General features: G+C 49.3%; 53 protein-coding genes and 1 other RNA gene (1 of these 54 only partly in view). 25 read left to right on the forward strand and 29 right to left on the reverse strand.

All coding sequences use genetic code 11. The annotated features are described in order from the left end of the window. The 6 genes from G367_RS22965 to G367_RS0103150 all read right to left on the reverse strand — a co-directional run. A partial coding sequence (locus G367_RS22965) for a hypothetical protein (RefSeq protein ID WP_245556648.1) occupies positions 1-890 on the reverse strand: 890 nt, incomplete at its 3' end. Between the two features lie 241 nt (positions 891-1,131). Continuing rightward, on the reverse strand, positions 1,132-1,533 hold the full coding sequence (locus tag G367_RS0103125) for a hypothetical protein (protein WP_020411639.1): 402 nt from the start codon (positions 1,531-1,533) through the stop codon (positions 1,132-1,134). A gap of 60 nt (positions 1,534-1,593) precedes the next feature. Beyond that, positions 1,594-2,031 carry a hypothetical protein gene (locus G367_RS0103130; protein ID WP_020411640.1) on the reverse strand — a complete coding sequence of 146 codons (438 nt, stop codon included), beginning with the start codon at positions 2,029-2,031 and terminating at the stop codon, positions 1,594-1,596. 80 nt (positions 2,032-2,111) lie between these two features. Then, positions 2,112-2,387 carry a hypothetical protein gene (locus tag G367_RS0103135; RefSeq protein ID WP_020411641.1) on the reverse strand — a complete coding sequence of 92 codons (276 nt, stop codon included), beginning with the start codon at positions 2,385-2,387 and terminating at the stop codon, positions 2,112-2,114. Positions 2,388-2,480: 93 nt separating this feature from the next. Further along, the gene (locus G367_RS0103140; protein ID WP_020411642.1) at positions 2,481-2,987 is read right to left on the reverse strand and encodes a DUF2199 domain-containing protein; all 507 of its coding nucleotides are present in this window, start codon (positions 2,985-2,987) and stop codon (positions 2,481-2,483) included. 361 nt (positions 2,988-3,348) lie between these two features. Continuing rightward, positions 3,349-3,639, reverse strand: a complete 291-nt coding sequence (locus tag G367_RS0103150) for a hypothetical protein (RefSeq protein WP_020411644.1) — start codon at positions 3,637-3,639, stop codon at positions 3,349-3,351. Positions 3,640-4,882: 1,243 nt separating this feature from the next. Here G367_RS0103150 and csrA point away from each other — a divergent pair. Next, positions 4,883-5,071: a carbon storage regulator CsrA gene (gene csrA, locus G367_RS0103160; protein ID WP_020411646.1), complete on the forward strand. Its 189-nt coding sequence runs from the start codon at positions 4,883-4,885 to the stop codon at positions 5,069-5,071. Between the two features lie 137 nt (positions 5,072-5,208). Here csrA and G367_RS0103165 read toward each other — a convergent pair whose 3' ends face one another. From G367_RS0103165 to G367_RS0103180, 4 genes are all read right to left on the reverse strand, one after another. After that, complete coding sequence (locus G367_RS0103165) at positions 5,209-5,625, reverse strand: DUF6746 family protein (protein WP_020411647.1); 417 nt, start codon at positions 5,623-5,625, stop codon at positions 5,209-5,211. Between the two features lie 403 nt (positions 5,626-6,028). After that, positions 6,029-7,333 carry an adenosylmethionine--8-amino-7-oxononanoate transaminase gene (gene bioA, locus G367_RS0103170; protein WP_020411648.1) on the reverse strand — a complete coding sequence of 435 codons (1,305 nt, stop codon included), beginning with the start codon at positions 7,331-7,333 and terminating at the stop codon, positions 6,029-6,031. A gap of 7 nt (positions 7,334-7,340) precedes the next feature. Further along, positions 7,341-9,791: an ABC transporter permease gene (locus G367_RS0103175; RefSeq protein ID WP_020411649.1), complete on the reverse strand. Its 2,451-nt coding sequence runs from the start codon at positions 9,789-9,791 to the stop codon at positions 7,341-7,343. After that, positions 9,791-10,513: an ABC transporter ATP-binding protein gene (locus G367_RS0103180; protein WP_020411650.1), complete on the reverse strand. Its 723-nt coding sequence runs from the start codon at positions 10,511-10,513 to the stop codon at positions 9,791-9,793. Before G367_RS0103180 ends, G367_RS0103175 begins: the two co-directional genes overlap by 1 nt. Positions 10,514-10,558: 45 nt before the next feature. Here G367_RS0103180 and G367_RS0103185 point away from each other — a divergent pair, with 45 nt between their 5' ends. Further along, entirely contained in the window at positions 10,559-11,227 is a 669-nt protein-coding gene (locus G367_RS0103185) for an arylesterase (protein WP_020411651.1), read from the forward strand. A gap of 132 nt (positions 11,228-11,359) precedes the next feature. Further along, complete coding sequence (ttcA, locus tag G367_RS0103190; RefSeq protein WP_020411652.1) at positions 11,360-12,277, forward strand: tRNA 2-thiocytidine(32) synthetase TtcA; 918 nt, start codon at positions 11,360-11,362, stop codon at positions 12,275-12,277. On the opposite strand, the gene G367_RS25545 is transcribed toward ttcA, so the two are convergent. Continuing rightward, on the reverse strand, positions 12,162-12,767 hold the full coding sequence (locus G367_RS25545; RefSeq protein ID WP_211214878.1) for a hypothetical protein: 606 nt from the start codon (positions 12,765-12,767) through the stop codon (positions 12,162-12,164). The genes ttcA and G367_RS25545 overlap by 116 nt on opposite strands. A gap of 206 nt (positions 12,768-12,973) precedes the next feature. Between G367_RS25545 and putP the strand changes: the two genes are divergently transcribed. The 3 genes from putP to G367_RS0103215 all read left to right on the forward strand — a co-directional run bounded on the left by putP (position 12,974) and on the right by G367_RS0103215 (position 15,670). Further along, a complete protein-coding gene (gene putP / locus G367_RS0103205) occupies positions 12,974-14,440 on the forward strand; it encodes a sodium/proline symporter PutP (protein ID WP_020411653.1) in 1,467 nt (488 codons plus the stop codon). Positions 14,441-14,594: 154 nt separating this feature from the next. Continuing rightward, the gene (locus G367_RS0103210; protein WP_020411654.1) at positions 14,595-15,107 is read left to right on the forward strand and encodes an O-acetyl-ADP-ribose deacetylase; all 513 of its coding nucleotides are present in this window, start codon (positions 14,595-14,597) and stop codon (positions 15,105-15,107) included. Between the two features lie 98 nt (positions 15,108-15,205). Then, positions 15,206-15,670 (forward strand): Mpo1 family 2-hydroxy fatty acid dioxygenase, encoded by a 465-nt coding sequence (locus G367_RS0103215; RefSeq protein ID WP_020411655.1) that lies wholly within the window; start codon positions 15,206-15,208, stop codon positions 15,668-15,670. 54 nt (positions 15,671-15,724) lie between these two features. Here G367_RS0103215 and G367_RS0103220 read toward each other — a convergent pair whose 3' ends face one another. Next, complete coding sequence (locus G367_RS0103220; RefSeq protein ID WP_020411656.1) at positions 15,725-16,210, reverse strand: Lrp/AsnC ligand binding domain-containing protein; 486 nt, start codon at positions 16,208-16,210, stop codon at positions 15,725-15,727. 198 nt (positions 16,211-16,408) lie between these two features. Here G367_RS0103220 and ald point away from each other — a divergent pair, with 198 nt between their 5' ends. Continuing rightward, complete coding sequence (ald, locus tag G367_RS0103225; RefSeq protein WP_020411657.1) at positions 16,409-17,554, forward strand: alanine dehydrogenase; 1,146 nt, start codon at positions 16,409-16,411, stop codon at positions 17,552-17,554. 323 nt (positions 17,555-17,877) lie between these two features. Here ald and G367_RS0103230 read toward each other — a convergent pair whose 3' ends face one another. From G367_RS0103230 to G367_RS0103240, 3 genes are all read right to left on the reverse strand, one after another. Then, positions 17,878-19,230, reverse strand: a complete 1,353-nt coding sequence (locus G367_RS0103230) for a substrate-binding domain-containing protein (RefSeq protein ID WP_020411658.1) — start codon at positions 19,228-19,230, stop codon at positions 17,878-17,880. Between the two features lie 250 nt (positions 19,231-19,480). Further along, positions 19,481-20,197, reverse strand: a complete 717-nt coding sequence (locus tag G367_RS0103235; RefSeq protein WP_020411659.1) for a 16S rRNA (uracil(1498)-N(3))-methyltransferase — start codon at positions 20,195-20,197, stop codon at positions 19,481-19,483. 48 nt (positions 20,198-20,245) lie between these two features. After that, positions 20,246-21,088: a 6-carboxytetrahydropterin synthase gene (locus tag G367_RS0103240; RefSeq protein WP_020411660.1), complete on the reverse strand. Its 843-nt coding sequence runs from the start codon at positions 21,086-21,088 to the stop codon at positions 20,246-20,248. Between the two features lie 128 nt (positions 21,089-21,216). Here G367_RS0103240 and ffs point away from each other — a divergent pair. Both ffs and G367_RS0103245 read left to right on the forward strand, forming a co-directional pair. Next, positions 21,217-21,314: signal recognition particle sRNA small type (gene ffs, locus G367_RS25550), an RNA gene on the forward strand. 251 nt (positions 21,315-21,565) lie between these two features. After that, positions 21,566-23,428: a M2 family metallopeptidase gene (locus G367_RS0103245; protein ID WP_020411661.1), complete on the forward strand. Its 1,863-nt coding sequence runs from the start codon at positions 21,566-21,568 to the stop codon at positions 23,426-23,428. A gap of 124 nt (positions 23,429-23,552) precedes the next feature. On the opposite strand, the gene G367_RS0103250 is transcribed toward G367_RS0103245, so the two are convergent. The 5 genes from G367_RS0103250 to purM all read right to left on the reverse strand — a co-directional run bounded on the left by G367_RS0103250 (position 23,553) and on the right by purM (position 28,999). Next, positions 23,553-24,332, reverse strand: a complete 780-nt coding sequence (locus G367_RS0103250) for a type IV pili methyl-accepting chemotaxis transducer N-terminal domain-containing protein (RefSeq protein WP_020411662.1) — start codon at positions 24,330-24,332, stop codon at positions 23,553-23,555. Positions 24,333-24,837: 505 nt separating this feature from the next. Continuing rightward, positions 24,838-26,235, reverse strand: coding sequence for an outer membrane protein transport protein (locus G367_RS0103255; protein WP_020411663.1), 1,398 nt, complete (start codon positions 26,233-26,235; stop codon positions 24,838-24,840). 247 nt (positions 26,236-26,482) lie between these two features. Further along, positions 26,483-27,187, reverse strand: coding sequence for a DUF3108 domain-containing protein (locus G367_RS0103260; RefSeq protein WP_020411664.1), 705 nt, complete (start codon positions 27,185-27,187; stop codon positions 26,483-26,485). Positions 27,188-27,284: 97 nt separating this feature from the next. Beyond that, positions 27,285-27,938, reverse strand: a complete 654-nt coding sequence (gene purN, locus G367_RS0103265) for a phosphoribosylglycinamide formyltransferase (protein WP_020411665.1) — start codon at positions 27,936-27,938, stop codon at positions 27,285-27,287. After that, positions 27,938-28,999, reverse strand: a complete 1,062-nt coding sequence (gene purM / locus G367_RS0103270) for a phosphoribosylformylglycinamidine cyclo-ligase (protein WP_020411666.1) — start codon at positions 28,997-28,999, stop codon at positions 27,938-27,940. The genes purN and purM overlap by 1 nt, the downstream gene beginning before the upstream one ends. Before the next feature lie 276 nt (positions 29,000-29,275). Here purM and G367_RS0103275 point away from each other — a divergent pair, with 276 nt between their 5' ends. The 4 genes from G367_RS0103275 to G367_RS0103290 all read left to right on the forward strand — a co-directional run bounded on the left by G367_RS0103275 (position 29,276) and on the right by G367_RS0103290 (position 34,509). Beyond that, positions 29,276-30,373: a DUF2066 domain-containing protein gene (locus G367_RS0103275; RefSeq protein WP_020411667.1), complete on the forward strand. Its 1,098-nt coding sequence runs from the start codon at positions 29,276-29,278 to the stop codon at positions 30,371-30,373. A 1-nt stretch (position 30,374) separates the two neighbouring features. Continuing rightward, complete coding sequence (gene hda, locus G367_RS0103280) at positions 30,375-31,088, forward strand: DnaA regulatory inactivator Hda (RefSeq protein ID WP_020411668.1); 714 nt, start codon at positions 30,375-30,377, stop codon at positions 31,086-31,088. Between the two features lie 216 nt (positions 31,089-31,304). Next, on the forward strand, positions 31,305-32,240 hold the full coding sequence (locus tag G367_RS0103285; RefSeq protein WP_020411669.1) for a universal stress protein: 936 nt from the start codon (positions 31,305-31,307) through the stop codon (positions 32,238-32,240). A gap of 451 nt (positions 32,241-32,691) precedes the next feature. Further along, a complete protein-coding gene (locus G367_RS0103290; RefSeq protein ID WP_020411670.1) occupies positions 32,692-34,509 on the forward strand; it encodes a DUF885 domain-containing protein in 1,818 nt (605 codons plus the stop codon). 77 nt (positions 34,510-34,586) lie between these two features. Here the strand turns inward: G367_RS0103290 and G367_RS0103295 are convergent, their stop codons facing one another. Both G367_RS0103295 and G367_RS0103305 read right to left on the reverse strand, forming a co-directional pair. Next, positions 34,587-36,464 (reverse strand): DUF885 domain-containing protein, encoded by a 1,878-nt coding sequence (locus tag G367_RS0103295; RefSeq protein WP_020411671.1) that lies wholly within the window; start codon positions 36,462-36,464, stop codon positions 34,587-34,589. 232 nt (positions 36,465-36,696) lie between these two features. After that, complete coding sequence (locus tag G367_RS0103305; RefSeq protein WP_020411673.1) at positions 36,697-37,278, reverse strand: superoxide dismutase; 582 nt, start codon at positions 37,276-37,278, stop codon at positions 36,697-36,699. A gap of 333 nt (positions 37,279-37,611) precedes the next feature. Here G367_RS0103305 and G367_RS0103310 point away from each other — a divergent pair, with 333 nt between their 5' ends. Together G367_RS0103310 and G367_RS0103315 are read left to right on the forward strand one after the other, a co-directional pair. Further along, entirely contained in the window at positions 37,612-38,367 is a 756-nt protein-coding gene (locus tag G367_RS0103310) for a hypothetical protein (RefSeq protein WP_020411674.1), read from the forward strand. 151 nt (positions 38,368-38,518) lie between these two features. Further along, a complete protein-coding gene (locus tag G367_RS0103315) occupies positions 38,519-40,027 on the forward strand; it encodes a fumarate hydratase (protein ID WP_020411675.1) in 1,509 nt (502 codons plus the stop codon). 185 nt (positions 40,028-40,212) lie between these two features. On the opposite strand, the gene G367_RS0103320 is transcribed toward G367_RS0103315, so the two are convergent. After that, positions 40,213-41,130, reverse strand: coding sequence for a LysR substrate-binding domain-containing protein (locus G367_RS0103320; protein WP_026304906.1), 918 nt, complete (start codon positions 41,128-41,130; stop codon positions 40,213-40,215). A gap of 212 nt (positions 41,131-41,342) precedes the next feature. Between G367_RS0103320 and G367_RS22970 the strand changes: the two genes are divergently transcribed. Beyond that, the gene (locus G367_RS22970) at positions 41,343-42,029 is read left to right on the forward strand and encodes a sterol desaturase family protein (protein WP_020411677.1); all 687 of its coding nucleotides are present in this window, start codon (positions 41,343-41,345) and stop codon (positions 42,027-42,029) included. A 20-nt stretch (positions 42,030-42,049) separates the two neighbouring features. On the opposite strand, the gene G367_RS0103330 is transcribed toward G367_RS22970, so the two are convergent. Next, the gene (locus G367_RS0103330; RefSeq protein ID WP_020411678.1) at positions 42,050-43,873 is read right to left on the reverse strand and encodes a DUF885 domain-containing protein; all 1,824 of its coding nucleotides are present in this window, start codon (positions 43,871-43,873) and stop codon (positions 42,050-42,052) included. A 262-nt stretch (positions 43,874-44,135) separates the two neighbouring features. Between G367_RS0103330 and G367_RS0103335 the strand changes: the two genes are divergently transcribed. From G367_RS0103335 to G367_RS0103345, 3 genes are all read left to right on the forward strand, one after another. Beyond that, complete coding sequence (locus G367_RS0103335) at positions 44,136-44,480, forward strand: 4a-hydroxytetrahydrobiopterin dehydratase (protein WP_020411679.1); 345 nt, start codon at positions 44,136-44,138, stop codon at positions 44,478-44,480. A gap of 213 nt (positions 44,481-44,693) precedes the next feature. Beyond that, positions 44,694-45,161 carry an OsmC family protein gene (locus G367_RS0103340; RefSeq protein ID WP_020411680.1) on the forward strand — a complete coding sequence of 156 codons (468 nt, stop codon included), beginning with the start codon at positions 44,694-44,696 and terminating at the stop codon, positions 45,159-45,161. Positions 45,162-45,207: 46 nt separating this feature from the next. Next, the gene (locus G367_RS0103345) at positions 45,208-45,603 is read left to right on the forward strand and encodes a GNAT family N-acetyltransferase (RefSeq protein ID WP_020411681.1); all 396 of its coding nucleotides are present in this window, start codon (positions 45,208-45,210) and stop codon (positions 45,601-45,603) included. A 119-nt stretch (positions 45,604-45,722) separates the two neighbouring features. Here G367_RS0103345 and G367_RS22975 read toward each other — a convergent pair whose 3' ends face one another. The 3 genes from G367_RS22975 to G367_RS0103365 form a co-directional block, all read right to left on the reverse strand. After that, positions 45,723-46,787, reverse strand: a complete 1,065-nt coding sequence (locus G367_RS22975) for a bile salt hydrolase (protein ID WP_020411682.1) — start codon at positions 46,785-46,787, stop codon at positions 45,723-45,725. A gap of 1,975 nt (positions 46,788-48,762) precedes the next feature. After that, entirely contained in the window at positions 48,763-49,266 is a 504-nt protein-coding gene (locus tag G367_RS22985; RefSeq protein WP_020411684.1) for a thermonuclease family protein, read from the reverse strand. A gap of 261 nt (positions 49,267-49,527) precedes the next feature. Next, positions 49,528-50,289: a TlyA family RNA methyltransferase gene (locus G367_RS0103365; protein WP_020411685.1), complete on the reverse strand. Its 762-nt coding sequence runs from the start codon at positions 50,287-50,289 to the stop codon at positions 49,528-49,530. A gap of 126 nt (positions 50,290-50,415) precedes the next feature. Between G367_RS0103365 and nhaA the strand changes: the two genes are divergently transcribed. The 5 genes from nhaA to G367_RS0103390 all read left to right on the forward strand — a co-directional run bounded on the left by nhaA (position 50,416) and on the right by G367_RS0103390 (position 55,097). Beyond that, positions 50,416-51,876, forward strand: a complete 1,461-nt coding sequence (gene nhaA / locus G367_RS0103370) for a Na+/H+ antiporter NhaA (RefSeq protein WP_020411686.1) — start codon at positions 50,416-50,418, stop codon at positions 51,874-51,876. A gap of 114 nt (positions 51,877-51,990) precedes the next feature. After that, positions 51,991-53,364, forward strand: coding sequence for a hypothetical protein (locus G367_RS0103375; RefSeq protein WP_020411687.1), 1,374 nt, complete (start codon positions 51,991-51,993; stop codon positions 53,362-53,364). Positions 53,365-53,388: 24 nt separating this feature from the next. After that, the gene (locus tag G367_RS0103380; protein ID WP_020411688.1) at positions 53,389-53,754 is read left to right on the forward strand and encodes an MmcQ/YjbR family DNA-binding protein; all 366 of its coding nucleotides are present in this window, start codon (positions 53,389-53,391) and stop codon (positions 53,752-53,754) included. A 42-nt stretch (positions 53,755-53,796) separates the two neighbouring features. Further along, positions 53,797-54,651 (forward strand): thioredoxin, encoded by an 855-nt coding sequence (gene trxA / locus G367_RS0103385; RefSeq protein WP_020411689.1) that lies wholly within the window; start codon positions 53,797-53,799, stop codon positions 54,649-54,651. Between the two features lie 83 nt (positions 54,652-54,734). Next, positions 54,735-55,097, forward strand: coding sequence for a YqfO family protein (locus G367_RS0103390; protein WP_020411690.1), 363 nt, complete (start codon positions 54,735-54,737; stop codon positions 55,095-55,097). A 3-nt stretch (positions 55,098-55,100) separates the two neighbouring features. On the opposite strand, the gene G367_RS0103395 is transcribed toward G367_RS0103390, so the two are convergent. Continuing rightward, positions 55,101-55,634, reverse strand: coding sequence for a DUF4124 domain-containing protein (locus tag G367_RS0103395; RefSeq protein ID WP_020411691.1), 534 nt, complete (start codon positions 55,632-55,634; stop codon positions 55,101-55,103). 100 nt (positions 55,635-55,734) lie between these two features. Continuing rightward, positions 55,735-56,280, reverse strand: coding sequence for an NUDIX hydrolase (locus tag G367_RS0103400; RefSeq protein ID WP_020411692.1), 546 nt, complete (start codon positions 56,278-56,280; stop codon positions 55,735-55,737). A gap of 103 nt (positions 56,281-56,383) precedes the next feature. Here G367_RS0103400 and G367_RS0103405 point away from each other — a divergent pair, with 103 nt between their 5' ends. Beyond that, positions 56,384-57,528: the 5' portion of an efflux RND transporter periplasmic adaptor subunit gene (locus tag G367_RS0103405; protein ID WP_020411693.1), read on the forward strand. 133 nt of this gene lie beyond the right edge of the window; the window shows 1,145 of its 1,278 coding nt (coding positions 1-1,145); it begins with the start codon at positions 56,384-56,386; its stop codon lies off the right edge, out of view.

Raw genomic sequence — 57,528 nt, forward strand, 5'->3', positions numbered from 1 at the left:
GATTCATTTGGACTAATTTCTGCTTTAAACTGCCGAAACATTTCTTCCGGTGTTTTTCCATACACAGACAAGAATGCATTACCAAATTTCTCTCCATTTTCTATAGCCCGAAGTAACTTTATACCCCCTCGTGGGTGAATAAACTCATAGAATAGCGATGCTTGGCGATAGTCCATATGCTGCTGCGTCCAAGCATCTTCGGAGGGCGGATAATTCAGTGGCCAGCGTGTGCTAAAAAGTGCCCCTTTGTCTGCCGCAACGATATGGTTCCCTGAACGAATAGAAGTTAGGGCCTGCTCTTTACTGACACGAGTAGCACCGCCACCTTTAGACGCAAAGGTTGCTAAACCGTCGTGATACCACTGAGGTATAAATGTGGCTTTGAATATTGAGACCTGCTGGAATAAGTGTAGGTGCGACAACTCATGCGCCAGCCAAATGGGATAGTCCTCGTTTGAAATCACATAGGATGAGAGGAATAGGCCGTTTGAAGTTACAGCAGCAAGAATACTCCCTTTTAAACCAGTGTATGAGTTAAAGCATTCTCGCGTATCGCAAATATGGACGATTACCTTTTTCGAGAAAGGCTTGTCATGCACACGCTCAATTAGTTTTATTTGATCATCTAGGATTTTTTGAACGAGTAGGGCATTTTCCTCCATGCCTGGCTTGAACAAAATGCGCTCATCAGCAGCTAACTTGCTAAATTCATCCTCTACGGGTGAATGACCCTCTAGCGGAGAAAAATTATCGCAACCCGTAGATAGGACAAGAACTAGCATGGCGAAACATGTATAACAGCATTTCCTCCATAAACTTTGTAAAAGAGGCATTTTCTCAATCCTGTTTGCTTGGCAGAAAAAGAGCGAACGGTATTGCAGTTGGGCCAAAAAGCCCTCCCAAGATAACCCATAAAACTCGATTTAGATTCCTTTTCCGTGCGATTGCTAGGCAAACGACCATGCACACAAGGCTCAATACAAATAGGATGCTAACCATTTCATAATCTCTACGTGGTTGGTTCAGACATTTAACGCCTAGCCGCACGGGCCGGAGGTGCGAAGCACCGGAGGTCCAAAAAATACGCAGCATTTTTGATCGTGCCGGCTCTTGTTACAACTTTATCTGCTCTTAGTTTGTGTACCAAGATCTTTCTTCGACCGTAATATCCAATATTTCCCAGCTCAACTGCTCAGATACTACTAATACCTTCGCATCGCCTTCCGAAACATCAACATGCCACAGCTCATCAACCTCTATATTCTGTAGAACATCTGAATGTATAAGTCCCTCGAATGAATTCTTCTTTTTCAGGCTTATACTTGTCTCGAAAACAACATACATGGGCAAATCATCAGGATCTTGTTCGACAGAGAATTTTATGGGGCGTTTACACGTTACTAGTACTTTCTTTCCAACACCTACAACATAGAAGACTAAAAGTATTGTACTGCCATCATTACCGAACTCTACCTTGATATCTAGATCAGCATTATCTAACCACTTCCTACAAATTTCGTTCAGGTCTTTCATAATTTCTAGTTGTAACGCCCGCAACAGCCGTGAGCGTAGCGAGTCGGCTGCTTGCGTTTGTTAGCGCAACCGATCTAGCTCATTCTTTATTTGATTAATTTGTTTTGCAGAGAACACAGACTGACTAAATTCTATGCTGCTTTCACTGCCTATTATGCAAATAGTCATTGGCCACCACCCCTTAACTACATAATCCTTATACTCAGAGATAGGCATGTAGTCAGACCCTAACAAGCTACGAAAAACTATTGCATCTTCAGTAACTAAAAATGAGTACTCCTCGACCTTAGACTTACCACTATTAAATACTGCGAGCCAAACTGTTACCCCAATTGGAATGATGAAAAGCCCTGTCACGTAGAATTTTATATAATTTTGAGGAATGTCCTTTCCAAAAAATACCATTGCAATCGATACCAAGCAAATACCAATTAGAGAGAGGACTAAGTTATCTAATCTATAGATAAGCCCTTGGACACGAGTTTGTACAACTTTCATACTCATCGCTCTTATGACGCTAACGCCCGCGTCAACTGCCGGAGGTTAGATTGCACTCGCTTGTTGTGTGCGTACCTGAACTAATCTTCAAGCTTACCAAAAGTCCACTCAGCATTTATGCTTTTTCTTTCAGCATAAGTACCTGGTTCCAAAACTGTAAGGTCATTTATGCTTTCATCTCTCTTTATTAGATGGCCTACACCTATGAATCTTGGCTCACTGTTTTCCATACATTCCTGAACGCCACATAAAAACTGCCAACTACCATCCGTATCTCTACAAGAATCTAAAACAGGTCTAGAGCCATCAAATACATGTGGGCAAACATACACCCCGTAGTCATCTCTAAATTTCACACGATCTCCTTGAGCACATAACGCCTTGCCCACAGGCAGCTGAAACGCAGTGTAGGCTGTCCAGCCCCAAAGGGGCGATTGTGCGGCAACTTGTTAGCCATGCATGCAAATTTCTGCAATATTCTGCGCCTTTTCTATGCTGATACCATTAATAAAGTCATTATAAAACTCATGCTCAGCTTTATGTAAACACAGTGTTGGTCTTGAACCTTCGCTTTGTGGGTTTACATCTGTTGCTAAAGAATGAGTGCTTTCATAATAAGGAAGTTCACTGCAGAACCAACCAAAGTAACCTTTACCAGTATCTGGTTCGTCCCAAGTCTCAATATAATGATTGAAGCTTTGTTCACTTAAAGATACCCATACACCCCACATGAATGGGTCTGCTACACCGTGAATAGGTATTTCTATTATTACTCTTGCAAAATAATGTGTGCCATCTTCATCTGTGTAATAGCAAAGGTCATCGCTGATCTTTCCTTTCTCTTTTATTTCATCTGGTTGTGACAGCCACGGATCAGGAGCTTTGAAACCAAAGCTTGGAGAGCCTTCGTGGACTTCACCGCAGCATGAACATGTAAAGCTAAATATTCCTGACATATCTCTAATTCTTTATTCGGCTAACGCCTAAATCAGGTGCGCCGTAGGCGTCACCTGGATTTACTTGTTATGTGCCTGATGCTCATTGCGTACTTGAATCTCGTTTAGACACCCTTCACAGATCGCCATGATTTGTGCGTAACCTTCAGATATATCATTCCATTCACCCTCAGCCATTAACACAGTGTCGCACTCATGGCACCAAGCTTCACGAAACGGAAATTCAGGATCGGGATTATCGTTTGCTTCTATAAACCCTAAGTTCACCCCATGCTGGAGATGAGAGCATATGAAAGCAGGTTTCTGAAGCCCATGTTTAGTGCACTCCATCCTACTGTTTTTGTTTAAAGGTTCACCCATTTTATGCCTTATTGGGGCTAGTTATTTTAAATTCAGCTGATTCTGAAAATGGAGTTTGAACAAGGATAGAAAATTTATAGCTCTCATTGTTGTGGTAAAAATCGATCTCCATCTCTTGCGTTGCTCTCCATGAGCCTTTATCTCTAGCATCTTTTTCAATTTGATCAGTCAGGTCACTATCACAACGAAACTCACCAGAAATTGCGTTCCCATTTGAATCAAAGTATATGGTTTTCAATTGCACTTGGTAAATATAACCAGAGTCAAGGCTGATATTTGCAGATGATCTCATTATTTAATTTTTCTCCATTCAAACTCTCAGCTTCAACGATTGCTGGAGATTTGGTAGCACATAACAGTGTATTCAAAAGCAGCTGCATTATATCACCAGCCGATATATCCCAAGAGGAGAAAACTCCTCTAGCCAGAAAAAAATCAAATAAATCAGTATGTTAGCCAACATTGGTGGAAAATTACTCTAGTGGATATAGTGCGATTGCATTATATCCTGATATTTTGCTGCTTTTGATTACAGGCGTAAATCATTCAAAATCAATGAGTTAGCGCTTTTTCTACTGTGGATATGTGCGGTTGCTCTTGATCTTTGATGTTGGCAGTACGGAAAAGCAACAAAATGTATGCAAAATCAGCATGTTCAAGCAGTTAAGGATGATATTTCCCCAAAACCATCTGTCAAACTAGAGCGTTTGGTGGATGTTCTGGTGCGGCCTTTTTAAATAGGGGTTACCGTACCAGAAGGCTTCGATCCTAAATGATGAGTGAAAATAGCACTATCACTACGAATAGAGTGCCGACCTAAATACCACAGCAATATATTAAAAGTCTGTAAGATATTTTGGCTCTCGAGAGATCTTTTCTATTGATGCGTGGAAGGTATTTCAAGTAGCAGTATTACCAATGTTTTTTGCATTCTAACGCGAGAAACGGTGAGGAGTATTAATTTAAATGGCCATTTTTAAGTGTGACTAAAATCTTTCAAAGCGTGAATAAATAAAAATATAGGCACAAAAATAATCTTATTAGATTTTATTAGGATTGTTTTAGTGTCAAAGCCACGTAAAATCGATAGATATTTATTGATATTTTGGCGGCGATTAAGAAGCCATCTAAAGGCAATAATCAAAGCAGCTCGGTTCAAGAGTATCGAGAGAATCAAGAACCCAAGAATTTTCTAAAGACCACCCCTTAAAGGAGAACGGTAGCGTGAAGTAAGAATAAGTAAAAGGCGCTGACCCAAGGTGCTGGAACACCTGGGGCCAGCTAACCAAGTTGATAATCACAGTATCAAAGTGGCTATATGCATAGTACGCTAGAAACCCGCTCGTCTTCAATAAAGTGGAGCACAATCAGCGGCTTGGAGAGATTCTCCAAGCCCTGGGAGCGTTGCGTCTGCCTTTTTTTATTCTATGCCTACCGTTCTCGCGCACCTCCTCGCAGTTACTCAAAACATTTCTATTCAAGCTTTCCCATTGTGGAAGGCCTATCCATGGTTTGAGTATCAGTAGGAAACAAATATGTTGATCTTAAAGCGCCGCACAGGCGAAAACTTACGGATTGGAGTGAATGTCTCAATCACCGTATTAGAAGTTAAGGGCAATCAGGTAAAGGTAGGAATACTTGCCCCCAAATCCCTGCCCGTACACCGCGAGGAGATTTATAGGCGGATCAAAAGGGAAGGAAATATAGGCAGTGGAAATCGTTGAGAATCTGATCGGGATTGTGGCGTGTAGCCATAAGCGGGTGGTGTTGCTATGAAAGCGCTAACTGCTGATAGTTAGCGCTTTCAGTCGAGCCTTTCGCTGCGGATAGAGCCACAGGTTAAGCTCGGAAGTGATCTGTATTAGTGATGTTTATGCTTAAATCCAGCAGCAAATTTGTCTGCTAATTTAAAGTAGTGATTCAGATCCTTGCGGGTTTTTTCTGGGCGGTTGTTTTCGGAGTTAATGTGGATATTTTCCACAACAACGGCGATGTCTTTTGCCAGCTTCTGTCTTTCGCCTTTCAGGTTCTCAGCGAAATACTCAACACTTTTTTCGAGTCTGTAGGTGATGACATGAATCTCGTGAAGTTCAGCAGGGTTAAGCTTTTTCTTGCCCTTAATTTCTTCTGTTGTTTCAACAAAAATCTTTCTCGCATCCTTCAAAGAAGTAACTTTCGCTACTTTAAAGTGCTGGATGGGCTTTTCGCCTGATGCAGGGCTAGCGTGAGCAGTGGTAGCAAAAGTAACAGCAAAAAGTAATGCAATTAAAGTTCTCATCTTTTCTCTCTAACGCCCAAACTTTAAGGGTTGATAAGGCATTGATCGGGCGAGGTGAATGCCTAACATTTATCAGTGATCATTTTGACCACTTTGATCGCTATCGTAAATGAGGATAACTATCATTAACATTCATGATACAGGAATTTTTAGGTGCTCAAAACATTTGTCGTAAAAATTGCGATCAAGCTGATCGAAATTTGTAAGGAATAAGAAAATTGAATCTGGAAAGGATGCGCAGGGGAGGGGGCTACGGAGGTTTTTGCCAGGAAGAGGCGCCCCGTGTTATGGAATTTGATCTATTAACCCTCTCTTCGCGGTAACAAAGAGAGGGTTATTTTCAGGAGGAGCCGGTTAACCCGGTATTATTGAGACTGGCTTCACAAATTACCTGGTACGGAAGCTAGGAAATCTCTCCCAGTACATTAACCATCGCCGAGGTTAATTGGCTGAGGTCTTCTTTCGAAATCACATAGGGCGGCATGGCATAGACCAGCTTGCCGAAGGGGCGCAGCCAAACTCCGCGTTCGATTAAAGCTTCCTGCACTTTGGCTGTATTTACCGGCTCGCGCATTTCCACCACGCCAATCGCTCCAAGGGCTCGAACATCGGCGACACCCGGTGCGGATTTTAATGGGGCTAGCTGTTCGGTCAGCTGCTGTTCGATTGCGGTTACTCGCTCCTGCCAGGGTCCGCTGAGTAGCAGTTGAATACTGGCATCGGCGACGGCACAAGCCAGGGGGTTACCCATAAAAGTGGGGCCGTGCATAAATACACCGGCTTCGCCTCGGCAAATACCTTCGGCCACTTTATCGGTACAAAGGGTGGCGGCGAGGGTCATGGTGCCGCCGGTGAGGGCTTTGCCCAGTGTGAGGATATCCGGGGTGATGTCGGCGTGTTCACAGGCAAATAACTTGCCGCTGCGGCCAAAGCCGGTGGCGATTTCATCGGCGATTAATAGCAGATCGTGCTCGTCACAGAGCTCGCGTACACGGCGCAAATAGTCGGCAGAATAAAAACGCATGCCGCCAGCGCCCTGGACGATCGGCTCTAAAATAATCGCGGCGAGTTGATCGCGGTTTGCTTCCACTTGCTGGCGCAGTTCGGCGATATCACTGTCACTACAGGTGTTACCGAAGGGGACCTGCGGAGCGGGGGCGAACAGATGCTGGCTCAGCTGCCCGGCAAACAGGTGATGCATTCCGGTGACCGGGTCACAGGTGGCCATGGCTCCGAATGTATCGCCGTGGTAACCGTTGCGCAGGGCGAGTAGTTTGCTCTTTTGTGGTTTTCCCTGGGAGTGCCAGTATTGAATGGCCATCTTGATGGCCACTTCCACAGACACTGAGCCGGAATCGGTGAGAAATACCCGGTTGAGGCCGGGTGGAGTGATTTCCACTAATTTCTTGCACAGCTCGATTGCGGGCTCATGAGTTAAACCTCCGAACATCACATGGGACATTTTGTCCATCTGCTCGCGCATGGCCTGGTTTAGCTCGGGCACATTGTATCCGTGCAGGGCACTCCACCAGGAGGACATACCGTCGATCAGGCCGCGCCCGTCTTCCAGGTAAAGTCTTACCCCCTCGGCCCGCGCTACCGGGTACACCGGGGGCGGGTTGATCAGCGAGGAGTAGGGATGCCAAATATGTTTGCGATCGAAATCCAGGTCCATAAAAACTACATCTTTATTCTCAAGAGCCGACATTCATCAGTTAGGCCAGTTCGCGCAGTACTCTGAGCGGGGGCTGGCTGATCGAGCTGTAACAGGCCAGGGTACCGGCGGTGCCAACCAGTACTGCACCGGTGAGTGGCCCGGTTAGCCAAAGGACTGGGTGCAATATCACCGGCAGTTCAAAGACCCAATAAGACAGCACCGCCAAGGTGGCTTCAGCACCGATAGCCGCGAGCAAACCGGCGGCAAAACCCAGTAGGCCAAATTCCAGTATCAGGCTTCTCAGCAACAAGCGCCTGCGGCCCCCCAGTGTGCGGATAATTGCCGCTTCCTGCAATCGCTCGGCGATACTGGCGCGCACCCCGGCAATTAATACCAGGACCCCGGCAACCAGCATCAGGGCCATGACTGATTCGATAGCAAAGGACACCTGGTTAATGGTGTCGCGGATACGTTGGATGATCTTATCCAGCTCTATCACGCTGACACTGGGGAAGGCGCGAACCAGGTCGTTAACCAGCAACTTGTCCTCCGGTGGGAGGTAAAAACTGGTGATATAGGTAGCCGGGAAATCATCGATAGTGCCCGGTGCAAATATCATATAGAAGTTGGGCCGCATGCTGTTCCAGTCCAGCGAGCGGAAGCTGGCTACCGGGGCTTCTACTTCCAGTCCGCCAATAGAGAAACGCAATTGATCTCCCAGTGACAGTTCCAGCTGGGCTGCCAGCTCCACTTCTACGGAAACACCTTCGCTGGCCTTGTCCCACCACTCGCCTTCCAAAATACGGTTATCCGGCGCCAGGGTATCGGTGTAGCTCAGGTTCAACTCCCGGCGAACGCCACCGGGACGATCTTTTTTCTCTTTAATCGAGACGCCGTTAATCGCTACCAAGCGGCCGCGCACCATGGGGTAAAACTCGGTGCTGCTTACCTCGCCCTCTGCCAGCATATTTTCCATGGTTGGAACGTCGTGGGGGGCGATATTCAGAAGGAAGTGGTTGGGGGCTTTTTCTGGTAATTGCATCCGCCATTCATCCACCAGGGCTGTGCGGGCAAAGACCATGGCCAGCATGGCCAATAATCCGGTGCCAAAAGCGGCAATAAGGAGGGTGTTGAACGCGGCGCGGCGTTGCAAGCTGCCCAGGGCAATACGCCATGCGCCGCCGAGGGAAGCTAATTTGCCGCGCACCAGGAGTCGGTTAACCAGGGCGCTGCCCGCTACCAACAGGAGCATGCCGACAAACAAGGCGAGCGTCATGAGCAGACTGCCGGACAGCCACCAGATTAGGAGCAGCATGGCGCTGGGGCCGAGAATCAACCCGAGCCATTCGCGTCTGTCCGGATTGCTCCAGTCGTGTCGCAAGGTTTGCATCGGGTCTGTGCGAGCCAAACGGAAAAGCGGCGGCAGGGCAAAGCCCAGGGCGCAGGCGAGGCCGGTGGCGAGTCCAATTAGCAGAGGGCTCCAGCTGGTGGCCGGGGGTTGAACCGGGAAGAACCCTTCCATCAGGTTGACCGCCTGGCTCTGGATAAAGGTGCCCAGTGCCAGCCCGATAGCAGTGGCAATCAGGGTGAGGGCGGCCAGCTGTCCCAGGTAGATGCCGAGGATTTTGTTGCGCCCGGCGCCGAGGCTTTTCATTACGGCTACGTAGGCGCCGTGGCGCAGTCCGTAGCGTCTGGCTGCCAGGCCAACGGCGACGCTGGCGAGAAGTACAGCCAGGCTGGCGGCGAGAAACAGGAATGACTCGGCTCTATCCAGGGCTGAGGCAACGCGGGGCTGGCCTTCGCGCAGGTCCAAGATTCGCTGGTGCTCAGTCAATTGAGGTTTGAGCCAGTCAAAGTAATCCTTCAGGACTTGGTCATCACCGGCAAATAGGTAGCGGTAGCGCACTCGGCTGCCGGGCTGGATCACACCTGCGGCGGGCAGGTCGGCGGTATTGGCTAGCAGTCGCGCGCCCATATCAAACAGGCTGGTGCCCCGGTCGGGTTCCCGCTCCAGTATGGCTGTCACTTTCAGTTGGGTGTCGCCGAGGGCGATAGGATCGCCGAGCTGGATTCCCATCAATGGTAGAAGGCGGGACTCCACCCAGGCTTCTCCCGGGGGAGGTCCTTGCGGTGCCACTTCCCCTGGGCCTTTCGGGGACTTGCTGATTTCCAGTTGTCCCACCAATGGATAGCCTTTGTCGACAGCTTTGACTGAGACAAACTGGAACTCGTCGTTGGCGGAGATCATGGATGAAAACTGGACTATCTGGGCCTGTTCCAATCCCTTTTTATTGGCTTCCTCCAGCCATGCGCTATCCACGGGTTTGCTGCTGCGCAGCACCCGCTCTGCGGCCAGGAAAGTGAGGGATTGCTGCTCCATGGCGCGGGTAAGGCGGTCAGTGAAATGGGCAATGGCGGTTACACAGGTCACGGCCAGTACCAGGGCACTGGCGATCAGGGCCAGCTCGCCACCGCGCCAGTCCCTGAAAAGCAGTCGCAGCGGCAGCATCAGGCGGATACCTCCGACAAGTTGTCGTCACCAGAGAAGGGCACGTAAGACTCCACGGCTCCAGCAGACATACGAAGGTGAGTGGCGCAGCGTTCAGCGAGGCGTTGCTCATGGGTTACCAATACCAGAGTGGTACTGGACTCGGCGTTGAGCTTGAAGAGCAAATCGATAATTTTGGCGCCATTGCCTGCATCCAGGCTGCCGGTGGGTTCGTCGGCAAAGAGGATGGCGTCCTCTCCGCTAAAGCTAGCGAAGGCCCTGGCAATGGCAACCCGCTGCTGCTCCCCACCGGAGAGCTGGCGCGGATAGTGGCCCAGGCGATGTTCCAGACCAACCTTGGCCAGGAATTCCTCTGCGCGCTTGGCGGCGCCGCGCTCTCCACGCAGCTCACTGGGCAACATGACATTCTCACGAGCCGTGAGGCCTGGCAGTAGCTGGAAGGTTTGGAATACAAAGCCCACGCAGCGGGCGCGTATCGCTGCACGTTGTTCCTCATCCATGGCGGTAATTTCTTCACCGGCCAGCCAGATTTTTCCTTCGCTGGGCTTGTCCAATCCCGCTAATAGACCGAGCAGGGTGGACTTGCCGGAACCTGAGGCACCGGTCACAGCCAGGCTTTCCCCGCGCGCCAGTTGCAGAGAGATATTGTTTAATAGGGTCAATGGCCCTTCGCTGGTGGAGACTCTGTGATACAGGTTTTCTGCCGTAAGAATGGCGGACATACTGTGTTCCCTATACGGATACGCGAATTTTTTGGAGAGTATGACATGACGACAGCCTTTTTTCGGCAGTTGGCGGCTCAATTCAGCTTGGTACTGTTGCTGTTTATCCCTGTCGGGGCTGCCCAGGCGAATACTGCGGATACCTTATTGGTGCTGGGTGACAGTATCAGCGCTGCTTACGGTATTAATGAAGAGCAGGGCTGGGTGCAATTATTGCGAGAGCGCCTGCAGGAGAAAGGTAAAAAAATTCGAGTGGTCAATGCCAGTATCAGTGGCGAAACGACTTCCGGTGGGTTGACGCGTTTGCCTCGCCTGATGGAGGAGTACAATCCGCGTTGGCTGATTGTGGAGCTGGGTGGTAACGATGGCCTGCGGGGCTACCCGCCGCAGTCCTTGCAGCGCAATCTGATGGAAATGGTGAAACTGGCCAAGAACTCTGGTGCTGAGGTATTGCTATTGGGCATGCGTATTCCTCCTAACTACGGTCGTGCCTACACCAATGCCTTTGCCGCTGTATATCCCAAGGTGGCGAAATCTGAGCAGGTCGGGTTGGTGCCTTTCTTCCTGGAGACAGTGGCGCTGGCAGATGGGGCAATGCAATCGGATGGTATCCACCCAACCGCCAAGGCCCAGCCCGCATTGCTGGACCATGTATGGCCCTGTGTTGAGTCACTGCTGGCAGAAGAGGTGGATAGCCAGTCGTGTACTCCGTGATCGAAATGCGTACAATCGCGCCCCCAGGATTGGGAAAGCCAGCAACTGGCCATCAGCCACAAGAAGTAGTACTGCGGCTGTGCCCCCAGGTTTGTAACCGGCCAGCGGTACTGAACTAGTTAGAGAGACACCATGCCCGAAGTGGAAAATCGCCGCGAGCGACTCGAATTTAACAAGCTGCAGAAGCGCCTGCGTCGTCATGTGGGTCGCGCGATTGCGGACTTCAACATGATTGAAGAAGGCGACAAAATTATGGTCTGCCTGTCCGGTGGCAAGGATTCCTATGCCATGCTGGATATCCTGCTGAACCTGCAAAAAACTGCACCGGTCAATTTCGAGCTGGTGGCGGTGAATATGGACCAGAAACAGCCGGGGTTCCCGGAGCATATCCTGCCGGAGTATTTGCGCTCCCTCGGCGTGCCGCACCACATCGTGGAAAAAGACACCTATTCAGTTGTGCAGGAAGTGGTGCCTGAAGGCAAGACCACCTGTAGCCTCTGTTCGCGCCTGCGCCGCGGTACCCTTTACGGCTTTGCCGAGGAAATTGGTGCCACCAAAGTAGCCCTTGGTCACCATAAAGACGACATTGTCGAGACCTTGTTCCTGAATATGTTTTACGGCGGTCGCCTGAAGGCAATGCCGCCCAAGCTGCGTGCCGATGATGGGCGCAATATTGTGATTCGTCCGCTGGCCTATTGCCGTGAAGAGGATATTGCCCGCTATGCGGAGTTTAAGGAATTCCCGATCATTCCCTGCAACCTGTGCGGTAGCCAGGAAAATCTGCAGAGGCAGGCGATTAAGCAGATGTTACGGGAGTGGGATAAAAAATTCCCAGGACGTAGTGAAAATATCTTTGCCGCATTAACGCGTGTATCCCCATCGCAACTGGCAGACAGGGATCTCTACAACTTTGAAAGCCTGGAATTGGATCGCTCTAAGCCGTCGGCTGCCGAGCGCCCTGACCATTTAATTCAGCGTCAGGTGAATTCCTGGGAGCCTGAGGATGCTCAGGAGGCTGCGCCCCAGTATATCTCGGCGCTGAATTTGTAGGGTCTGCACCACTTACCAGTTGGGCATAGCTGCATTCAAAATCCCTCGTAGTGGCGCTGGGCCCGTGGTGAAAATGCTGGTGCCACAGCCGCGCCATTTTCGCCACATCATTGGTCTCCGGTTCGGGAATCTTGTGAACATTCGCTGAGCGGTAAACCAGCCAGGCGATAGCGGTGGCATAGCGCAAGTTGGTGGTCAGCTCGCTGTGGGGGTGATCGAGAAAGTCTCGCTGGCTGGCCAGGCCGCGTACCTTTGAGGCCAGGGCTGGATGATCGATCAGATAGTGATCCCAGATCTCCCGGTGCGTGTGTGGTTGGATTTGATAGATGCCCAATCCATGGCGCCGTCCCTGCTTGAGATGAAACCCGAGCTGTGATTCTTGTGCGGCTGTGCCGAGCAGGAGGTTTTCCATGCCCTGACTCCAGGCTCTCAGGTGTTTGAGGGTCGGACGGATAACCTGGAGGCGCAATTCGTCCAGACAAATGCCCATAGTGTTGTCTTTTTTTCTGTGGCTGTTCTGAATATTTAGTTTGCGGATTGAGTCGACGCCACCTGTTGGGTAGATTTAGGCGCAATAAACATAACAATTTTTGAAGTGGTACCGATCCCGTAGCTCATTTTGCCCAAAAAGCGAGCAGCGAGTCGCAGAAAGTGCCCTCTCTGGGTGCCACTCAGTTTGAGTAGAAGGAATCCCCCATGCCCGCACAGTGGCTCGTAGCCCTAACCTTTATCGCCTACCTGGCCCTAATCCTGGTGATTGGCATTTACGCTTATATGCGTACCAAAAATGCCAGTGATTATTTCCTTGGTGGCCGTTCATTGCCCCCTGCCGTTGCGGCGCTCTCTGCTGGGGCCTCTGACATGAGCGGCTGGTTACTGCTGGGATTACCCGGTGCTGCCTATGCTGCGGGGTTGTCTGCGGGCTGGATTGCTATAGGCCTCTTTTCCGGTATCGTGCTGAGCTGGGTCAGTATGGGGCGCCGCCTGCGCATATATACCTATGAACTGGATGATTCCCTGACGGTGCCAGCCTACCTGGATCGCCGTTTCAAGATGGGCCACCCTTATCTGCGCACGGTATGCGCTATTTTCATCTTGCTGTTTTTCCTCTTTTACGTGGCTTCGGGGCTGATTGCCGGCGGTAAGTTATTTGAGACTGTTTTTGGTTGGGACTACCACTTTGCGGTGGTTATCGGTGCAGTTGCAGTGATTTCTTACACGCTATTTGGCGGTTTCCTGGCGGTATCCTGGACAGATGTATTCCAGGGTCTGCTAATGAGTGTTGCTCTGATTGCCGTTCCTTTAGTGGTGATTTCCGATCAGGGTGGCTTTTCCGCCAGCTGGGCTCAGTTGCAAGCACAACAGCCCCAGTTAACGCATTGGTTGACTGATGGCAGTGGACAGGCGTTGGGCATGGTTGCCATTTTGAGTTCTCTCGCCTGGGGGCTGGGCTACTTTGGCCAGCCCCATATCCTGGCGCGTTTTATGGCGGTACGCAGCCCGGATGATGTACCTGCGGCTGCAACCGTTGCCGCAGTTTGGTCCCTGGTTGGCTTTTTGGGTGCTATGGCAGTTGGCCTGTTTGCCCACCTACAGATGCAGCAGGGGCTGCCGGATGGCGAGACGGTCTTTATGGAACTGGTTCAGGTTCTGTTCCATCCAGTTGTCGCGGGTGTGCTGCTAGCGGCGATCCTCTCCGCCATTATGAGCACCGCAGATTCCCAGCTGTTGGTGTCCTCTGCAGCATTGGCAGAGGATATTTATCATGTCTGGTTTGGGCGTAAGACCAGTCCTGAAGCCATGGTGAAAGTGGGGCGCTGGGCCGTTGTTGGGCTCTCTCTAATCGCTGTTTGGATTGCTATGGATCCTGATTCCAAGGTCTTGGATGTGGTGAGTTACGCCTGGGCCGGACTCGGCGCCGCCTTTGGACCGGCACTGCTGATCAGCCTCTACTGGTCAAGAATGACTGGCAGCGGTGCCATTGCCGGGGTGATTGTCGGTGGTGGCACAGTGGTGATCTGGGAGCAGCTCTCCGGTGGTCTCTTCGATACCTATGAATTGCTGCCGGGCTTTATTTTCTCAGCAGCTGCTATCGTCATAGTTAGCGTACTGACGAAATGCCCGGAAGCCGTGGCCTCCCAGCATAAAAAATTGCTGGGCTAACCCCGGAGGGCTTGTACTTGCGGCCCCCAGTGATGGGGCTGAGTGCAGTGTGACAGCTACGCAAAGGGCGCGCCTGTGATATGGGTGCGACTGTTGTGAAGCGAAAAGGATTTCCATCCGCAGCGATTATTCAAATAGCGGTTGGAGATACTGAGTGATCAAAGTTCATCTCGGTGATATCACGCGATTAAACGTCGATGTCATCGTCAATGCCGCCAACGCTCGTCTACTCGGCGGTGGTGGAGTGGATGGCGCCATTCACCGTGCGGCGGGTCCAGATTTGTTGGATGCCTGCCGCAGTATCGGGGGTTGCCCGGTTGGTGAGGTCCGTGCCACTAGCGCTTTTTCAATTCCTGTCAAACGTATTTACCACACGGTTGGGCCAGTCTGGCGCGGTGGCCGTTTGGGTGAGCCAGAGCTTTTATCGAGCTGTTACCGCCAATGCCTGACTTTGGCGCGGCGAGAGAACATGCGTTCCATCGCATTCCCCGCAATTAGTTGCGGTGTTTATGATTATCCTCCCAGGCTTGCGGTAGAAATTGCCGTTGAACAGGTGCAGCAGCACTTGGAGAGAGAGGGGGAGCCACAGAGTATTGTTTTCTGCTGTTTCGATAGGGAGATGGCTGAACTCTATCACGCTCAGCTGGATGCATACGTGCGGCGTTGACAAAATATTTTACCTGGCACTTTCGGCCATTGATTACCGTTTGTGCCCGGAGGATCATAGCTCTCCTGACAATGACACAATAAGAAAAGGAGATTGTCATGCGCACCGCCCAGCAGTGGTTTGCCGAATACGGCGAGAGCCACCAAAACCCGATCAATAAATCCATTCACTGGGTTGCAGTACCGGTAATTTATGCAACTGTTGTTGGCCTGCTATGGGATATTCCGCAGCCGCAGTTTATGGCGGCGATCCCTTGGTTGAACTGGGCTGTAGTGATCACAGTGCCAGTGATGCTTTTCTATTTTGCCCTTTCCTTTGCAATTGCAATTGGCATGACGGCCTTAACGGTAGTTTGCCTCTGGGCCTGGTCGATAGCGGAGCGCCTGGGGGTGCCCGTTTGGCAGACGGCACTGGGACTATTTGTAGTGATGTGGATTTTTCAGTTTATAGGCCACCATATCGAAGGGAAAAAGCCCTCTTTCTTTAAAGATATTCAGTTTCTACTGATTGGCCCGGCTTGGGTTATAGGTTTTGTTTATCGCAGGCTGGGAATCCACTACTGATCACTCTTGCCAACTTGCAGTAGGGGGGCTGACTAGTCGCCCCTACTGATGGGCTTATCGATTGTAGTGAACTGGTACTTCCAGGGTTTCTTTTACTTCCTCCATCACCACGTAACTGGTGCACTCCTGTACTTCTGGCAGAGTCAGAAGAGTCTCACCGTAAAACTTGCGGTAGGCGCTCATATCCGCAACCCGTGCTTTGATCAGGTAGTCAAAATTGCCAGAGACCAGATAACACTCTTGTACTTCCGGTAGTGCGGCCACAGCGTTGCGGAACTCTTCAAATGCGTCCTGGGCGGACCGGTTCAGGCGAATCTGTACAAAAACCACCAGGGCGGCATCCAGGAATTCTGGATTGATCAGGGCAGTGTATCCTTGGATAACGCCATCATTCTCCAGTCGTTTTACCCGTTCAACACAGGGGGTAGCAGTTAAACCCACTTGTCGGGCGAGTTCAGCATAGCTGGTACGGCCATTTTTTTGCAGGACTCGCAGGATATTGCGGTCCACGGTATTGAGTTCTTCCGCGCGCTTGCGCATACCTCTGTCTCCTGGATAGATGATCAGCTCAAAAATCGGACTATCGACTAGGTTTAATAGTGGATTCCACTAGTTTGATAAAAAATCTTATAGAAATCCACTTTAGGGGTGGCCTTATACTGGGGAAAACACAGAAATTAGGTGTGGCTTTGTCTATGCGCAAAGATTGCGCCAGATACAGAGATTGAGGAGCAGAAAATGTTGATTGGCGTCCCTAAAGAGATCAAAAACCACGAGTATCGTATTGGCCTGACGCCGTCGAGTGTTCGCGAACTGGTTGGCCACGGTCATCAGGTAATCGTACAGAAAGATGGCGGTGCAGCTATTGGCTTTACCGATGAAATGTACGAGCAGGCCGGTGCCAAGATTATTGATACTCCGGAAGAGATTTTTGCCACTGCCGATATGATCGTCAAGGTCAAAGAGCCGCAGCCGAATGAGTGCGAAATGCTGCGCCCTGGGCAGGTTCTTTACACTTACCTCCACCTGGCTCCAGACCCCAAGCAAACCGAGCTGTTGGTGAAATCCGGTGCAACCTGCATCGCTTATGAAACTGTTACCGACCGCTTTGGTGGTCTGCCGCTGTTGGCGCCGATGTCTGAAGTGGCTGGTCGTATGTCTGTACAATGTGGCGCCCACCACCTGGAAAAAGCTCAAGGCGGCCTTGGAGTATTGCTCGGTGGTGTACCCGGTGTAGCCCCCGCGAAAGTCCTGATTATCGGTGGTGGTGTTGTTGGTACCAATGCAGCCAAGATGGCCCTGGGTATGGGTGCTGATGTAACCATCCTGGATCGCTCACTGCCACGTCTGCGTCAGCTGGATGACATCTTCGGTGGCGCTGTGCGCACCGAATACTCCACAAACGACGCTATTGAAAAGCACGCGCTGGAAGCGGACCTGGTTGTGGGTGCAGTATTGATTCCGGGCGCTGCGGCTCCCAAGCTGCTGACTCGCGACATCATCAGCCGCATGAAGAAGGGTGCTGTGGTTGTAGACGTGGCTATCGACCAAGGTGGTTGTTTTGAAACATCCAAAGCCACTACCCACCAAGAGCCTACTTATGTGGTAGATGGGGTAGTACATTACTGTGTAGCCAATATGCCCGGCGGTGTAGCCCGCACCTCCACCATGGCTCTGAACAACGCTACCCTGCCTTACGCCGTGGCCCTGGCAAACAAAGGTGCTAAGCAGGCGTTGCTGGATGATGCGAATCTTCTGGAAGGGCTGAATGTTCACGCTGGTATGGTGACCTACAAAGCTGTTGCCGATGTATTGGGCTATGAATTTGTGGATCCCAAGCTGGCTCTGCAAAAAGTAGCTGAGTCTGAAGAAGCTGTAGCCTGATTGTTGGCGGCTGCTCAGCAGCCGCCTATTTAAAACGGGCTGCAACGCGCTTGTTATTTGGGATTTTTTCCCGGAGCGCTCCTGGCGTTCCTCTCTGTGAGACCTGACAGTGGAAGCTGTCATTGATAGCCGCGTGTCAACGCGGCTTTTTTATTGCGAGTTTTATTTTCTGGGTTGGCTTACTGCTGCACTGATTTCCCTTAAAGTCAGTTGTTGGCGATAGCTCAGTATCAGAAGACAGGAAGGACTTTACAGAACACTCCATCGGATTTAATCCCGCCTCTATCATTTTTTCTTCCCTGTGAAACGGCAGGATCTTCAATTTACAGAAGCCAAACTTCAACCCGGCGATTTTTTACTTTGCCACTGGAGTTGTTCGATGCAATAGGTAGGTAAGCGCCGAAGCCCTGTACGGGAGCAGTGTTTATCTGGTGGTCGCGAAGTGCGGATCGCACAGTTACTGCACGCAGCTTGGATAGAATTACTGAACGTTCCGGGCTGGCTTTTTCGTCGCCAAATCCAATCAGTAGCAATCGGCGATCACGATTTTGGGGTTTTTGCATATAGTTTGCGAGTCTTTGAATATCCTGCTGGGCTTTGTTGTCCAGAGACGCACTACCTTCAGAGAAACGGAAATTAATACTTAGTCGTTCTGCTTTTTCAGTCAGGGTCAAATACTCCACTGGGCCTTCCCTTAAGCTGCCAGGCTTTACACCAATTGGGGTCTGTGCAACAAACCCTGTGGCTTTTACCTGCTCTTGTCCCAGCTCACTTTGCACAAAACGTAGAAAATCATCAGCAGCTGGTTTGGCTGAATACACCGGTGTATATAAAAACAGGCGGCGTGATAGGGGATAATCTTCTGTCGCAACAGTTAAGTGTTCAGGTGCTTGAGGCAAAGTATCTTCATCGGAAACAGAGATTGCCTTGGATTGCCTTATTGATGCCAGCCCAACAAAGCCAATGCCGTTGGGGTCTGCGGCAACCAGGTCCGAGAGTTGATCATTGGATTCAAAGCGTTTTGCGCTGCCGGCGAGTGTGTGGCTTTTGCCAAGTACCAGATTCTTGAATGTATCCCAGGTGCCAGATTGATTATCACGGGCATAGACTTTGATTCGACCTTTGTTACCGCCGAGTTGGGACCAGTTGGTAATTCTGCCGGAGAAAATAGAGGCGATTTGTTGCAAGGTCAGTTTTTCGATGCGATTACCGGGATGCACAATAATTGCCAGGCCATCGATAGCAATTACATGCTCTGCCCGGCTACTGCGCATGTCTCCAAGGCGGCTCAGAGATGATAATTCCGTATCCTTGATCGGTCTGGAAGCCATGGCAATATCTGCTTGAGACTGCTCAAGCCCTTTAAACCCAGTACTTGAACCATGCGCCGCTATATCAATGAAAACGGTGTTACTGCCAGTGTCTGCCTGTACGCGAAGTTCATTGGGAGTGTTCAAGGGGATTACGCGAATATTTCTGGCGCTTTTTGCGGAGAGGTAATCGCGAATCAAGTTGGGTGCCAGCTGTGCACCGATGGTGTTGGATCCGTGTAAGGTAAACAACAGGCCCGAAGTGCTCGAGTCGAAAGGAGGCAGCTCAGCTGCAGCCGCCGAGGTGAGTATAGGCCCCAGTAAAAGTGATAAGGTGAAACATAGCCGGTGAAGGAACAGGTACATAAAAACTCGCCCATAGGGAAGAAAAACGAGGCCGCAAAATATGTCTTATTTATTACAAAATGATGAAATCTTGATGAATAAAACGTGCAAATGTCTCACTATCCGCTGTAGGAGTGATTCGCATTAAATGATCGAGTGGAAATTTGAAGCTGTGAGGTAGGAGAGATTAAGGCTTTGTAATAGAGGTGGCTCGGGTGTAAGAGGCTGCTTAATTTTTTTTACAACCCCTTTTCCGTTCGGTTGTGTATGCTCAGCGGGCGGGGAAAAGCCGACTTACCAATACTGGCAGCGCGGTTTCCACGCGCAGAATACGCGCTCCCAAATGTACCGAGTGGAAACCGGCCTCCTTTAGCTTTTCAACTTCGTAGGGGATAAAGCCTCCCTCAGGGCCAATCGCAAGCGTTGTTGTCTTATCGATATCAACGGGACAGGCATCGCCACCTACCGGGTGAGCTACCAATTTTAATGTATTGGCGGATAGCTCGGGTAGCTCATCCTCCACAAACGGTTTGAAGCGCTTGCGCAAGATGATTTCCGGCATCTGAGTATCAACAGCCTGCTCAAGGCCTAACAGGCACTGTTCGAATAGTTTATCCGGTTCCAGCCAGGGTGTTTGCCAATAGGACTTTTCTACACGATAGCTATTCAGGAGAACCAGCTTTTTTACGCCTAGGGCAGTGATATGCTGAATAATCCGCTTCAACATTTTAGGGCGCGGCAATGCCAGAACCAGCGTAAGTGGTAGTGGTGGTGGAGGGCTGTTTTGTAACTCCACCCTTAACTCTACTTGTTGATCAGTAAGAAAAGTGATTTCACCAAAACCAATCTTGCCATTGAGTAACCCAACACGCAGTTGCTGCCCCGGTGCAGCTCGATGGACTTGGATAATATGCTCCAACCTGCGGCCTGAGAGGCGTACATGTGTTGAGTCGAAGAAATCAGTTTCCCGTAAAACAATCAGGTTCAAAATCCGCTAACCTTTGCTGGGCCCAGGGAATAATTTATGCGCAAAAGCTTATTGCTTGGCGGAGGCTATAGCCCCTTTACCCAAGCCTTCATAAGCGCGAACGGTGATTTCTTTTCCAGGCAAATCTTTGGCCAGGGTATTGGCAATATATTGAGCCAGTTGCTCCACGGTAGTATCGCAGTTGATCACCTCGCAACAGCGCACAGGAATCTCCAGAGTGAAATTGCCCTGCTGAGCCCGATAAGCGAAGCTCAGGGTTTTCTCGCCCTCCTCAATTAAATCTTCGCGGGTTCCTATATAGATGTCTTCCCAGCGTTTTGCCCATTGTTGCTCCAGCTGCTTGTCGCGCTCTCCAGCAGAATAAATCTGGATGCGGGATCGATGGCCATGGGCAATTCGCTGGCAATTGCCATCGTGTTTTTTTAGCCCATGGCTGTAGTGGTAGAAGGCATCTTCTATTTTTTCATCTTCAAAAGAGAGCTTGAGTTGCTCGACACTGGTCGGAAAGGAGCTGGCCAGCTGCTTTACACTCCAGTTTGCAACGGTGTCTCTATTAACAGTGTCAGCTTCGACTAGAGCGAAAGCCTGCTCGGGCCCGGATACGGCAATTTGCTCGCCATTTGCCAGCTGCCAACTGAGTGAAATTAGCTCGCCTTCATTAGTAAGTGTCAGGCCTGGGGCCTTGGTGGGCACTAAAAGGCGGTGGTCAAGTTGATCATCCAGCCAATGGCGTAGAGTCTTTTTAACGATACCAAAGTCACAAACCATACCCTGGTGATCCAGGGTGCCCTCAAGGGCAGCATTGGCCAGCCATGTCTCTCCTACCAACCCGCGTTCATGGTCCAGGTAGCTGAAGTCAACATTGGTCAAATTATCGACAAAAAGGTGCATGAGTAACTCTATTGAAGGGGTAAAATACTAGACGTCTATTATAACCTGTTAATAGGGCTGGAACTTGCGCCTTTATGCCTCTATAATCGCGCCCTCTTCGGATGCACCGAAGATCGTTGTGGCGGCCCTTCCGGTCCCCTCGCAATGAGCAGCTGTGAACCCCGCCAGGCCCGGAAGGGAGCAACGGTAGCAGTGGTATCATGTGCCGAGGGTGTTGCTGGTTGGGCTGCCTCCATCTTCTCAGTCTTTCCCTTCTATTTTCTTTTAGATCTTCTTTCCCCGTTGCGAAGTAAGCTTCTTGAGACCTCGCGAACTGATTGGTTTTGAGCCGTATTTTCCCCCGGAAAATCTGCAAAAAAAGGTATTTTGTGTCGAACTGGGCTTTCAAATTGCGCCTGACGTCGATGACAATATGAAGCTTATGCTATAAACGGCGTCAGTTATAACCAGGCCCAATAATGATTATCTGAGGGGAAGATGAAGAAAATTGCTTTCGCCATCGCCACTACGGTGGCGCTGTCTGCTTGCGACGATGGCCAACAGGCTCCGAAAAATATTGATGTGGCTCAGGCTACTGCAGAAAGTCCGGCGGCAGAACAAGGCCAGCTGACAGCCAAAGATGCCCAGGCGTTCCTGGATGGCGCCCAGGCGCGCCTGGAAAAAATGGCCCAGGAGATGAGCCATGCAGCCTGGTTGGCCTCGACTTACATCAATATGGACTCCCAGTACGTTGAAGCGCTCGCCAGTGAGCGTTACACGACCCTGGCCGTGGAACTGGCCTCCGAAGCAGCTAAGTTCAATAACTTGGAACTGGATGCAGATACCCGCCGCAAGCTGACTATGTTGAAGCAGGGCTTGGTATTCCCCGCTCCGAAGGATCCGGCATTAACTTCCGAATTGGCTCAAATCGGCTCGAAGATGCAGGGTATGTATGGCGCTGGCAAATACTGCCGTGAGGAGTCGGGGGATGAGAAGTGCTATACCCTGACCGAAATGGGTCAGATGATGGCCACCAATCGCGACCCTGAACTACTCAAGGATCTTTGGGTCGGTTGGCGCAAAGTCTCTCCTCCAATGAAGCCACTTTATGAGCGCCAGGTTGAGATCGGCAACGCCGGTACCAAAGAGCTGGGCTATGACAACTTGAGTGTTTTCTGGCGCTCCAAGTACGATATGAAACCGGATGCTTTCGCAGCTGATATGGATACGCAGTGGAATAAGGTGAAGCCTTTGTATGAGGCTCTGCATTGCCATGTGCGTGCCAAGCTGAATGAGCATTATGGCGATGAGGTTGCACCTGCCCAGGGCAAAATTCCGGCACATTTGCTCGGTAACATGTGGGCTCAGGAATGGGGCAATATCTATGAATTGGTTAAAGACGAGGACATGCAAGCGCCTTATGACCTGACTCAGCTCGTTGTTGACTCTGGCATGAGCGAGAAGGATATGGTGAAGGTGGGTGAGAAGTTCTTCACCTCTCTTGGCTTTGAGCCGCTACCTGATACTTTCTGGGAGCGCTCACAGTTCACCCAGCCCCAGGATCGGGATGTGGTATGTCATGCCAGTGCCTGGAATATGGATGGTCAGGATGACATTCGTATCAAGATGTGTATCAACAAGACTGGTGAAGACCTGGTTACAATCCATCATGAATTGGGCCATAACTTCTACCAGCGCATCTATAAGGACCAGCCTTTCCTCTACAAAGAGGGTGCCAATGATGGTTTCCATGAAGCTGTTGGCGACACTATCGCGCTATCTATTACCCCGAAGTACCTTAAAGAAATCGGCTTGATGAATGAGGTGCCGGACGAGAGTAAGGATATTGGCTACCTGATGCAGCAGGCGCTGGATAAGATTGCCTTCCTGCCTTTTGGTTTGTTGGTAGATAAATGGCGTTGGCAGGTATTTAATGGCGAAGTGCAGCCTTCCGATTACAACAAGGCATGGTGGAAATTGCGTGAGGAATACCAGGGTATTGAAGCTCCAGTAGAGCGCACCGAAGCGAATTTTGACCCGGGTGCCAAGTACCACATTCCAGGTAATACGCCTTATGCCCGCTACTTCCTTGCGCGTATTCAGCAGTTCCAGTTCCATCGTGCACTCTGTGAGGCCGCTGGTGAAACCGGGCCGCTGCATCGTTGCTCTATTTACAAAAATGATGAAGCGGGCGAGAAGTTGCGCACCATGTTGGCTATGGGTGCAAGCAAGCCCTGGCCCGATGCAATGGAAGCTCTGACTGGCCAGCGCGATCTGGATGCCTCGGCAATTATCGATTACTTCCAGCCTTTGATGGCCTATCTGGAAGAGCAAAACCAGGGGCGTCAGTGCGGCTGGTAATCTGCTGGTTATCCAATAGCGTATTAGCGCACTAATTAAGAAAGGGGGGCTCCCCCCTTTCTTATTGTTCCGATGGTTTCTTCAAAGCTTTTCTGGAGTATTCTTCCAATTGCATCCTCTGTTCTTATAAAGTTGTGCTTGAATCCAATAATTTGGCATACAGCTGAGTAATCACATTCATATTGCGCAGCATTAGATCGGTAGTGCCTGTAATTACTTGAATCTGGCGCTTCTCAGATATTTTCATCTCTCCTTCGAACCCGCGACTGGCGTAATTTAGGTGATCCTGAGCTTTGCGCAGATTGTGGGTGATTTCGGGTGTGTTGAGTGGGCTTTCCAGAAGCTGGTTAAGGCGGTTGGAGTACTCGGAAAGATCCTGTTGCAGACCGCTACTGGCATTATCTTGGGAAATTTCCCAGAGTTTAGCAGCATAGTTTTTGGCTATGCGCTGGGAGAGCATGCGTTGCCGACCTGCGATGTTAATTAACTCAGCGCTATTATGCGGTGCAAGTTGCTGGAGCTTCACAACATAAGCATGGGTTTCAGACAGGAGTTCATCACTCCGTTCAAACAGCTTAGTAGCGCTTTCCTTGCTGGTGGGTTGGAGGGCGATTTTTTCAAATTTTTCCCACTCCTTTTGCACTTTTATTAATTGGGTTTCGATTTTTTCCGCGCCCTGAAAGTTACTTAGTTTTTCGTGGTTTCGCTTGAACTCCTGGAGGGACCTTGAAAAGACTTTTTTGTGGCGCTCCGCACTGGGCTGTATTCCGCGGAGGATATACGTCTGGGTGATACGCTGAGACAGCATCCGCTGTCGGCCAGCTATATTGATGGCATCTCCCATGGTGAAGGCCGAGATATCGAAGCTTAAGAATAACAAGAAAAATACTGCTATTAACTTCATGATTTTACTCTTGTTGCTTGGTTGTTTTCGGTTTTGATTTTTGTTTGATCGGGCTGGTGCCGGGGTATAGATCCGGTACTGCTGCCAGTGGTGCTCGGTTCGCCTAAACTTCTAGTGCCCTCAGTAGGTTGTTCATTGCAATCGGGTTCAAGGTGGAATTTCAGTTGTTACTATTTTGCTTGCTCCCTGTTCCAGGTCATGGTCACAACAAAGAAAGAGGGGTGGTTCTAGTGGCCGCTTTTTGTTGAGAGTCATTGGTAGAATTTAATCGACAAGCAAAATTGTTGGCGTTGGATTTTTGGGTTAGACAGAGATTTGAATTTAATTAACTTGAGGGGTGTTTATAGCAAATTTGCCTGGATGGTTATCTACCCCCTTTTTTTAAGGTCGGGGCTGTGGTGGTATAGGCAAGGCTTTGGGGGCTTGAAGCGGGTGTCTTTTGTTGGTCTGTAAACAAAAAAGGCCCTACCGGAGGTAGAGCCTTTTTTTCGTGGGGACTTGCTAATCAGAAGCGGTAGTTAATAGCTGCACTGAACAGCCAGGCCTCTGTTTTGGTCGTGCCGCCATCGTAGTAGGTCGGAACGGGGATTGGTGTATATTCCTGAATTCTCTCGTCGTCACCCCAGATGTAAGCTATGCCGGCATCTACGCTCAGCTTTTCATTATATTGATAGGTTCCACCAAGCGTGAGCCACTGACGATCGGTGTCTGGAATGGATAATGTGCGCCAGGTGATGGGGAGGTCCAGGCCAGTAGTGGCAAGAATTTCTTCTTGCTCGTGACGATTGAAACCATCGCGCGCTGCACCTTGGTCATAGGCATAGCCGAAGCGCACGGTAATATCATCATTGTAGAAATACTCGCCAGCGAGGCTGAAGCGTGAACCGCTTTTAAAGTTTTCTTCTTTGATGAGTAGAGGATTGAACCCCTCACCAGCGCTTGGGATAAAGGCTTCGAGACGCTCAAACTCTTCCCAGTTGGTCCACATATAGCCAACTGCAACTGCCCATTGGTTGTCGAAGCGGTGGTAGAAACCCAGCTCCAAAGTATCCGGCAGGTCTAACGTGAGGTTGCCGCTGGTATCATCAAATGGCGCGGCAGGGGGGGGAGGTATTAAGTCGGAACTCACATCCCCTTTGAGTTTGGGATCGTACTTGGCATGGTAAGAAATGCCGGCGCGGGTATTATCACTGATGCGCCACAATGCACCTAAGGTCCAGCTAACATCCCAGCCATCGCCCTCAATCTTAAGAACGGAAGCGCCAGAGAGGCCTCTGCCTAAGACCGCAGGATTACTGAAGATTGGGTCAAGAACAAAGTCTGTCGGTATATTGGTCTTCAGGGTTGCATCGGCGTACAGGAAATTGATAGAAGCGCCAATGCTAAAGGTGTTATTAATATCGTAAGCAATAGAGGGCTGGATATTGACTGTCAGCAGCTCAGTTTGGTTTGCAATGGCAGCCGCTGGAAAGCTATCGGGGAAGTCAGTCTCAAGGCCAAAATCTGTATACATGGCCAGGCCCCAAGACCACTCATCGTTGATCGGTGCGGCTAAATAACCGTTGGGAATCCATGCGCTGGTAGCGTAATCGTCGGCATCAGCCCGAACAGTGGTGCGGGTGCCCGGGATTGGCCCGAAATAAGTAACATCGCCAGATACGTCGATATTGGGGTCTACGTAAGTAAGGCCACCTGAAATAGTGTAGGTGTCAAACAGCGCAGAGCCCGCGGGGTTGCGTGCGAGGATAGAGGCATTGTCACCGATGGTGTTTTCGGCGGCGAAGGCGCGGCCTAGGCCAGATGCGCTGGTTTCCTGCAGGTAGAAACCTGCTGCCATTGCGCCTTGGGAAACGGAGCCGATTGCTGCGGCCAGAACTGCGTGTCGCAGGTATTTCTTATTCATGAGAGCCCATCTCTAAGTCTGCTGATTACTGAAAACCATATGCAGCATTTGAATAAATGCCGTTACATGGAAGGAAGGCCGTTAGACTTATATAGATACCTTCCGATTTCATAGCAAATCCCTTACTGGAAAAGTTAGGCAATAGAAAACTGCCTGAGCAAGGGAAAGGAGTCACTTTATAATGAGAAAGGAGGCAAAAATCCATCAAATGAATAGATTTTTTTTTGCCTCGCGGGGAACTGGTTTTTTATTGGCCTGAGCTGACGTTTTTTCCATTAATGGATAGATTTGTCATGGTGATTTGGTATTTTTTACCATTTTCCTCTCTTTGAACAAGCTTCACTAACGCATAGTTCCACTGGGGGGCAATCCAGACTGTCGTCTCTCTTGCAGAGTCGGCATCCCGAACCCTGCGCACTTTAATTGTCTCAATTTCCCCCATCGGGGTATCCAGGGTTTCGGTGCCTTCTCGGGCAAAAGTGTATTTGCGAATCTTCTTGCCATCGGCAATTTCGTACTGGAGGTCTTCTTTGCCTGCGGCGACATCCATTGTCAGTTGCAACTGGTAGCTGACCTTATCGAGAATATGTGGAGATACATCTTTCAAATCCCTTTCGGGATTGGAAACATTGAGTACCATGCCCTTGTCTGGCTCAAAATTGAGCACAGTGCCGCGATTACGGCCCAGTCCTTTGCGGCGATATTCGTAATGGTAGGGAGTTATGTGGCCGTTCTCACTGGTAAAGCGGGAGTACTCTTTGATGCTGGCAAATAGGGTGTTGGTGCTGAAATCCAGTCGCCAATTGCCCTGCTGGCCTGTGAGCTCGCGGGTGGCGGTGACGCTGATACCATTGAAGCGCGCAGTATAGGTCGCTTTAAAGGGTTCTAATTGGTTGGCCAGGGTTTGGCTGGTGAGTAGAAAAAGAAATAGAGCGGAAACTAAAAAACGCACGGCTGAGCCCCACTAATACTGAATCTCCTTGAATATTAGCCGGCGGGACTGGCAAAGTACATTGAAGGACTTTTACCCCGCCAGCTAATAACAGGTCTCAGCTGTTTAGTTTGGCTCCGCTACGGGGTAGGAGTTCGCCATCCAACTGGGAGCGATCACCGTGCATATGCAACCTTTTCTCTGCGAACCAGGTAACTGCCATTGGGTATATTGCATGTTCCTGCACTTGAACCCGCTTGGCCAATGACTCTGTTGTATCCCCATCTTTTATAGGGACTACAGCCTGGATGATGGCTGGGCCCCCATCCAGTTCTTCGGTAACAAAGTGCACGGTAGCGCCGTGTTCGCAATCACCGGCATCCAGGGCGCGCTGGTGGGTGTGTAAGCCCTGGTACTTTGGCAGCAGGGAAGGATGAATATTGAGTAGGCGCCCGCTGTAGTGCTGTACAAACTCCGGTGTCAGGATGCGCATGAAACCGGCCAGGACTACCAGATCTGGTTGTTGGCTGTCGATCTCGGAAATCAGAGCACGGTCAAAATCCTCTCGGCTGGAGAACTCCCGATGATCAATCACTGAGCATGAGACGCCAGCTTCGGCGGCTCGAGTCAGGCCGTAGGCCCCAGATTTATTACTGATAACTGAGCAGATAGAAAAGGGCGCGTCAGTTTTTGCCGAGGCATCCAATAGCGCTTGCAGGTTACTGCCACTGCCGGAGATCAAAACGGTAACTTTGCATACACCCTGAGTCATTATAAGCCTGCCAGTTCAACAGCTTCCGAGCCCTCAACGGCATTTTCAATGCTGCCCACTACAAAGGCTTCCTCACCCAGTTGTTTGAGGGTTTCCAGAGCTTTATCAGCTTGATTAGCAGGTACACAAATTACCATGCCGACACCGCAGTTGAATGTGCGGTACATTTCGCGTGGGTCGATATTGCCTGCGCCCTGCAGCCAGCGAAATACCGCCGGCATTTCCCAGCTGCTAACGTCAACGCGCGCAAGGCACCCTTCAGGAAGAACACGGGGCAGGTTTTCCAGCAGGCCGCCGCCGGTGATATGGCTGAGGGCATTAACCTGGACACTCTTCATCAGCTGTAGCAGGTTCTTGACATAGATACGAGTGGGCGCCATTAAGGCTTTGGCCAGGGTTTCTCCGCCAACAGCCTCTTCCAGGTCGGCACTGCTGACTTCCAGTACTTTTCGGATCAGTGAGTAGCCATTGGAGTGAGGGCCACTGGAAGAGAGACCGATCAAAATATCGCCGCTTTTGACTTTGCTGCCGTCGATGATTTCTGATTTTTCCACCACTCCCGTACAGAATCCGGCTAAGTCGTAGTCGTCGCCCTCATACATGCCTGGCATCTCGGCGGTCTCGCCACCTACCAGTGCACAGCCGGCCAGCTCACAACCTTTACCAATTCCAGAGACTACCTCAGTGGCGATATCTACATTGAGTTTGCCGGTAGCGTAGTAATCGAGGAAGAACAGGGGCTCAGCGCCTGCGACGACAAGGTCGTTGACGCACATGGCAACCAGGTCAATGCCGATGCTGTCGTGGATACCCAAGTCCATTGCCAAGCGTAGTTTGGTTCCCACACCATCGGTGCCAGAAACTAATACGGGCTCTTTATAGCCAGAGGGCAATTGGCAAAGGGCGCCAAAACCGCCCAGGCCGCCCATTACTTCTGGCCGGGAGGTGCGTTTGGCTACATGTTTGATGCGCTCTACCAGGGCGTTACCCGCGTCGATATCGACTCCGGCATCTTTATAGGAGAGGGATGATTGAGTGGATTGCGGCTTGGAATCGCTCATGATTCTTCCTGCGGTGGGTATTCGAAGGGCGCGTATTCTAGCCGGGTCTTGCCTCAGTAGCCACGCCCTGGCGGCATCTCATTAGGCGATTATGGAATTTATCTCCATGTTGGCCTGTTGAAATACACGAATAGTGAGAACTCGGGGCTGAGAGAAGTCGCCGACGCTGATACAATAGCCCCAATTTTTATCCTAACCGTGGATTTTGGCGTCTTGCGCATCAATAACAATTTCGTGCAAGCTCACGGGGTGGAATGAGGTTTGGAGAGAAATCCTATGCACAAGCTGCTCCGGCAGGGATTGGTGTTGCAGTTACTGGCACTGCTTTTCGGTGCGCTAAGCCTGCCAGTCCAGGCTCGAGTTATCTCGGATCTATACGAAGTGGTTGAAGCCGTGCCCAGTCGTGGCGCTACAGACCGTGCGGCTGCGGGTAGCCGGGGACTCGAGCGGGTATTTGTGCGGGTTACAGGGGATGCCGCTATTGGCAGTAACCCCAATCTGCAATCGCTCCTGCCAAAGGCTCAACAGTTAGTACAGGGCTATCGCTACACTAGCGAGAACAATCAGCTTTATCTTCATCTCTCTTTTGACCCCCAGGCTGTCTCCAGGCAAGTTCACCAGCTGGGTTTACCTATGTGGCCAAATAACCGCCCAGGCACTTTGGTCTGGCTGGCCGTAGATACACTGCAAGATGGCCGCAGTGTCCTGCGTGAAGAAGATGCTCCAGAATTATTCTCTGTGCTTGACGCTATGGCCATAGAGCGGGGCGTTCCACTGGATTTCCCGGTGATGGATCTCAACGATCAGCGCAATATGCCTTTAGGGTCCCTCTGGGCTCAAGACGAGGCAGCTGCCGAACGTGCGGGTTTTCGCTACCGACCCGATGCTACTCTGATGGGGCGCCTATTGCAGGCTTCCGGCCGCCGCTGGCAGGCAGATTGGCTGCTGTTACACGGTGGGCGCAGCTATGCGTTCGACAGTAATGGTGGTTCTTTGGAAGAGGTGGCCTTACGAGGGGTTAACCAGATGGCTAACTTGTTAGCCCAGCGCTATGCGGTGCGCCCAGAAGGACAGGATGCTGAATCTGGAGCTGTGATTGTTGAACTGTCTGGTGTTGGTAGTTTTGCCGACTATACCGAAGCTTTGGCTTACCTGCAGGGGTTGGCTCAGGTGAGCAGTGCTCAGCTGCTCTCAGTAGAGAGCGATCGAGCGCGCTTGGCCTTGGTCACCTCTGTGGGGATGCGCAATTTACGTGATGCCCTGGCACTAAACCATAAATTGAGGGCACAGGGCCACGGGGACCCCATCGACCTGAGTGGAAACCGTGCCCCACTGGGCAGTGCTGACAATCCGTTGCGTTATCGCTGGGACTGAGATGAGTATTCCGCAGCAGTTGCCACTGGGCGTCTCCCTCCGGGACGATGCCACTTTCGATAACTTCTATCTGTCTGAGATGGACCCCAACCGTCAGGTTGTAGCCATGCTTCAGTCGTTTGCAAGTGGGCAGAACCCCGAGTCGGCAGTGTATATCTGGGGGGAGGCCGGTAGTGGTGTCAGCCATTTGTTACAGTCGGCCTGCCAAAGTGCCGAGGCCAATGGTCGTACGTTCCAATACCTGCCTATGGCTGAGCTGATGGCGATGGACCCTCTGGTGCTTTTGGATGGCCTTGAGCAGCTGGATTTGGTTTGTATTGATGACCTGCACCTTTTGGAGGGGCAGCCACAGTGGCAGACGGCGATGTTCCACCTATACAATCGGGTTAGGGATAGTGGCAGGCAGCTGTTGCTTGGGGCGCGTAAGTCCCCCCGGGGGATGGACATTGCCCTCGCGGACTTGCAGTCACGTCTTCAGTGGGCTCTGGTATTCCAGCTACAACCCATGAACGATAAGGATAAGGTAGCTGCACTGCGCAGGCGCAGCCGCTTGCGTGGTTTTGATTTGCCTGAGGATGTGGCCCAATACATATTACACCGCGCCCCTAGGGATACCCGGGCCTTATTTCTGTGCTTGGAGCAGTTGGATAGAGCTTCCCTGATGGCACAGCGCAAAATCACCATCCCCTTTGTGAAGCAAGTGCTGGATATCTAATTGGTTAGAGGATTGACCGGCGCCACACTGCGCCGGTAGTTTATCTACAAAAATATTCTACTCCCGGATCTTTTCTCAGATCCATCAGATGCCCTTATTGGTCCTTTTTCTTTGATTTTCCCTCGCCCCACAATATCAAGTGGTGACGGCCTTGGGGCTCGTGCGTAAATTGCTGTCCCTGCTTACTTCCGAGGCTCACAGCCAGAGGAGATTGATATGCCAAATGTTCATAGAATCCTCTATGTGAGTCACGCTGCGGAAGATGAAAGTAGCGGCTTATTGCAGGCATTTGCAGTTGCTCGCAATAACCATGCGGATATTAAGGTTTTGTTAGTGTGCCCTGCAGTACCTGAAGGTTTTGAGGATTTTGGTGAGTTGTGTGAAAAGGCCATGCTGGAGCGGGTAAGGGGGGAGATTGCTTCAGCCCAGGAGAGGATGAACCTGCCCAAGGATCAGATAAAACTGGAAATAGAATCTGACTGCGGTCCACGCCCCGCCGAACGGGTGATTCGTCGGGTTCTTACCGGGGGCTATGACTTGGTCATTAAGAATGTAGAAGGGCGCACCCAGCGTAAGGGTTTTAAAGCTATTGATATGGAATTATTACGTAAATGCCCTTGTCCGGTTTGGTTATGTCGGCCGATAGAGCGTACTCACACTGATATTCGGGTTGCAGTGGCAATAGACCCAGAGACCGATGCGGCTAGTACTTATGATCTGGCAATTCGCCTGTTGCGCTGGGCTAGGGTATTGGCGGATAGCTGCAGTGGCACCCTACATGTAATTTCCTGCTGGGACTATGACGTGGATGAGTATCTGCGCCGCCATTTTCCGCTCAGTGCTTCTGAAGAGGAATTGGATCAGGCTACCGAGGCCGCACGATCCCAACATCGCTCGAAGCTGGATGTGCTGATCCGTGCATCGGGCATTGGTGGAGACATACAGGTCCATCACGTGATTGCCCATCCTGATAACTATATCCCGCTGCTAATCGATGAGGAAAAGCTTGATTTGTTGGTGATGGGAACGGTGGGGCGCGCGGGAATACCTGGATTTATTATGGGTAATACCGCAGAGAATATCTTACAAAAAGTTAGCTGCTCTCTCCTAGCGTTAAAGCCCAGTGATTTTGAATCCCCTATTAAAATTTAATTTTTGGATTCTTGGTTAAGGTGCAATTGATATATTAATTTCTTTTGTTTCAAGTTATTAGATTTTTTTCAGGGTCTTTTTTTCATCTTTCTTATATGTTGGGTGGCTTGGGGTTTTAGTTTCTTTTGATTGTTTTTCTGAGTGAAAAATTCAAGAAGGTTATTGTCTAGAGACAGTATGGCCTGGTATTTCTGAATATTGCTTTTATTTAGCTGTTTAACTCTTATTGATGTTATCAATATTTACATATTGATTGCCAAATTACTTGTTCCTTGGTGCCAGTTGGGTTTTATTTAAGTCGGGGCGTTTCAAGTGGCTACTTACCTAAATTGATTTTCAGTTGGTGTTTTGTCGCTCAATTCTACTTATTCGTCGCACTAAAAAGCCAGAGCGGTTGTGCCAGACCTCATTATAGAGTGAGAATGGAGTCACAAGTTAGGAGGAGAAGATAATGATAAAAAGGATATCCAAATGGTTAGGCGGGATACTATTACTCGGGGTAGTAGCAGTATCGGTCTTTGCTGTCAATGCGATCTATTTTAAACCCTGGTCTATCAATGTGTATTTCGAGCGTGCTTTTATTAAGCTCGGCAGCACCAGTCCAGAGATTCTCTCCCAACTGCGGGTGTTGGAGCAATTTGGTATCGATGGGCACAATGCTCACCTGGATGATGTTTCTGAAGAAGAACAGCAACGCCAGATGCAAATGATTAAAGATGAGCTGGCAGTGCTGCAGGGGTATAACCGCGAGGAGCTAAACGGGCAGAAGGCAATTTCATACGATGTGTTTGCTCACTTTCTTGGCAATATGGTGGAGGGAGAGCGGTGGAAACATCATAATTATCCGCTTAACCAGATGTTTGGGGTACAAAATAGCTTGCCCGAATTTCTTGCCGAAGTACACCAGATCAATAATGTCAAAGAGGCAGAGTATTATCTCTCCCGGCTAAGCGAGGTTGATAGAAAGTTCTCCCAGGTGCTTGACGGGTTAAGAATCCGTGAACAGAAAAAAATTCTACCACCTCGCTTTGTTATCGATAGTGTATTGGAGGAGATGCAGGGTTTTATTGCTGTTCCTGCTCATGAAAATATCCTCTTTACCTCTTTGCAAGAGCGCTTAGGGAAAATTGAAGGATTACCGGAGCAGGAGCGCACACGTATTCTGGGTAGGGGTGAGGCTTTGATTGATGCGGAAGTTTATCCTGCATATAAAAGCCTGATCGCTTATTACCGTGAGTTGCAACCACAGGTCTATGAAAATAATGGGGTTTGGGCATTACCGGATGGTGATGAATTTTACGCTTACCAAGTGCGCAGTCATACATCCACTGATTTGAAACCGGAGGATTTGCATCGTATTGGTCTTGAGGAGGTTGCTCGTATTGAAGGGGAGATGAGCCGAATTTTCGCCTCGGTAGGCCAGGATAGCGGCAGTATCAGTGAGCGTTTCGCGGGGATTAATAATGACCCCCAGTTCCTCTATGAGGATTCTGATCAGGGGCGTGAGCAGATCATAGCCGATTATCAAGCGATGATTGATGAGGTAAATACGGGCTTGGGAGATTACTTTGATATAAAGCCGGCGATGGGTGTTGAAGTTCGTCGTGTGCCTGAATTTAAGGAGCAGGGGGCTCCCGGCGCCTATTATAATCCCCCGGCTATGGATGGTTCTCGCCCCGGTGTATTTTATGCAAACTTGCGAGATGTTCATGAAACCAAGAAGTTTGGCATGCGCACTTTGGCCTATCATGAAGCTGTTCCCGGCCATCATTTCCAATTGGCGATAGCCCAGGAATTACAGGGCGTTCCCACTTTCCGAAAAATGGGTTTATTTACTGCCTATGCCGAAGGCTGGGCCCTCTATGCTGAGCAGGTAGCGAAGGAGGCTGGTTTCCAGGAAAACCCCTATGATGACCTGGGTCGACTGCAGGCGGAAATGTTTCGTGCTGTGCGATTGGTTGTGGATACCGGCATGCATCACAAACGCTGGAGTCGTGAGGAAGCTATCGAGTATATGGTGGAAAAAACTGGTATGACAGAAACTGAAGTTACCACTGAAATTGAACGTTATCTTGTGATGCCGGGCCAAGCCCTGGCTTATAAAGCAGGGATGTTGAAAATCCTGGAGCTGCGTGAAAGGGCCCGTGAAAAATTGGGTGGCGACTTTGATATTCGACAGTTCCACAACGTGGTCTTAACTAATGGAGCCTTGCCATTGGCAGTGCTTGAGCAGCAGGTGGACAGCTGGATCACAATGAAAAAGGGGTAATGCTTTTTCGTACCCATAAAATAAAAAGGCCGCTCAATGAGCGGCCTTTTTATTGGGGTTACTTTTGTTATATGAAGCTAGCTATTCGCTTTCACTTGTGCGACCCATTCATTCACGAGCTCTTCCAGTACATCAAGTGGCACTGCACCATTGGCTAGAATAGTGTCGTGGAAGCCGCGAACATCAAACTTGTCACCAAGCTCTGCCTTGGATTTCTCGCGCAGCTCGACAATCTTGAGCATGCCAATTTTATAAGCGGTCGCCTGGCCGGGCATGACGATATAGCGTTCGATAGCCTTAACTACATCGCCTTTTGGGTTGGGGGTATTTTCCACCAAGTAGTCGATGGCTTGTTCGCGAGTCCATTTCTTGGCGTGGAGGCCAGTATCCACAACCAGACGGCCTGCGCGCCACAACTCCATAGCTAGGCGACCAAAGTCAGAGTAGGGGTCTTCATAGAAACCCAGTTCCTTGGGAACCAGCTCTGAGTAGAGCCCCCAGCCCTCGGTATAGGCCGTGTAGCCACCGTATTTGCGGAATTTTGGAATATCCTGAAGCTCCTGGGCGATAGAGAGCTGCATATGATGGCCGGGGATACCCTCATGGTAAGCCAGTGCTTCCATTTGATAGGTGGGCATATCTGACATGTTGTAGAGGTTGGCGTAGTAAATGCCGGGACGGGACCCATCTGGAGCAGGGCGCTGATAGAAGGCTTTGCCGGCAGATTTTTCACGGAATGGCTCAACAGCTCTTACATCAAGTTCAGCTTTGGGCTTGGTAATAAACAGCTCATCCAAACGCCCCTTCATGGTGTCGATAATAGCGGTGGCTTTCTCCAGGTATTCCGCCTTACCTTCCTCTGTAGTGGGGTAGTAGAACTGCTTGTCGGTTCGCATGAATTCGAAGAATTCCTGCAAGTTACCCTCGAACTTTACTTTGCGCATGATCTCACGCATTTCGTCGTGGATACGTGCAACTTCTTTGAGACCTGTCTGATGGATTTCATCAGCAGTCATGTCGGTAGTGGTGTATACACCCAGGCGGAATTTGTAGAAATCCTCACCATCAGCCAGTTTCCAGGCGCCGTCGTCGGTGGTGGCTTTTTTCTCAAGCTCCTGCAAATAGCCGATCAGTTTTTCATAGGCGGGGCCCGTGCTCTCTTTCAGCGCGGTACTGGCTTTGTCGATGAGTGCTTGTTTCTGCTCTTTGCCAATATCCAGTTTTTCTACTTTGCCTTTAAAGTCAGCAAACAGAGGGCTGTCTTTATCACCGTTAAAAGGTGCACCATTGATCAGGTTTTGCGAATCACTGATCACGTAGGGGAATACGAATTTTGGTACAATAGTGCCGGCTTCAGCATTGGCTTTCAGTTTCTCTTCCAACTGGGAGAAGTACTTGGGCATTGCATTCAGGCGCGCGATATAAGCCTCAGCATCACTTACATCGTCAATGCGATGCTGGCTAATAAGTAGGGAGGCCGCACTGGTGTGTGTGGCGTACATCTGGTTGACGGGATAGCTGTGGTTGCGCCACTTATAGCCCTCGATATCCTGTTCCAGGTTACGCTTGGCCAAGCGCAAGCTCAGTCGGGTGGCTTCGTCCAGGTTACTGGGGTCAATTTTGTTTAGTTCAGCCAGCTGACGCTTGTCAATTTCCAGGGTTTCTTTGGCGAATTCCGGGGAGAGGTCGTCCCACTTATCGTAGTCCTCTTTTTTGCCCAGGAATGTTTTGAATTCTGGGCTGCGGGAAAGATGCTCCTGGAAGAAGTCCTCGAACATCTGGTTAACCTGTTTGATGGCTTCCTGGCTTACCTCGGTAGTGGTGTCTTGTGAGGCTTTGCTTTCTGCTGCAGGAGCGGTCATATTCTGCTCCGCTGTGTTCGGTTTGCCGCGGTCACAGCCGCTGATAACAAGAGCACTTATGGCAGCTGCGATCAGGGTCGGTTTCAACTTCATGAGCATATTCCCAGTGTTCGGAGGTTCGTTGCTACTTTGTGCCACTCAAGTGGCATTCTCTAGGTTTTCGTTGCTATGGAATTTGCAGTTCCAAAGCGCACAGTAGAAGGTATTGTGCGCACTTGTGGTGCTTTTGGCCAGAGGCAGTTTCCCTCCACTTCGGTGTCACAGTTGCGCCCTGACCAAAAATAAAAAAGCGGGCACAGGGCCCGCTTTTTAGGTGAACTCGCGATTAAGCGAAATTCTGGTTTACAAATTCCCAGTTCACCAGATTCCAGAAGGCTTCCATGTACTTCGGACGCAGGTTGCGGTAGTCGATGTAGTAAGCGTGTTCCCACACATCGCAGGTCATCAGGGGAGTTACACCCTCTTCGGTCAGTGGAGTAGCTGCATTGGAGGTGTTCACGATTGCAACTGAGCCATCAGCCTTTTTCACCAGCCAAGTCCAGCCGGAGCCAAAATTGTTAACGGCACTGGTGGTAAACTCTTCTTTGAATTTTTCAAAGCTGCCGAAAGCGGCAGTGATAGCTTCAGCGATTGCGCCAGTGGCTTCGCCGCCGCCGTTGGGGCTCAGGCAGTTCCAGTAGAAAGTGTGGTTCCACACCTGGGCCGCGTTATTGAATACACCACCAGAGGAGGACTTGATGACTTCTTCCAGGGATTTGTCAGCATCAGCGGTGCCTTCCAGCAGGCCGTTCAGTTTATCTACGTAAGTTTTGTGGTGTTTGCCGTAGTGGTACTCCAAAGTCTCTTCGGAGATATGTGGGGCCAGGGCATTCATCGCGTAGGGGAGTTCGGGCAATTCGAAAGCCATGGTGTCTTCCTTCCTTTGTTTTCGGGTTATTGGTGAGAGCATTCTACACGCGCCGTATGCCAGAATTAAGCCGGCGCGATTGAATAGGGGAATTTGGGACGATTTCCTCGAACTCAAGGGGGGGGGTATATTGATGACAGTGTGCGACTGTCGTCTATTCTTACCAGTGGCCGCTTACTTTTTCGTCAATTTTTGGTATAACTGCCGCAGAATTCGACGAATCTGTCTCGGCTTTGATTGCCACATAGTATTCGATTTACCGGTACCTGGCTGGGCTGTTTTGAACCAGCCGGTACCGAATTCAGCAGATTTAGCTACCGGGTGTATTAATACATGCAACGCAGAGAGCCCACACTGGACGGCAGCGCCGCTATTGAACCAGCACTGGACCCACGGTCACAAAGAGAGAGTGAGGCGGCGACTGAACCGCAGGTTATTGTTGAAGAGCGCCGCGGAGGTTTTTCCTTCCTCGGTATGTGTGCACTTGTCCTCGCTATGGGCGGGCTTGCCGCTTCAGGTTTTCTCTACCAGCAGTGGCAAGAGAGCCGTACTCAATTGGTTAATGCCGAAAACCGTATTGCCGATGCGGAGAGCCGGATTGCCGAGCTGGAGAAGCGTTTTAATCTCTCTGACGAGGAATCCACGGCATCTGTTGAGGTGCTAAATGCTAAAGCCAAAGAGAACTCCTCTGAGATTCGTAAACTCTGGGGTGTTGCTTACGATACTAACCGCAAGAGTATCACTGCGAATAAAGCAGCTGTTGCAGCCAATAAGAAGCAGGTTGCTGCACTCAATACCAAGCTGGGCAGCCTCGATGCCAGTGTGAAGAAGATTGCCGCTGTTGAAACTGCATTGTCGGAGCTGCGCAAGAGTAACACCGACAGCAAGCGCGAGATGACGGATAAAATTTCGCGTTTGGAACGACAACTAGCTTCTGTGCGCAGTGACCTGACTATGCGTGTTGGCGCTAATGAGGAAGCTGTGGAGTCTATCGACGCTTATCGACGCTCTGTTAATAAAGATCTGGTGCAATTGCGCGATGCAATTCGCTCCCTGCAGGCCAGCGAGCCAACTGCCTCATCTATGTAGGCATTGCGAGAAATAAAAAAGGGCGAACCCTATGTTCGCCCTTTTTTATTGCCCTGATAAATCAACAAGTCCCTTGCCAAATCAATAACCGGTCTATAACCCTACATTTCGTGTAGAATCGCCGGCCTTGAGACGTTAATCGGAGTTGGGTATGACCACTATCCGCCAGGATGATCTGATCGATAGCGTGGCTGACGCGCTGCAATTTATTTCTTACTACCACCCACAGGACTTCATTCGGGCCCTGAATAAGGCTTATGAGAAAGAGGTCAACCCGGCGGCCAAGGACGCCATGGCACAGATACTGATCAACTCACGTATGTGCGCCGAAGGCCATCGTCCCATTTGCCAGGACACGGGTATTGTGACCGTGAAGCTGAAAGTGGGCATGAATGTGCGCTGGGACGCTGAAATGGGTGTCACCGATATGGTGAACGAAGGTGTGCGTCGTGCCTATAAGAATGCCAGCAATGTGCTGCGAGCCTCTATTCTTGATGACCCTGATGGCGCGCGTAAAAACACTGGTGACAATACTCCAGCGGTCATCCACTACGAGATTGTACCCGGTGATACTGTCGAAGTTTACGTAGCGGCCAAGGGGGGGGGCAGTGAAGCCAAGACCAAGTTTGCCATGCTGAATCCGTCTGACTCCGTAGTGGACTGGGTTTTGAAGATGGTGCCGCAGATGGGCGCTGGTTGGTGCCCGCCGGGCATGCTGGGTATCGGCATCGGTGGTACTGCTGAGAAAGCCATGTTACTGGCTAAGGAGTCACTCCTAGATCCTATCGATATTCAGGAGCTGCAAGAGCGCGGCGCCTCCAGCCGTGCTGAAGAGCTTCGTTTGGAGTTATATGATTCCACAAACAAACTGGGTATTGGTGCTCAGGGGCTTGGCGGACTGACCACTGTCCTGGATGTAAAGATTAAGGATTATCCTACTCACGCAGCTAACAAGGCAGTGGCGATTATTCCCAATTGTGCCGCTACTCGTCATACGCACTTCACTCTGGATGGCTCTGGCCCCGCGTGCCAGACTCCGCCGAAGCTGGAAGACTGGCCGGAAATTACTCGTGAAGCTGGCAGCAACACTCGCCGTGTCAACCTGGATACCGTCACTGCAGAGGATGTGCAGAGCTGGCAGCCCGGTGAAACCTTGCTACTGAATGGCAAGATGCTTACTGGTCGCGACGCCGCTCACAAAAAAATGGTGGATATCCTAGCGAAAGGGGAGAAGCTGCCAGTGGACCTGACTGGCCGCTTTATCTATTACGTAGGGCCGGTAGATCCTGTGCGGGATGAAGTGGTTGGCCCCGCAGGCCCAACTACCGCGACTCGTATGGATAAGTTTACGCGCACTATGCTCGAAGAGACTGGCCTGCAAGGGATGATCGGTAAGGCAGAGCGTGGCCCAGTGGCAATTGAAGCGATTCGTGACAATAAAGCGGTATACCTGATGGCTGTGGGCGGCGCAGCGTACCTGGTAGCTCAGGCGATTAAAGCCTCCAAGGTAATTGCTTTTCCGGAGCTGGGTATGGAAGCCATCTACGAGTTTGAGGTGGAGGACATGCCAGTAACCGTAGCTGTCGATAGCCTGGGTGAGTCTGTGCATACCACTGGACCGTTGATCTGGAAGGCAAAAATTGAGGAGGGTATCGCCTAGGGGCTGCCCCAATTTAAACAAGCCGGGTCCGCGAAGTTCCCGGCTTTTTTTGTCTTCAAGCTTTTAGGGATTAAGTTTGGCGGGACTAGGTTGTCTTCTCAGCTAGTCACTGTAAACAGGCATAGTAAAAGCCTAACCTAATGCCTCAATTAGATTCATCCTGGTGCAGCACACTCCAAAAGCCTCTACATACCCAGCTCTGGGTAAAGCTGCAAAATGGTTTCTCTTAACCAGCGATGGGCGGGGTTATTGGTTTGTGACTTATGCCAAATCAGCTGCAGGCTGACCTTGGGGAAGTCCATAGGCAGCTCAATTGTACGAACAGGTAGTGCTCGGTAATGAGAGAACTTCATCATCCTTGCGGGTACAACGGCAATTAAATCGGTGGTGGCGACTATATGAGGAAAGGAGGATAGGTGTGGGACACGCAGACAAATATTGCGCTGCAATTTATTCGGTCTGGCCAGCCTCTCCATCGGTGAGCCTACGGGGCTTCCCCTCAGCAATGATATTTGTGGTATTGATTGAAAATCCGCTTCAGAGATGGATTTTCCTACCTTCTCATTATGCTCTCCTGCGATCACCACCAATTCCTCTTCGGCAATAATCAGGCTGCTGTAATTGGGAGATTCTAATGGTAAATAATCGATAATTAAGTCGACTTCACCATTGCTTACCATTCTGGAAGTCATCTCTGATTCGTCAGGCAATATTGTGAGCCTTATCCCAGGTGCATACTCTCGTAGCCAGGCACTGAGTCCTGGAATCATAAGGGTTTCCACCACATCGGGTAGAACAATCGAGAAATCCCTTTCTGCCTCATGATGTTCAAAGTCGAGTTGCTGAAAGCTGGATCTCACTGCTCCAAGAGCGGTGTGAATGGAAGGGTGTAGTGACAGGGCACGCTCGGTAGGGCGTAGCCCTTTTGCGGTGCGGATAAAAAGGGCATCGTTATAGGTGGATCTCAAGCGCTTTAAAGCGGCACTTACTGCAGGTTGGCTCATGTGTAGCTTTACTGCAGCCCTAGTCAGGTTACGTTCGACCATCAGGGCATCAAATACAGGCAGTAAATTCAAGTCCATTGATCTGAGATGACTCGACATTATCAATCTCACAAATAATGCTGTTAATTATTATTTATTAGAATTCAATCATCCGCCTGATTATATTTCTGGTCAATCAAATTCTTAAATTTGCTAATGCAATTGATGAGGGGCACCCTTTACATCACTTCTAGAGAGATGTGATCAAACAGCCTGATTCTGATTGTTTATATAGCTTTACGGAATACCAACTCTAATAAAAAGGAGCAGATATGTCGATCAATCACGATGCGGCTACTTTCAGAGCCGGGTACCGGGCACGAGTGAAGAGCCGTTACAGCGGGTGGTTTCATCTATCGGGTATTCTGGCTATTGGCGTCGGAGTTTGTATTTACTGCATATTTCAGTTGGATATGTTAAAACCTTGGGAGTTATTAGTGATCCCCGTAGGGGTTGTTCTATATAACTTTTCTGAATACGCAAGTCATCGTTGGGCTGGTCATAAAAAAATTAGAATTGCAGGAGTTTTTTATCGCAGACATACTGGGGATCATCACAGTTTTTTCTCTCCGCCCCTGTTTTCAATTGATACTACCAGAGACTGGAGGATAGTACTTTTCCCTACTTACTTAACGGCAACTCTTGCTTTAGTGATAGCCCCGAGTTTAGGGTATTTTTTTTCTATTTTCTTGTCGATGAATGCTGCTTACCTCTTGATTGTGACTATTGTAGTAAATCATTTGGGTTATGAATTGTTGCACTTGGGATACCACCAGCCTCTGGATCATTGGTTTCATCGAGTTCCCGTTCTGCGTGAGTTGGCTCAACTACATCGTATACATCATCAACGTAACTTGATGAATCAATGTAACTTTAATTTGACTATCCCCCTGTTTGATTTTTTGCTGGGTACTTTTCATTGGGAATCTATTGGGTATTGTCAGAAGAGCGAGAGTTAGAGCTCTAGAACGTATTTGGTTCAAATAGATCCCGTCTCCTCCAGCTGGGTCAACATTAGCTCTCGAATTATCGGTACAGGTGCATTACCAAAGCTGAGAAATTCTTCGTGAAATTCTTTTAAATTAAATTTTTTCCCGAGTTTCTGCTTTATTTCATCACGCAGAGAAAGTATGTCAGTGTAACCCGCGAAGTAACTGGTTAACTGTACTTGGCTCAAGGTGGCTCGCCGCCATTTGCCCTCAGCTTCAGCCTGCTGTTGGAATGCGCCCTGAATCATCAGCTTAAGTGCATCGGCTTCATTAAGGCCTTTTACTTGAACTTCATAATCCAGGATTGTATTGGTGATAGTGCGCAGGTTCCACTTGTAATACATAAGCCACAATTCTGGAGAAAAGTTACCATATCCAGCTTCTAACATCATACGCTCAGCATAGACAGCCCACCCCTCGATCATGGCTCCATTACCTAGAATACTTTTTATAAGGCTGGGGGATTGGTTGGCATAAACCAACTGAGTATAGTGTCCCGGGATGGCCTCGTGGATATTGAGGATCTGCAGGGTGTAGTTATTGTATTCTCGTAGCAGGCTGTCAGCTTGATTGTCGCTGAGCTGTGCCATAGGCATTACATTGTAATAGGTAATGGCATTCTTATTGTAAGGTCCAGGAGCATTGATGGAGGCAACAGCAAAACCTTGAAGGTAAGGTGGAGTGGTGCGTACAATCAGAGGTTTGTTTTTATCCAGTGTTAGCAAGTTATTCTTAGTTACAAAAGTGGCTAATTCTGGAATTTGTTGTTCAACCTTCCCCTTAAAAGTATATTTTGTGGCATGGTGTTCGGATAGTTTATCTAGTACCTTTTGGATCTTGAGTTGCTTATCTGAAGGTGGGGCTTTTTTAGGATAATATCTGGGCCAGAGTTTTTCTGATAGCTCTAGCATTTTATCTCGAACTAATATCTTTTCTTCCATTGCAAGCTCGTAAAGTTCGGCTGCACTTATACCAATCTGGATATCAAAATTGAATTTTTCCTCGTAGAGTTTTTCGCCAATACGAAAATCGCGGAATTTTCCAGTTTTTTCCAGTTTTTTTTGTAGTTTCTTCAGGAATGTAATATAGCCTTGGATAGCCTCGCGAGTTACTTCCAGGCGCTGTTGGAAAACTGCTTTTTCATCGTCGAACAATTGGCTGTTTACTGCTTTCTTTTCTGTCTCTTCACCGAACACTTCCATGGCCCCTTCATTTTGCTGGATAGCCAGTGCCAGTTGAGGGGCGGCGGGCCTGCGGATGTTATGCATAGCAGCTTGATAATATTCCGGTACCTTGCGCATACGAGTACTAAAAGTTCGTAAGCGTTGCTCTAAAGGTGCATACTCCGTATTCAATATAAGGGCAAAAGGATGAGAAACATTGTAATTAGAGGGGTCCCATTCAAAAGATTTGAAGGTGGTATATTCCCACTGTAAACGCAGAAGGAAGTTTAAGATCAATGCCAAGTCAGTACGTGCGTTGATGCTCAGCTGATCTATGTTCAGTGCATTAAACTTTTCTTCATAAGTCTCTGCAAAATCCAGCAAGTATTTCCGGTAGGCCTTATTGGGTACCTGTATCTGGGTGGCGACATCATAGTAGCCCTCACGAACAGCCCAGGACGGAAAAAGACGCCAGAGCCCATTAACGAACTGTTCACTCAATTGCTGGAAAGTCAGCTCTGTCTCAGCACGCATTTCTGCGATAGTTTCGGACTCCGGGGGGGTAATACGGTTCTTATCCAGACTCTGTGGACCGCAGGCACTAGTTGAGAGGAATGACAGTAATATCAACATACACAAAAGGGCTTTCATAAGAGTCCTTGCTTCGCTGGGCTTCTAATACCTGGGGGCTGTTCAAAAATTAACACACTTGATGGCGTTGCTGCGGCTGGTCGGCACCAAATGTCTCCAACAGTGGCTTATCCCGCTGCTTTTAGCAGGCTGTATCATATTGGCGTGTTAAAACCGTATAAAATGCCTTTTTTGAGTGTGTGCTTGTTTCGCTGGGGAGCCCCGGTTAGAGTGGAGCCCACGCTAAATAGCCGATAATAAACAAGGTGTTGAGGACTCATTTATGACCGAACTCGCCCAACAACAATGTGAAGCCTGCCGAGCAGATGCGCCCCTGGTCAGTGATAACGAACTTCCTGGATTGCTGCGTCAGATCCCAGATTGGACCCCAATGACCCGAGAGGGCATCATGCAACTGGAGCGCGTGTTTAAGTTCCGTAACTTCAAGCAGGCTCTGGCGTTTACTAACCGTGTTGGTGCTATTGCTGAAGAGGTGGGGCACCACCCCGCGTTGCTTACCGAATGGGGTAAGGTTACTGTGACTTGGTGGAGTCATGAGGCTAAGGGCCTGCACAAGAATGACTTTATTATGGCTGCACGTACTGACCAGCAATTGGATGCTGAGTGATAGCACCTCTGGGGCCGCTCTGCGGCCCCTGTCCCTAAGTGCCCGGCCCTGACCCCAGGTTGGAAATGATCACCGAAGATACCTGCCAACTGGCTGCCCTCTCTGGAAGTCCCCGAGTAAGCCCGTAGATTTCAGACAATCAGTCAAAATAGCAGAGAAAGACTCTATCTGTAAGAACAGAAATTGTGTGCCCTGGATAAAAGGAGAGAGATTTTGTCTGAGTACACTTCCACAGTAGTTTGGCAGCGCAACGACCAGATTTTTACCGATAATCAATACAGTCGCGCTCATATCTGGCAATTTGATGGTGGCCTGTCCGTCCCGGCTTCCTCCTCCCCTCATGTGGTTCCCATTCCATATTCGGTTGCAGAGAATGTTGATCCGGAAGAAGCTTTTGTCGCTGCACTTTCCAGTTGCCATATGCTGTTCTTCCTGGCCATTGCTGCCAAGCGAGGTTTTGTGGTGGATGAGTATCGTGATGAAGCAGTTGGTCTAATGGATACGAATAAGGAGGGCAAATTGGCAATGACCAAGGTTACTCTGCGCCCCCTGGTGCGTTTTTTTGGAAATAAGAAGCCCAGTAGGGAGCAGCTGGAAAAAATCCATCATCTTTCACATAAACAGTGTTTTATTGCCAATTCTGTTAACTCGGAAATAGTTACAGAAATTCGCGAGGATTAGCTGACCTATTAAGTGTTGTGATTTATTAAGGGGTATTTAAGATATTATGTATACAGTGGTAGAGAACGTGGCTCCCGTTGAAGGCTTTCTTCGTTTGAGGGAAGTTGCTGGACTTACCCCGAGAACCAGAGCGGCTGCGGAAAAAGGCTTGCCCAATAGCCTGTATGGCATCCACATCAAAATAGGCTCACAGACTATTGCTATGGGGCGGGTAGTAGGGGATGGAGCCCTGAATTTTGAAATTGTTGATGTTGCTGTCGATCCAAAATACCAGGGGCAAGGTTTAGGGCGCTTGGTGATGAGGCATATGATGTCTTATTTGGATCGGGAGGCCATGCCTTCAGCTTATATTACTCTTATGGCGGATGTACCGGAGCTATACGAGAAGTTTGGATTTAAGTTAAGCAGCCCTGAAAGTGAGGGGATGTACATGTTGAAGTAGATTTACATCAAAGTATGTAAAATCTTGGCTGTAATTAAGGCCATATGGAATATCGGACCGAGTGTTTGATATTAAATGGTGTTTTCGGGTTAACTTGTACATCTTGTATTTCTTTCTGTTTATTTTTTTAGTGGCTTAAATACTTTCGTGATATCTCCAACCAATTGGGGATTCTTTGGGTCGGCAGCCCGCTTTCCTGTGCCTTTTGAAAAATCAATTCCATGTAAATCTACCCAAACAATATTTGGATTTTTAACCCAGTTGAAATAGTAAATTCGGCGTTTTAAATCAATCACCGAAAGCCACCAAGTGGGGTAAGTAGATGGTTCTTCAGGCCCCTCTTCCTGATTGGGGCGACTGTAAGGTGCGCCAAAAGGAACGGCCACAGTGCGAATAGCACTTAGGAGGTAAGCGACTGCCTGAATATCATTGGCAGGTTTTGGTAGATTGTGTTGATAGTAAGATAATCTAACAAAACGGTCAGCGCCATCAATCCCTCCTGGAACAGATTTAAGTCCTCCAAAGCCTTGGTAAAAAGGCAGGTTTTGAAGCTGCCATTCATAAGGTGGGTCATTTGTCATAACCGAAAATTTCTTACCGTGATGTACAACTAATTTACCATCGATTATTTCGAAGATAGCTGAATCACCGCTTGGGTCCTCTATTGCCATATGTGCACCAAGTACTTCGCCACCAACTTTCACTGGCGATATGCGTATATTTTTCATCCCGATGACAGCATCTGCGACTGTAGCATGGTTATCGAGAATAAAACGCAGCCAGCGCATATAGGATACCCCTGGCGTATTATTTGGTTTGGCGTAGCGGGTTGCTCCAAGATATAGAATATGTGCCGTTAGACCTTTTTCGTTAATTCCGTCGGTAGCACCGTCATTATTTGAGAAGCCATATTGGCGGGCATAGGGAATAATACTTTGTACAACACTTCCATATTTTGAAGTCCATTTGGCGGGGTTATGGCCATCCTCACCAATCATCTTCATGCCTCGAGGATTTATATAAAGAATATCCTCAAAAGAATGTCCCCAATCCATTGATCTGGCGGCAAAAACACCTTGCCCGGTATTCCAGGCAACCCGGGAGCATGCATAGAGTTTGAATGGCCAAAAAAGTAGAAGCAGTGAGATAATCAGTAGCACTCTTCTTATAGTTACCTTGATCATTGCACGAATCGCCTTTTTGGCGTGGATGAAAGATAAGTAGTTTAGCTTCTTTCTTATGAGCTCTAATATGCACTGACTAACCTTGGCGGATATCTACTCCTAGTCTTTGTTTAGTTAGGCGAAGTACCGGGAGCGAGTGAGATTTTTATTTAATGAGGTTGGCTGGAAAAGTCTTGGCTGAATTGTCATTTAGTATAAATTAGTCGAAGTCAATGTTTTAAATGATAAGGGTATAGGTATTAGCATTAAAGAAATTTATCTTGCTAGTTTAAGATAGTAGTCTTTATGTTTTTTGTAGCTTTATTTATATTGGCGGGGGATATGGAACCTTATTTGATGTAGCCCCGAATAAACAGATACTCGATAATTTGGCTGGAATCTATGACAACATTAAAATGGCTAATGGGCAGTTTTTGGTGCAGGGGAAAAGGTTGCAGGCTTTCCTGACTCTACTGGGAGAGTGAAGACCTGGGCAAAACAGGACACATTATTGCCTTTTATGGTTGAGTCGCAGATCAGGGAAAATAGGGCCCTAATAGTTAACAAAAGTAATATTATCGATAAGTACGACGTAGTAATGGATAAGCGAATCGATTCCACCATGTTTATACTTTCGGCAGCAATGGTTGCCATGGAATTGGTTGTCCTTTCTGGGCTAGGTGAATCCTACTATCCTGATTAGAGTAGTCAGATGCTTCATGGCAATTAAGGCGTTTTTTTAGAGTGAGGGATAAATGGGTGAGGGTCAATTATTTAATTGACCTACTTGCATTTTTTAGTGTAGGCGTTGATTCTAACGAAATTACGCTAAATAAGCACAAAGTAATTACCTTGGAAGTTTTGAATGAGGAGCGGGAGTGCTGGGTACCTCCACTCACTTCCTATCGGAAAGGTGAATTGAAAAAATATCCAGTTCTTTAGTTTCTTGATGTAGATTTAAATAGCTTCTTTCCTATTTTACTGGCACGGTTAAACAAATGGCCTCTGATACTACTCCAATTATTCCTGGAATGATTCTTGTTGGAATTATAAGCCAGGAATGAGTAAGAGATAGCTCACCAAACAGGCTGCAGATTAACTATGTTGGATATCGAAATGGAGCGTTAGGTATTACTGAGATTAATGAAGGTTGTCCGACTTCAGGATGGCAAGTCCTAGCAGGTTGTTTATTTGCAAGGTTTTAAGCTATCTATCATTTTTATTCATTCCCCAAGACTTTTAATGTTTACTCTGCGATTGTTCCCGGTATATGGTAGGGCGATCAGGTTTTACTGAAGAAATGTACCGATTTTGTATGAAGTGAGCCACTTGATAAATACAAGTTATGTATAGCTACATCTCAATGAATAAGTATGTATTTCTCAAGGGAAATCATGTCTCAGAATTTATTGGTCTGTATGTTGATTCTGTGATATATGGTTTATAAGAAAAGTATTCCACGATGTCCGTTATTGGTTTCTATAGCGAATTAAGACCTGTTTAAAGGTTATATGATTGACAGTCAGGCCAGGTTTTTTTGGTGAGCAATATTGACAGATATTTGAGAATGTATGAAAGCGCTTTGTGGAAATTTTTTCCTAATGGGGGATGTTATCAATTTTTATTGTTATAGTCGGTTATGCAATAAGTGGTTCTGGGGTGATGTTGATCGGGCAATATAGTTCCTTAAGTTGAATGCTGAATACTCAGAAACTTACAAAGTGTTGAGTAGCTTGGCTGAAGCCTATATAGTCAAAGGAGATATGAAGTAGGCTTTAGGGTACTATGGAAAGCCCCGTCATTTAATTTTGAGAATTAGCCCGCAAGAATTAGAATAGCTGAAGCAAAGGTTGAGCAATTCTTGTTCCAAAAATTTCAAATGTAGAGTTATATAAAATTTATAGTTTTAGCGGCCTGGTAGAGAATCTATTAAATTCTTCAGGCCGCTTTATTAAGTGTTGTGAAATTTAGTTAGCGTTGATAATTTTATAGTGAGTCAATCATCTGGAATTAAATTATTTTCCGGATTGTAATAGCAAAAAGCGTGATCCAGGCTCTTGCGAAAGCAGTAGGGGTCTTTTGCTTCTGCTTCTCCCCACAATCCTAGATTGGAGTAGTATGCAAACTCTTGCTCAATCTCGAATTTATCCCCGCAATAGTAGGCATAATTCCAAGCGGCTCCTCTTGCGACCATTTCTTGATTGATGTTGTACCCATTTACAAACAGATAGCCAGTTTCTCTGCCGTACTGATCTCTCCCTGTAGATTGGAAATCCACAGAGCCAAATGACAATAAATAATTCAGGATTTGAGTAGCCTCTGGGCCATACGTTTGCGTACTGGGATAGGTTTCTGGTGCATCAATACATTGAAGGCGTATCTCAACATATTCACCAGAAATATATCCGTGAACTGTGTCACCATCTATTATCCTGTAGTTAGTCAGTGGAGCTGCTTGCAATGAACTGGAGAATGCACACAACAAGATTAATCGTTTCATTGGAGTTATCCGGGCCGTTGTTTTATGTGCGCAGGATAGGGAGCATTTATTACGTGTTCATTTATAAATTGTGATAGTAATAAATAGTTTTTATTAAAGGAGGGAGTGTTTTTAGAGGAATATAGAGATATTCCTTAACTCTAAATGGTAAGTATCTAAGATCTATTTGGAAATTTTAATTTTTAAACGAAATTGTCAAGGCCCTCAAAATATGATGGCCCTGGCGTAAAGTAATATTAAACTTTTTTCAGTTCTCTTCGCTCATATTTCCCTATGTACTGCCCAAAGTAAGAATTCCCGGTTGCCATCGCCACCTTTAATTGGACTGTCAATGTATTCTTTGATCTCAAGTCCCAGTTCATCACATAAATGTGTGATTCTCTGGCGCACCTGTGGGTAGAGATTTGTATTGCGCACCAAGCCCCCTTTACCAATACCTTCGGGACCAACTTCAAATTGTGGTTTTACCAGGGTCAACAATTGGCCTTTTGGTTTTAAAAGAGGGGGTAGCTGCGGCAGTATTAATGTTTGGGAAATAAAGGATACGTCCATAACGATGGTATCAAACCCGTCGTCCCCATAGGGAGCTATCTGAGAGGCTTCCAGGTGGCGAGCATTAATACCCTCAAACAGGTGCATACGTGGGTCCACCAGGAGTTTCTCTGCCAACTGGCCCTGACCAACATCTATTCCTACGACAGATTTTGCGCCTTTCTGCAACAGACAGTCACTGAATCCGCCGGTGGAACAGCCGATATCCAAGGCGTGCCACCCCTTTGGGTTTAAGCCTGTGTGATCGAGAATGGCTGCCAGCTTTAATCCGGCACGGGAGACATACTGATCTTCCGGTAACGGTGTGACATTAAGGGAACAATCGTCACTGACTAATTGCCCGGCTTTGCGTGCTAGTTCCAGGGGGCCGCCTTCAGATAGCATGACCCTGCCGGTATCAACCAGCTTTTTGGCGTGAGTGCGGGAATTGGCGAGTTTTCTCTTTACGAGCAATTGGTCCAATCGGGTCATCTTCTGCAATGCAATCCTGTCAATATGGTTAAGAATACAGTGGCCATGCTAACCTCTGGCTCCCGTAGGTAGAAGTGCGGCCCTCGTTTTTGTAGGGCTAGTCTTTAGGTAGGAGGACGTCAGTCGATGGCAAAAAGCGTTTTGGATAAGTTCAAGATTCGTAAAGGAAAGGTATTTGAAGCGCCTTTAGAAGGGGCCTTTGGGCGCCTGGTGACACCTTTCGAAGAATTTATCCATCGACAAAGCAGCAGCGGCATTTTACTGATGCTTTCTGCGCTGGCTGCACTGATTATTGCCAACTCCCCCCTGGAAGACGCGTACAAACACCTGCTGCATATGCCTATCAGCCTTAGTGCAGGGGAGTGGGAGTTTTCTCTTTCCCTTCATCACTGGATTAATGATGGCCTGATGGCAATCTTCTTTTTTCTGGTAGGCCTGGAATTGAAGCGCGAATTTATGGTGGGCGAGCTTTCCGACTTGCGCCAAGCGGTATTGCCGGTAATGGCAGCCATTGGTGGCATGGTGGTTCCGGCCCTGATCTACGGCGCCTTTAATTCTGGCGGTGAGGCAGAGCGTGGCTGGGGTATCCCTATGGCTACAGATATTGCCTTTGCAGTGGGGTGTATTGCGTTACTGGGTAACAGGGTGCCCCGGGCGGTAGTAACCTTCCTGGTGGCCCTGGCCATTGTGGATGACCTGGGTGCCATCCTGGTAATAGCAATCTGGTATACCGAACAGGTAAACCTGACTGCGCTGATTGCTTCGGGTTGCCTGGTGGTGATTATGTGGCTGTTAAAGGCTGCCGGTGTGCGCCGCTCCCCAGCTTATGTTTTTGTTGGGGTCTTGTTGTGGTATGAACTCTACCTGGCCGGTGTTCACGCAACCATTGCCGGCGTTATTACCGCTATGGCATTGCCTGCCAAACCTAAATATGACCCGGTGGCGTTCAGTACTTTTGTAAAAGATATTATTCGCAGCTTTGATCGCTGCTTCCGCCCGGGAGACAAGATTATTGCCAATGATGCTTTGCGTGCTCGAGTCATGGCTCTGGGTAATGGTGTGAACCTGGCACAGTCTCCCTTGCAGCGTATGGAAACCCGGTTGCATACCCCGGTGGGCTTCCTGGTAATCCCCATCTTTGCCCTGGCCAATGCGGGTATTCCGTTCGACAGCTTTACCAGCACTACTGCGGTGATTAACCCTGTTACTTTGGGGGTTATTGCCGGCTTGGTGATCGGTAAGTTGGTGGGTATCGTGGGTGCTACGTGGATTGGCTGGAAGTTGGGGTGGGGCAAGCTGCCTAAATCGGCGAACTTCCAACATATTGTTGGGGTGGCATTACTAGGCGGTATCGGCTTTACCATGTCGATATTTATTGCCGAGCTGGCGTTTAGCACCCAGGCGGATCTGTTGATACAGGCCAAGGCGGGCATTCTGTTAGCCTCTGTGATCGCCGGTATCGCTGGTTTTCTGGTGTTGCGTAGTGCACCTGTGTCAGAAGAATTTGAAGGTGTGCACCTGGAGGTAGAAGACGAGGAGGGCCTCGGGGAGAGTGCAGCGGACGAGCACCCTGGAAAACATAGCTAAGTTCCTGTCGTCATTTTGATTGTGGGCCCCTGCCTTGTGGGGCTGCGGTTCCCACCAGAGACAATTCATCACACAATCAATATCGGTATTAAATGAGTCGAGCGAGAAATAATAATGATGCAAGCGATTAAAGCGGTGGGTCTGTTGCCGATGCTAGCTGTACCACTGTTTTTGGGTGCATGTGAAGGAAAAAAAGCCAGTGAGATCCATACGGCGATACCACCGAAGGTTATTGAGGCAAAACAGGCTATGGAAGAAGCGAAGGGCGATTTATCTATTGACGATGTGGCAAGGGCGTATGTTTCCCTGGTACTGGAGCTGGGTAATCATGACAAGAGCTATGTGGATGCTTTTTACGGCCCAGCCGAGTGGCGTGAGCAGGCACAGCAAAGTAGCGCGAGCACTGCAGAAATTGCCCAGCGTGGGGAGGCGCTACTTGAACGGTTACCGGTCGGTAGAGAAGCAGATGGTTCTATGGGTGGCCTTCGTCTTCACTACCTGAAAACCCAATTGGGGGCTTTGGTGGCCCACGCTAAGCGCCTTTCCGGTGAAAGCGAACGCAACTTCGCCCAGGAGGCCCGCGAGCTGTATGACACCCAGCCACCTAAGCAGGACTTTGCCAGGTTTGAGCCCCTGCTTACGGAGTTGGAAGAGTTGCTACCGGGTGACCAGCCACTGAGTGAACGGGTACAGGCATTTCGCAGTAATTTTGAGATTCCCGCAGACAAGCTTGAGGCGGTATTCGATGCGTCAATTAGAGAGTGTCGTCTGCGTACCAAGCAGTACATTCCGTTGCCGGACAATGAGAACTTTGTACTGGAGTATGTCAGCGACAAGCCCTGGAGCGGTTACAACTGGTACCAGGGGGGCTCCCACAGTTTAATCCAGGTGAATGGTGGTCTGCCGATCACTATTGATCGCGCTATAGATCTGGGGTGCCATGAGGGTTATCCCGGTCATCACACCTACAATGCGCTGCTGGAGCAGTCCCTGGTGAAAGAGCGCGGCTGGGTGGAATACAGTGTTTACCCTCTGTTCAGCCCCCAGTCTCTTATTGCCGAGGGCAGTGCTAACTATGGTATTGAGCTGGCCTTTCCTGGTGAGGAAAAGACCCGCTTTGAGATGGAAGTACTCTACCCCCTGGCCGGGCTGAATCCGCAGAATGCTATAAAGTACGATCGCGTTATGGCGCTAGTGGATAAGTTGAGCTTTGCCGGTAATGAGATCGCGCGCCAATATATTGATGGGGAAATCGAAGGTGATGATGTGCCGGCGCTATTCGAGAAGTACACCCTGATGAGCCCGGCCAAAGCCAAGCAAAGAAAGGACTTTGTGGATGCCTATGGCGCTTATGTCATTAATTATAACTGGGGGAAAAAGCTGGTGGCGGATTATGTAGAGCGCGGTACTGATAACACCGATGAGCGCTGGCACCGTTTTGCCAAACTGCTGTCCTCACCGCGCCTGCCGTCTTCACTGGATTGGTAGGGTTTTATTATGTTGAGAGTGGCGATGAGGAATTATCTGCTATCTCGCCCTGAGGCTATTGAGGATTTTCCCTTTGGTCCAGATGTGGCGGTATACAAGATCAAGGGGCGAATGTTTGCTACCCTCAGCCGTTACCGTGGAGTGGATGCCTCCAATCTGAAGTGTGACCCGGATGAGGCTCAGGCCTTGAGGGATATCTTCCCCGGCGTGCTGCCGGGGTACCACATGAACAAGAAGCACTGGAATACGGTGTTGCTGGATGGCACAGTGCCAGATTATGAGATTGAGCGGATGGCAGATCGATCCTATGGATTGGTAGTAAAAGGCCTGCGCAAGATAGAGCGGCAGTCCCTTGAATTGGCCTATGGCGCCGATATCCTATACCGCTAACAGTACAACAAACCAATACGCAGACGTGACTCAGGAGAGTTTGTGAACGAATTTATTGTCGATGTAACGGCAGAAAACGCCCAGCAAGTATTGATTGAAGAATCCATGAAGCGCCCGGTACTGGTGGATTTCTGGGCGGACTGGTGTGAACCCTGTAAGCAGTTAATGCCAGTATTGGAAAAACTGGCTAACGAGTACGCTGGTCAGTTCCTGCTGGCCAAAGTGAACGCGGATACCGAGCAGATGATTGCCGGCCAGCTGGGAGTACGCAGCCTGCCGACGGTGATGTTATTGAAAGATGGTCAACCGGTGGATGGCTTTGCGGGCGTGCAGCCGGAAGCCCAGATCCGCGAAATACTGGACAAATATCTGCCCAAGCCCTGGGATATAAAGTTGCAGCAGGCCCAAGCACTTATTGGTGAGGGTAAGGTGGATGAGGCTTTACCTCTGTTGCGCCAAGCTTACACTGAGTCCTCAGAGCGGGCAGATATTGCCAAGCAGCTGGCAGCAGTATTACTAGACCAGAATCGCGCCCAAGAAGCGGAAACTGTGCTGGGCAAAATCCTGCTTGCAGATCAAGATGCAGAGTACCAGCAATTGATGGCCCAGCTGGAATTGAAGCTGCAGGCCGCGGATACTCCGGAAATCCAGGCATTGCAGAAGGCGCTGGAACAGAATCCCCAGGACTATGACTCCGCCTACCAGTTGGCGGTACAGTACAGCCAGGCGAACCGTCACCAGGAAGCCCTGGAGCTGTTACTGGATATACTTCGCAAGGATATGAACTTTGCCGATGGCGCAGCCAAGCAGGCATTCCTGGATATTGTAAAAAGCCTCGGTACTGGAGACCCTGTTGCCATCCAATACCAGCGCAAACTGATGACAATGATGTTTTAAATCATTATGAATTGATGCTGGGCTTTGCCGTACGAAAGAGGCCTTAAGGGCCTCTTTTTTATGCCCCACTATGAGCTGCTGCTATGTATAAGTTTTGTATTTATATTCCCGAATCCCATCTCGAAGAGGTGAAGCAGGCCCTTTTTGCTGCTGGTGCGGGGCGCATTGGTGATTACGATAATTGTTGCTGGCAGGTGCTGGGTACTGGCCAGTTCCGTCCATTACCAGGTAGCCAGCCATTTATTGGTGAATCCGGGGAGGTGGAGCAGGTATCAGAGTATCGCGTGGAAATGGTATGTGCGGATGAACATGTCGATGCCACACTGCAGGCACTTTATGGTGCCCACCCCTATGAAGAGCCTGCTTTTGACCTGTGGCGCCTGGATGATCGTTGCAATATAGCTATTAAGCAAAGGCAGGAGACAAGAGAGTTTCCCACCGCTTAGATTCTAGAGGTTGTCTAAGGCTTGTTGGCGCTGCAGGCTTTTCTCTTGCAACGCTTGCACTTCTTTAAGAAGTTGGGAAATCCGGCTATCGGCTCCAGCACTCTCCTGCGGGGGAGTCGCTTGGGCATGCGGAGGCTCCTCATTGGCAGAGACCTGAGTGCCTGGTACTGTGTTGATGGGCTTTACCCGGTGGATACGTACTGAGGTATCCAGCCCCTCAGGCACTGAGTCAGAGAAGTGCCAGTTTCCCTCTCTATCCTGCCAAGTGAAGACTTCAGTGGCGGGTGTTTCACTTTGAACTGGGGATATCAATCCACTGGACTTCACAAAGCTTTCCAGTTGCTTTGCAGATTGCTGTGAAGTGGAAGTGACTGTGTGCAGTGCACGTTGCCCTTGGTAGCGCACATTGTCTATTGTCTTCTGGTCCGGCAACCAGTCACTGGGAGACATTATTGGTTTGCCCTCTGGGTCAGGCAGAATCATTGATAAACCTACGCCTACCAGGAGCAGGACCGCAAGCATATAGGCATATTTCATCGGAACATCCTTTTACAATCTGGTGAGGCTGTGTTTCTCCCAGGTCTTGGGGTAACAGCTAGCCTTCATTCGCCATATAAGTTTGATGTGGGTTTGCCGATTACAGTTTGAGTTTTCGTGAAATTACGCCGCGGTGCAGTTGGTATTGCCCCAGTTTGCTGTCCTCAAAGTAGTGCTCGAGAGTTTTGTGCATAATGGGAAAGGCAATTTCACGCCAGGGGATGTCCACTTCGCGAAATAATTCCACTTCCAGGGATTCCGGTCCAGGCCCAAAATTGGTATCTGTCAGCTCACCGCGGTACATCAGGTAGACCTGATTGATATGGGGGATGTCATAGACCGAGTAGAGGCCATCCACACGGATGTTGGCGCGAGCTTCTTCCCATGACTCCCGTAGGGCACCTTCTTCGCTACTCTCCCCGTTTTCCATAAAGCCTGCAGGTAAGGTCCAGAGACCCAGGCGCGGCTCAATAGCGCGTTTGCACAGCATCACCCGGTCTTCCAGGTATGGCAGCACACCGACGATAACGCGCGGGTTTATGTAGTGAATGGCGCCGCAGTTGCCGCAGAGGTGGCGGGGGCGATCATCACCTTTTGGAATGGAAAACGTGACGGCACTACTGCCGCATTGGCTGCAAAATTTCATGTCGTCAGTATACCTATGCAAGATTCCAGCGTCAGCTCACAGAATTTTGACGCCTATAGTTGTTAATAGACGTTGATGTATTTAAGGCGGTGTCTTCTCTGCCATGGCGCGTTTTTTATTTTTTTGGCTGATCCTATTTGTCTTATACGCCTGTGGTGGCAAGGGCGATGAAGAAAAAACGCCGCCACCGCCTCCAGTTGAGGTGCTCGTGGTGCGAGAGCAGCCTGTTATTCCGCGCTTTGAATTTGTCGGTAGGGTAGAAGCCACTGACGAGTACAAAGTGCGCCCCCGGGTAGAGGGGTATATTCAAAGCCGCAACTTTAAAGAAGGCGATACCGTTCAGAAAGGCCAATTGCTTTTTGAAATCGACCCACGTCCTTTTATTGCAGAGTTGGATAATCAGAGCGCTAATTTGGAGCGCACTGAGGCCTCGTTACGGGTTGCCGAGCGTAATTTCCGCCGAGGTCGCACCCTCGTAGCAACCGGTGCTATCAGCCAAGTGCAGATGGATGAACTGATGGGCACGTACGAGGAGACAAAATCCCAGGTGGATGCGGATCGCGCCAAAGTCGAAAGCGCCAGACTGGATCTATCCTACACCAAAATTTATGCGCCACTCACAGGTCGTATCGGTCGCACGGAGTTTACCGAAGGCTCCCTGGTGGGCCCTAATTCTGACCCCCTAACGACCATCGTTAAGATGGACCCAATTTATGTACTTTTCGAGGTGCCTGAAGATCAACTTTATGCTGTTCAGGTGGATGCGGAGCGACGCCGGCGAGAAGGACTGCCCCCCACCAGTTTGGATGTGCGTATAGAACTGCCGGATGGCAATTTTTACCCCTACAAAGGCAACATAGTTTTTATCGACAACCAAATAGACCCAAATACCGGATCTGTGGCAGTACGCGCCCTGTTTCCCAATCCAGGGCAGTTGCTGGTACAGGGTCAATTTGCCCGAGTTTCCATTTTGGTATTTACCGGCAGTGAGGCATTGAAGCCATTAGTGCCACAGTCATCTGTGCTGGAGGATATGCAGGGTCGCTATGTGTTTGTACTGGGTCGAAACAATATCGCGGAAAAACGCTATTTAACCCTGGGTCAACGCGAGGGGGAACTTTGGGCGGTGAATGATGGGCTGGTTGCCGGTGAGTCGATAATCGTCAATGGCCTGCAGCGGGTTCAGGCCGGAAAACCGGTAACACCGCAAAATACACCACGCAATCCCTATGATGCCGCAGCGAAGCC

Origin of the sequence: Microbulbifer variabilis ATCC 700307 (genome assembly GCF_000380565.1) — a bacterium.
Classification (GTDB): domain Bacteria; phylum Pseudomonadota; class Gammaproteobacteria; order Pseudomonadales; family Cellvibrionaceae; genus Microbulbifer; species Microbulbifer variabilis.

Bases quoted from the DNA above. Each gene is read 5' to 3' on its own strand.
- G367_RS0103125 (WP_020411639.1), bottom strand. From the start codon at position 1,533: ATGAAAGACCTGAACGAAATTTGTAGGAAGTGGTTAGATAATGCTGAT.
- G367_RS0103130 (WP_020411640.1), bottom strand. From the start codon at position 2,031: ATGAAAGTTGTACAAACTCGTGTCCAAGGGCTTATCTATAGATTAGAT.
- G367_RS0103140 (WP_020411642.1), bottom strand. From the start codon at position 2,987: ATGTCAGGAATATTTAGCTTTACATGTTCATGCTGCGGTGAAGTCCAC.
- G367_RS0103150 (WP_020411644.1), bottom strand. From the start codon at position 3,639: ATGAGATCATCTGCAAATATCAGCCTTGACTCTGGTTATATTTACCAA.
- csrA (WP_020411646.1), top strand. From the start codon at position 4,883: ATGTTGATCTTAAAGCGCCGCACAGGCGAAAACTTACGGATTGGAGTG.
- G367_RS0103165 (WP_020411647.1), bottom strand. From the start codon at position 5,625: ATGAGAACTTTAATTGCATTACTTTTTGCTGTTACTTTTGCTACCACT.
- bioA (WP_020411648.1), bottom strand. From the start codon at position 7,333: ATGTCGGCTCTTGAGAATAAAGATGTAGTTTTTATGGACCTGGATTTC.
- G367_RS0103175 (WP_020411649.1), bottom strand. From the start codon at position 9,791: ATGCTGCCGCTGCGACTGCTTTTCAGGGACTGGCGCGGTGGCGAGCTG.
- G367_RS0103180 (WP_020411650.1), bottom strand. From the start codon at position 10,513: ATGTCCGCCATTCTTACGGCAGAAAACCTGTATCACAGAGTCTCCACC.
- G367_RS0103185 (WP_020411651.1), top strand. From the start codon at position 10,559: ATGACGACAGCCTTTTTTCGGCAGTTGGCGGCTCAATTCAGCTTGGTA.
- ttcA (WP_020411652.1), top strand. From the start codon at position 11,360: ATGCCCGAAGTGGAAAATCGCCGCGAGCGACTCGAATTTAACAAGCTG.
- G367_RS25545 (WP_211214878.1), bottom strand. From the start codon at position 12,767: ATGGGCATTTGTCTGGACGAATTGCGCCTCCAGGTTATCCGTCCGACC.
- putP (WP_020411653.1), top strand. From the start codon at position 12,974: ATGCCCGCACAGTGGCTCGTAGCCCTAACCTTTATCGCCTACCTGGCC.
- G367_RS0103215 (WP_020411655.1), top strand. From the start codon at position 15,206: ATGCGCACCGCCCAGCAGTGGTTTGCCGAATACGGCGAGAGCCACCAA.
- G367_RS0103220 (WP_020411656.1), bottom strand. From the start codon at position 16,210: ATGCGCAAGCGCGCGGAAGAACTCAATACCGTGGACCGCAATATCCTG.
- ald (WP_020411657.1), top strand. From the start codon at position 16,409: ATGTTGATTGGCGTCCCTAAAGAGATCAAAAACCACGAGTATCGTATT.
- G367_RS0103230 (WP_020411658.1), bottom strand. From the start codon at position 19,230: ATGTACCTGTTCCTTCACCGGCTATGTTTCACCTTATCACTTTTACTG.
- G367_RS0103240 (WP_020411660.1), bottom strand. From the start codon at position 21,088: ATGCACCTTTTTGTCGATAATTTGACCAATGTTGACTTCAGCTACCTG.
- G367_RS0103245 (WP_020411661.1), top strand. From the start codon at position 21,566: ATGAAGAAAATTGCTTTCGCCATCGCCACTACGGTGGCGCTGTCTGCT.
- G367_RS0103250 (WP_020411662.1), bottom strand. From the start codon at position 24,332: ATGAAGTTAATAGCAGTATTTTTCTTGTTATTCTTAAGCTTCGATATC.
- G367_RS0103255 (WP_020411663.1), bottom strand. From the start codon at position 26,235: ATGAATAAGAAATACCTGCGACACGCAGTTCTGGCCGCAGCAATCGGC.
- purN (WP_020411665.1), bottom strand. From the start codon at position 27,938: ATGACTCAGGGTGTATGCAAAGTTACCGTTTTGATCTCCGGCAGTGGC.
- purM (WP_020411666.1), bottom strand. From the start codon at position 28,999: ATGAGCGATTCCAAGCCGCAATCCACTCAATCATCCCTCTCCTATAAA.
- G367_RS0103275 (WP_020411667.1), top strand. From the start codon at position 29,276: ATGCACAAGCTGCTCCGGCAGGGATTGGTGTTGCAGTTACTGGCACTG.
- hda (WP_020411668.1), top strand. From the start codon at position 30,375: ATGAGTATTCCGCAGCAGTTGCCACTGGGCGTCTCCCTCCGGGACGAT.
- G367_RS0103285 (WP_020411669.1), top strand. From the start codon at position 31,305: ATGCCAAATGTTCATAGAATCCTCTATGTGAGTCACGCTGCGGAAGAT.
- G367_RS0103290 (WP_020411670.1), top strand. From the start codon at position 32,692: ATGATAAAAAGGATATCCAAATGGTTAGGCGGGATACTATTACTCGGG.
- G367_RS0103295 (WP_020411671.1), bottom strand. From the start codon at position 36,464: ATGAAGTTGAAACCGACCCTGATCGCAGCTGCCATAAGTGCTCTTGTT.
- G367_RS0103305 (WP_020411673.1), bottom strand. From the start codon at position 37,278: ATGGCTTTCGAATTGCCCGAACTCCCCTACGCGATGAATGCCCTGGCC.
- G367_RS0103310 (WP_020411674.1), top strand. From the start codon at position 37,612: ATGCAACGCAGAGAGCCCACACTGGACGGCAGCGCCGCTATTGAACCA.
- G367_RS0103315 (WP_020411675.1), top strand. From the start codon at position 38,519: ATGACCACTATCCGCCAGGATGATCTGATCGATAGCGTGGCTGACGCG.
- G367_RS0103320 (WP_026304906.1), bottom strand. From the start codon at position 41,130: ATGTCGAGTCATCTCAGATCAATGGACTTGAATTTACTGCCTGTATTT.
- G367_RS22970 (WP_020411677.1), top strand. From the start codon at position 41,343: ATGTCGATCAATCACGATGCGGCTACTTTCAGAGCCGGGTACCGGGCA.
- G367_RS0103330 (WP_020411678.1), bottom strand. From the start codon at position 43,873: ATGAAAGCCCTTTTGTGTATGTTGATATTACTGTCATTCCTCTCAACT.
- G367_RS0103335 (WP_020411679.1), top strand. From the start codon at position 44,136: ATGACCGAACTCGCCCAACAACAATGTGAAGCCTGCCGAGCAGATGCG.
- G367_RS0103345 (WP_020411681.1), top strand. From the start codon at position 45,208: ATGTATACAGTGGTAGAGAACGTGGCTCCCGTTGAAGGCTTTCTTCGT.
- G367_RS22975 (WP_020411682.1), bottom strand. From the start codon at position 46,787: ATGATCAAGGTAACTATAAGAAGAGTGCTACTGATTATCTCACTGCTT.
- G367_RS22985 (WP_020411684.1), bottom strand. From the start codon at position 49,266: ATGAAACGATTAATCTTGTTGTGTGCATTCTCCAGTTCATTGCAAGCA.
- G367_RS0103365 (WP_020411685.1), bottom strand. From the start codon at position 50,289: ATGACCCGATTGGACCAATTGCTCGTAAAGAGAAAACTCGCCAATTCC.
- nhaA (WP_020411686.1), top strand. From the start codon at position 50,416: ATGGCAAAAAGCGTTTTGGATAAGTTCAAGATTCGTAAAGGAAAGGTA.
- G367_RS0103375 (WP_020411687.1), top strand. From the start codon at position 51,991: ATGATGCAAGCGATTAAAGCGGTGGGTCTGTTGCCGATGCTAGCTGTA.
- G367_RS0103380 (WP_020411688.1), top strand. From the start codon at position 53,389: ATGAGGAATTATCTGCTATCTCGCCCTGAGGCTATTGAGGATTTTCCC.
- G367_RS0103390 (WP_020411690.1), top strand. From the start codon at position 54,735: ATGTATAAGTTTTGTATTTATATTCCCGAATCCCATCTCGAAGAGGTG.
- G367_RS0103395 (WP_020411691.1), bottom strand. From the start codon at position 55,634: ATGAAATATGCCTATATGCTTGCGGTCCTGCTCCTGGTAGGCGTAGGT.
- G367_RS0103400 (WP_020411692.1), bottom strand. From the start codon at position 56,280: ATGAAATTTTGCAGCCAATGCGGCAGTAGTGCCGTCACGTTTTCCATT.